At 38.8% G+C, this 57,671-nt stretch carries 53 protein-coding genes and 4 tRNA genes (2 of these 57 cut by a window edge); 7 read left to right on the plus strand and 50 right to left on the minus strand.

Going from position 1 to position 57,671, the window contains the following annotated elements:
• The 10 genes from GHI45_RS04810 to GHI45_RS04855 all read right to left on the minus strand — a co-directional run.
• Positions 1-115 carry the start of a S24 family peptidase gene (locus GHI45_RS04810; protein ID WP_147779716.1) on the minus strand. It extends 662 nt beyond the left edge of the window, so 115 of the gene's 777 nt are visible here — the first part of the coding sequence; it begins with the start codon at positions 113-115; its stop codon lies off the left edge, out of view.
• Positions 116-330: 215 nt separating this feature from the next.
• Complete coding sequence (locus tag GHI45_RS04815) at positions 331-951, minus strand: putative bacteriocin export ABC transporter (RefSeq protein ID WP_147779715.1); 621 nt, start codon at positions 949-951, stop codon at positions 331-333.
• 1 nt (position 952) lies between these two features.
• Positions 953-3,025 (minus strand): DUF1430 domain-containing protein, encoded by a 2,073-nt coding sequence (locus GHI45_RS04820; protein ID WP_147779714.1) that lies wholly within the window; start codon positions 3,023-3,025, stop codon positions 953-955.
• A gap of 13 nt (positions 3,026-3,038) precedes the next feature.
• Complete coding sequence (locus GHI45_RS04825) at positions 3,039-3,365, minus strand: hypothetical protein (RefSeq protein WP_147779713.1); 327 nt, start codon at positions 3,363-3,365, stop codon at positions 3,039-3,041.
• 318 nt (positions 3,366-3,683) lie between these two features.
• Positions 3,684-4,295, minus strand: coding sequence for a hypothetical protein (locus tag GHI45_RS04830; protein WP_147779712.1), 612 nt, complete (start codon positions 4,293-4,295; stop codon positions 3,684-3,686).
• Positions 4,296-4,404: 109 nt separating this feature from the next.
• Positions 4,405-5,736, minus strand: a complete 1,332-nt coding sequence (gene murC, locus GHI45_RS04835) for a UDP-N-acetylmuramate--L-alanine ligase (RefSeq protein ID WP_147779711.1) — start codon at positions 5,734-5,736, stop codon at positions 4,405-4,407.
• A 153-nt stretch (positions 5,737-5,889) separates the two neighbouring features.
• A complete protein-coding gene (locus GHI45_RS04840) occupies positions 5,890-6,489 on the minus strand; it encodes a hypothetical protein (protein ID WP_147779710.1) in 600 nt (199 codons plus the stop codon).
• Positions 6,490-6,955: 466 nt separating this feature from the next.
• Positions 6,956-10,069 (minus strand): DEAD/DEAH box helicase, encoded by a 3,114-nt coding sequence (locus GHI45_RS04845; RefSeq protein ID WP_147779709.1) that lies wholly within the window; start codon positions 10,067-10,069, stop codon positions 6,956-6,958.
• Positions 10,070-10,515: 446 nt separating this feature from the next.
• Positions 10,516-11,463 (minus strand): serine hydrolase domain-containing protein, encoded by a 948-nt coding sequence (locus GHI45_RS04850; protein ID WP_147779708.1) that lies wholly within the window; start codon positions 11,461-11,463, stop codon positions 10,516-10,518.
• Positions 11,464-11,497: 34 nt separating this feature from the next.
• Positions 11,498-12,271, minus strand: a complete 774-nt coding sequence (locus GHI45_RS04855) for a CppA N-terminal domain-containing protein (protein ID WP_147779707.1) — start codon at positions 12,269-12,271, stop codon at positions 11,498-11,500.
• Positions 12,272-12,392: 121 nt separating this feature from the next.
• Here GHI45_RS04855 and GHI45_RS04860 point away from each other — a divergent pair, with 121 nt between their 5' ends.
• Positions 12,393-13,169: a CPBP family intramembrane glutamic endopeptidase gene (locus GHI45_RS04860; protein ID WP_147779706.1), complete on the plus strand. Its 777-nt coding sequence runs from the start codon at positions 12,393-12,395 to the stop codon at positions 13,167-13,169.
• A 29-nt stretch (positions 13,170-13,198) separates the two neighbouring features.
• Here GHI45_RS04860 and gla read toward each other — a convergent pair whose 3' ends face one another.
• The gene (gene gla / locus GHI45_RS04865; RefSeq protein ID WP_147779705.1) at positions 13,199-14,071 is read right to left on the minus strand and encodes an aquaglyceroporin Gla; all 873 of its coding nucleotides are present in this window, start codon (positions 14,069-14,071) and stop codon (positions 13,199-13,201) included.
• Between the two features lie 248 nt (positions 14,072-14,319).
• On the opposite strand from gla, the gene GHI45_RS04870 reads away from it, so the two are divergent.
• On the plus strand, positions 14,320-16,608 hold the full coding sequence (locus GHI45_RS04870) for a Xaa-Pro dipeptidyl-peptidase (protein WP_147779704.1): 2,289 nt from the start codon (positions 14,320-14,322) through the stop codon (positions 16,606-16,608).
• A gap of 11 nt (positions 16,609-16,619) precedes the next feature.
• Here the strand turns inward: GHI45_RS04870 and GHI45_RS04875 are convergent, their stop codons facing one another.
• The 8 genes from GHI45_RS04875 to GHI45_RS04910 all read right to left on the minus strand — a co-directional run bounded on the left by GHI45_RS04875 (position 16,620) and on the right by GHI45_RS04910 (position 24,591).
• Positions 16,620-17,120 carry an ECF transporter S component gene (locus GHI45_RS04875; RefSeq protein WP_147779703.1) on the minus strand — a complete coding sequence of 167 codons (501 nt, stop codon included), beginning with the start codon at positions 17,118-17,120 and terminating at the stop codon, positions 16,620-16,622.
• 43 nt (positions 17,121-17,163) lie between these two features.
• Positions 17,164-18,246, minus strand: a complete 1,083-nt coding sequence (locus GHI45_RS04880; protein WP_187230076.1) for an anti sigma factor C-terminal domain-containing protein — start codon at positions 18,244-18,246, stop codon at positions 17,164-17,166.
• A gap of 13 nt (positions 18,247-18,259) precedes the next feature.
• Positions 18,260-18,760 (minus strand): RNA polymerase sigma factor, encoded by a 501-nt coding sequence (locus GHI45_RS04885; RefSeq protein WP_147779701.1) that lies wholly within the window; start codon positions 18,758-18,760, stop codon positions 18,260-18,262.
• A gap of 103 nt (positions 18,761-18,863) precedes the next feature.
• Positions 18,864-21,173 carry an LTA synthase family protein gene (locus GHI45_RS04890; protein ID WP_228386015.1) on the minus strand — a complete coding sequence of 770 codons (2,310 nt, stop codon included), beginning with the start codon at positions 21,171-21,173 and terminating at the stop codon, positions 18,864-18,866.
• A 425-nt stretch (positions 21,174-21,598) separates the two neighbouring features.
• The gene (gene gltX / locus GHI45_RS04895; protein WP_147779699.1) at positions 21,599-23,050 is read right to left on the minus strand and encodes a glutamate--tRNA ligase; all 1,452 of its coding nucleotides are present in this window, start codon (positions 23,048-23,050) and stop codon (positions 21,599-21,601) included.
• A 178-nt stretch (positions 23,051-23,228) separates the two neighbouring features.
• Positions 23,229-24,077 (minus strand): aldo/keto reductase, encoded by an 849-nt coding sequence (locus tag GHI45_RS04900; protein ID WP_147779698.1) that lies wholly within the window; start codon positions 24,075-24,077, stop codon positions 23,229-23,231.
• A 58-nt stretch (positions 24,078-24,135) separates the two neighbouring features.
• Positions 24,136-24,402, minus strand: a complete 267-nt coding sequence (locus tag GHI45_RS04905; RefSeq protein WP_147779697.1) for a hypothetical protein — start codon at positions 24,400-24,402, stop codon at positions 24,136-24,138.
• Positions 24,403-24,519: 117 nt separating this feature from the next.
• Positions 24,520-24,591, minus strand: a tRNA-Glu gene (locus GHI45_RS04910).
• 264 nt (positions 24,592-24,855) lie between these two features.
• Here GHI45_RS04910 and GHI45_RS04915 point away from each other — a divergent pair.
• A complete protein-coding gene (locus GHI45_RS04915; protein ID WP_147779696.1) occupies positions 24,856-25,656 on the plus strand; it encodes a hypothetical protein in 801 nt (266 codons plus the stop codon).
• An 83-nt stretch (positions 25,657-25,739) separates the two neighbouring features.
• Here GHI45_RS04915 and GHI45_RS04920 read toward each other — a convergent pair whose 3' ends face one another.
• Genes GHI45_RS04920 through tsaB form a run of 5 tightly spaced genes read right to left on the minus strand, consistent with a single transcriptional unit; the run spans position 25,740 to position 28,719 of the window.
• Complete coding sequence (locus GHI45_RS04920; RefSeq protein WP_147779695.1) at positions 25,740-25,946, minus strand: hypothetical protein; 207 nt, start codon at positions 25,944-25,946, stop codon at positions 25,740-25,742.
• A 25-nt stretch (positions 25,947-25,971) separates the two neighbouring features.
• The gene (gene tsaD, locus GHI45_RS04925; protein WP_147779694.1) at positions 25,972-26,988 is read right to left on the minus strand and encodes a tRNA (adenosine(37)-N6)-threonylcarbamoyltransferase complex transferase subunit TsaD; all 1,017 of its coding nucleotides are present in this window, start codon (positions 26,986-26,988) and stop codon (positions 25,972-25,974) included.
• Between the two features lie 22 nt (positions 26,989-27,010).
• Entirely contained in the window at positions 27,011-27,487 is a 477-nt protein-coding gene (rimI, locus tag GHI45_RS04930) for a ribosomal protein S18-alanine N-acetyltransferase (protein ID WP_147779693.1), read from the minus strand.
• Positions 27,474-28,040 carry a ribosomal protein S18-alanine N-acetyltransferase gene (rimI, locus tag GHI45_RS04935; RefSeq protein ID WP_147779692.1) on the minus strand — a complete coding sequence of 189 codons (567 nt, stop codon included), beginning with the start codon at positions 28,038-28,040 and terminating at the stop codon, positions 27,474-27,476. The genes rimI (GHI45_RS04930) and rimI (GHI45_RS04935) overlap by 14 nt, the downstream gene beginning before the upstream one ends.
• Positions 27,994-28,719, minus strand: coding sequence for a tRNA (adenosine(37)-N6)-threonylcarbamoyltransferase complex dimerization subunit type 1 TsaB (tsaB, locus tag GHI45_RS04940; protein ID WP_147779691.1), 726 nt, complete (start codon positions 28,717-28,719; stop codon positions 27,994-27,996). The genes rimI (GHI45_RS04935) and tsaB overlap by 47 nt, the downstream gene beginning before the upstream one ends.
• A gap of 260 nt (positions 28,720-28,979) precedes the next feature.
• Between tsaB and GHI45_RS04945 the strand changes: the two genes are divergently transcribed.
• Both GHI45_RS04945 and rnjA read left to right on the plus strand, forming a co-directional pair.
• Complete coding sequence (locus GHI45_RS04945) at positions 28,980-29,210, plus strand: DNA-directed RNA polymerase subunit epsilon (RefSeq protein ID WP_147779690.1); 231 nt, start codon at positions 28,980-28,982, stop codon at positions 29,208-29,210.
• A gap of 301 nt (positions 29,211-29,511) precedes the next feature.
• Entirely contained in the window at positions 29,512-31,194 is a 1,683-nt protein-coding gene (gene rnjA / locus GHI45_RS04950) for a ribonuclease J1 (protein ID WP_147779689.1), read from the plus strand.
• A 260-nt stretch (positions 31,195-31,454) separates the two neighbouring features.
• Here rnjA and GHI45_RS04955 read toward each other — a convergent pair whose 3' ends face one another.
• From GHI45_RS04955 to rpsD, 6 genes are all read right to left on the minus strand, one after another.
• On the minus strand, positions 31,455-33,911 hold the full coding sequence (locus tag GHI45_RS04955) for a hypothetical protein (protein ID WP_147779688.1): 2,457 nt from the start codon (positions 33,909-33,911) through the stop codon (positions 31,455-31,457).
• 84 nt (positions 33,912-33,995) lie between these two features.
• Positions 33,996-35,027 carry an adenosine deaminase gene (add, locus tag GHI45_RS04960; protein ID WP_147779687.1) on the minus strand — a complete coding sequence of 344 codons (1,032 nt, stop codon included), beginning with the start codon at positions 35,025-35,027 and terminating at the stop codon, positions 33,996-33,998.
• 100 nt (positions 35,028-35,127) lie between these two features.
• Positions 35,128-35,580: a SprT family protein gene (locus tag GHI45_RS04965; protein WP_147779686.1), complete on the minus strand. Its 453-nt coding sequence runs from the start codon at positions 35,578-35,580 to the stop codon at positions 35,128-35,130.
• Positions 35,581-35,603: 23 nt separating this feature from the next.
• Positions 35,604-37,721 carry a Tex family protein gene (locus GHI45_RS04970; RefSeq protein WP_147779685.1) on the minus strand — a complete coding sequence of 706 codons (2,118 nt, stop codon included), beginning with the start codon at positions 37,719-37,721 and terminating at the stop codon, positions 35,604-35,606.
• A gap of 151 nt (positions 37,722-37,872) precedes the next feature.
• A complete protein-coding gene (locus GHI45_RS04975) occupies positions 37,873-38,430 on the minus strand; it encodes an NADPH-dependent FMN reductase (protein WP_147779684.1) in 558 nt (185 codons plus the stop codon).
• A 178-nt stretch (positions 38,431-38,608) separates the two neighbouring features.
• Complete coding sequence (gene rpsD, locus GHI45_RS04980) at positions 38,609-39,220, minus strand: 30S ribosomal protein S4 (RefSeq protein ID WP_147779683.1); 612 nt, start codon at positions 39,218-39,220, stop codon at positions 38,609-38,611.
• Positions 39,221-39,641: 421 nt separating this feature from the next.
• Between rpsD and GHI45_RS04985 the strand changes: the two genes are divergently transcribed.
• Positions 39,642-40,979 (plus strand): TrkH family potassium uptake protein, encoded by a 1,338-nt coding sequence (locus GHI45_RS04985; protein ID WP_147779682.1) that lies wholly within the window; start codon positions 39,642-39,644, stop codon positions 40,977-40,979.
• A 9-nt stretch (positions 40,980-40,988) separates the two neighbouring features.
• Complete coding sequence (locus GHI45_RS04990) at positions 40,989-41,669, plus strand: TrkA family potassium uptake protein (protein ID WP_147779681.1); 681 nt, start codon at positions 40,989-40,991, stop codon at positions 41,667-41,669.
• Between the two features lie 40 nt (positions 41,670-41,709).
• Here the strand turns inward: GHI45_RS04990 and GHI45_RS04995 are convergent, their stop codons facing one another.
• The 20 genes from GHI45_RS04995 to GHI45_RS05090 form a co-directional block, all read right to left on the minus strand.
• Entirely contained in the window at positions 41,710-42,330 is a 621-nt protein-coding gene (locus tag GHI45_RS04995; protein WP_147779680.1) for a putative bacteriocin export ABC transporter, read from the minus strand.
• 2 nt (positions 42,331-42,332) lie between these two features.
• Positions 42,333-44,333 carry a DUF1430 domain-containing protein gene (locus GHI45_RS05000; protein ID WP_147779679.1) on the minus strand — a complete coding sequence of 667 codons (2,001 nt, stop codon included), beginning with the start codon at positions 44,331-44,333 and terminating at the stop codon, positions 42,333-42,335.
• Positions 44,334-44,396: 63 nt separating this feature from the next.
• Complete coding sequence (locus GHI45_RS05005; RefSeq protein WP_147779678.1) at positions 44,397-44,741, minus strand: lactococcin 972 family bacteriocin; 345 nt, start codon at positions 44,739-44,741, stop codon at positions 44,397-44,399.
• A 413-nt stretch (positions 44,742-45,154) separates the two neighbouring features.
• Positions 45,155-46,198 (minus strand): Rgg/GadR/MutR family transcriptional regulator, encoded by a 1,044-nt coding sequence (locus GHI45_RS05010; protein ID WP_187230075.1) that lies wholly within the window; start codon positions 46,196-46,198, stop codon positions 45,155-45,157.
• A gap of 175 nt (positions 46,199-46,373) precedes the next feature.
• Positions 46,374-47,519, minus strand: coding sequence for a glycerate kinase (locus GHI45_RS05015; RefSeq protein ID WP_147779676.1), 1,146 nt, complete (start codon positions 47,517-47,519; stop codon positions 46,374-46,376).
• A 132-nt stretch (positions 47,520-47,651) separates the two neighbouring features.
• Positions 47,652-47,725: transfer RNA gene (locus GHI45_RS05020), tRNA-Pro, on the minus strand.
• A gap of 46 nt (positions 47,726-47,771) precedes the next feature.
• Positions 47,772-47,845 (minus strand) — tRNA-Arg (locus GHI45_RS05025).
• A gap of 94 nt (positions 47,846-47,939) precedes the next feature.
• Positions 47,940-49,067, minus strand: coding sequence for an N-acetyldiaminopimelate deacetylase (locus tag GHI45_RS05030; protein WP_147779675.1), 1,128 nt, complete (start codon positions 49,065-49,067; stop codon positions 47,940-47,942).
• A gap of 26 nt (positions 49,068-49,093) precedes the next feature.
• A complete protein-coding gene (gene dapD, locus GHI45_RS05035) occupies positions 49,094-49,798 on the minus strand; it encodes a 2,3,4,5-tetrahydropyridine-2,6-dicarboxylate N-acetyltransferase (RefSeq protein WP_147779674.1) in 705 nt (234 codons plus the stop codon).
• 66 nt (positions 49,799-49,864) lie between these two features.
• Positions 49,865-50,479, minus strand: coding sequence for a thiol-disulfide isomerase (locus GHI45_RS05040; protein ID WP_147779673.1), 615 nt, complete (start codon positions 50,477-50,479; stop codon positions 49,865-49,867).
• Positions 50,480-50,488: 9 nt separating this feature from the next.
• On the minus strand, positions 50,489-51,289 hold the full coding sequence (locus GHI45_RS05045) for an energy-coupling factor transporter transmembrane protein EcfT (RefSeq protein ID WP_147779672.1): 801 nt from the start codon (positions 51,287-51,289) through the stop codon (positions 50,489-50,491).
• Complete coding sequence (locus tag GHI45_RS05050) at positions 51,286-52,185, minus strand: energy-coupling factor ABC transporter ATP-binding protein (RefSeq protein ID WP_147779671.1); 900 nt, start codon at positions 52,183-52,185, stop codon at positions 51,286-51,288. Before GHI45_RS05050 ends, GHI45_RS05045 begins: the two co-directional genes overlap by 4 nt.
• A gap of 1 nt (position 52,186) precedes the next feature.
• The gene (locus tag GHI45_RS05055; RefSeq protein WP_147779670.1) at positions 52,187-53,020 is read right to left on the minus strand and encodes an energy-coupling factor ABC transporter ATP-binding protein; all 834 of its coding nucleotides are present in this window, start codon (positions 53,018-53,020) and stop codon (positions 52,187-52,189) included.
• 74 nt (positions 53,021-53,094) lie between these two features.
• Positions 53,095-53,604 carry a DUF2325 domain-containing protein gene (locus tag GHI45_RS05060; protein WP_147779669.1) on the minus strand — a complete coding sequence of 170 codons (510 nt, stop codon included), beginning with the start codon at positions 53,602-53,604 and terminating at the stop codon, positions 53,095-53,097.
• Between the two features lie 929 nt (positions 53,605-54,533).
• A tRNA-Ile gene (locus GHI45_RS05065) sits at positions 54,534-54,607 on the minus strand.
• Positions 54,608-54,861: 254 nt separating this feature from the next.
• Positions 54,862-55,662, minus strand: a complete 801-nt coding sequence (locus tag GHI45_RS05070) for a peptidoglycan-binding protein (protein ID WP_147779668.1) — start codon at positions 55,660-55,662, stop codon at positions 54,862-54,864.
• Positions 55,649-55,867: a phage holin gene (locus tag GHI45_RS05075; RefSeq protein WP_147779667.1), complete on the minus strand. Its 219-nt coding sequence runs from the start codon at positions 55,865-55,867 to the stop codon at positions 55,649-55,651. Before GHI45_RS05075 ends, GHI45_RS05070 begins: the two co-directional genes overlap by 14 nt.
• A complete protein-coding gene (locus tag GHI45_RS05080) occupies positions 55,854-56,270 on the minus strand; it encodes a phage holin family protein (protein WP_147779666.1) in 417 nt (138 codons plus the stop codon). The genes GHI45_RS05075 and GHI45_RS05080 overlap by 14 nt, the downstream gene beginning before the upstream one ends.
• 14 nt (positions 56,271-56,284) lie before the next feature.
• Entirely contained in the window at positions 56,285-56,521 is a 237-nt protein-coding gene (locus GHI45_RS05085) for a hypothetical protein (protein WP_147779665.1), read from the minus strand.
• A gap of 26 nt (positions 56,522-56,547) precedes the next feature.
• A protein-coding gene (locus GHI45_RS05090; RefSeq protein WP_147779664.1) for a phage tail protein crosses the window boundary here: on the minus strand, positions 56,548-57,671 show its 3' portion. 1,705 nt of this gene lie beyond the right edge of the window; only the last 1,124 of its 2,829 coding nucleotides appear in the window; its start codon lies off the right edge, out of view; its stop codon occupies positions 56,548-56,550.

Below are 57,671 nucleotides of genomic sequence, written 5' to 3' on the forward strand. Positions count from 1 at the left end.
TTTTTTGCTCCCATGAAACATAGCTACTTTGCTTAATTCCTAGTTTTTCTGAGAGTTCTGACTGTGTGAGATTTGCAGAAATACGGAGTTTTTTTATATTTTCGCCAAAGTTCATCGTCTGCTCCTTATCGTGTTTTTCTATATTATAGTATATTATTATCTGTTTTGTCAATTTTTTCATTTTGTCAGAGCTGACAAAAAAATAAAAGGACTTAAGTTAAAGTTAAGCCTTTTCATTTATACTTATTTTACTCCCTAAATAATTTCTTCATAACCCCTTTGTTGAATATCTCCCCTGATATTCAACTTTTTTTATTTTCACGTGCTTGCTTATAAATTGACCAATTCATTCATGCGTTCCCAAACATAAGGGGTGTGTGTTGCGATGATGATTGTCTTATCCTTATCCAAAAGTCCCAGTATCAACTCAATCACTTCTTTCCCATTGGCCGAGTCCAGTGAAGCCGTCGGCTCATCTGCCAAAATAAGCGGTGGATTTTTTATCATGACTTTGGCTATTGCCACACGCTGTGCCTCTCCACCCGATAATGAGTAGATTTTTCGCTTCAAATCTGGCGCTAAATTTACCTTTTCTAAGGTTTGAATCATTATCTTTTTTTGTTCAGATTTTTTGATTTTCTTGCCCACAAAAGCAAGTGCTAGATTTTGCTCAATCGTTTCATTATCAATCAAACCATAATTTTGAAATAAGTAACCCACGATATCTCTAAAATAAAGTTGCTCTTTGATGTCTTTGAGTTTTCTATCTCCAATCAAAATCTCGCCTACGTCTGATTTTTCAAGCTTTCCGATAATGTTTAAAAGCGTCGTTTTGCCTGATCCAGAAGCACCCACTAAGCCATATGCTTTTCCCGCCTCAAATTCATGAGAAAAATTGTTCAAAATTTCATGTTCTCCAAATTTTTTACTGATATTTTTTAATGTTATCATGTCAAAGTCCCTTCAAATACAGCACGTTTGCTGTTTTTTCTTTATTCATCTGAGCTACAAACAAGATTAGAACCAAGCCGACATAAACTATCGGCACTAGAAATGCTTCATTCGGCACATGGAGCCAAACACGCGCAATCCCTGAGATTAGCGCCGTTAATGTGAGAACGACTGCAAGATAAACCATGTAAATGTCCACCCATTTTTTCCCTGCCAACCGTTGAATTAGAAACATTTTTCGGTTTTGATAAAGATAAATCGAGTTGAGGAGTGAAATCAGTAACAGTGAACTTAGGAGACAAAGAATGTTGACACCTACAAGTAAATCTCTTTCTTGCGCTTGAGCAGCTATTTTTTGAGAAATAATTCTATAACCATTAAAAAATGAACTTTCGTTTGCTTCCATGTGATTTTTCACAAAAAGATGGTTGACTTCTTTTTGATTGGTTGTTAAAATACTTCCTTGACTCATAAAACCTGATATTTCTATCGAAAGTACTTGTGGGCTTGAATTTTTAAAGGTCGCTGGACTGAAAACAACTAAAACTGGATAGCCCACATTAGAATTATTTATCGTTTGATTTTTCATGACAGAATATCCGAATAATGAATGCTTTGCTTCATAAATCTCTACAAACGGCGAAGCAGTCATATTATAATCAGGCTGTGAACTAAATACCTCCTCACTCAATCTCGCAATACTATCCATTCGAGATTGTTGGGCTTTTGGTACAAGAACTGCATATTCTCCAGCCTTAAACTGTTTATTTATCTTTTTCATAGTATCTGAAATTTTTATTTGTTCTTTTTTTAAAAATTCTTCATTCACATACATCACATTCTGAGGTGTTCCGCCTTGTGAGACCAGGTACTGTTGTTCGATTTTTTTCCATGTCACATCATCAGGCGCCGAAATCAAACCTAAGGGACACGCCAGGAGTGTTCCCTTCATATTGAGTAAATCTAAGAAAAGTGCCTTTTGCTGACGATTTAATTCTGGGGTTGTTCTAAAACGCATTCCACCAAGTTCTGTTATGCCATCATAATTTTTATTCTTTTCCCATATTTTTTGTCCAGCTTCTAATAAAGAAAGCTGCTGTTCTGAGTGAATAACCGATGTCATCGACTGCATTGGAACGATTATTGCAATAACTTGAAAAATAATAATGAGCAATGTAATAACAAATACTGGGCGTTCTCCTTTAATTGACAAATTGATTTTCTGATTTTGCAAAATTAAAAAAGTCAAACTGGAAAGAAAAAAATTGATTAGAAGAAGTACGCACATTCCTAAGAAAAGGATTATCACCAAGGCTTCAAGATAGTATATCCAAAATCTACCAACCATGTATAAATAAACCGCTCCTCCTCCACTTGAAATAAGAAAGAGTAGGCCAAGCCATTTTATATCCCTTAGCAAATCAATAAAAGCAAGTTTAAATCGGCTCATTCCTGCCAATCTCTTGACACCATCACCCTTTATTCTCGAAACTGAATCAGAAAACAACAAAGCTACAAATGAAATCAACATCACCAAAAGTGGAAGCTTATACTTATCCAATAAATCATTGATTGGCTCAAGCCTCATATCTGTTTTTACAGGAAGAACTGTATAGCCCATCGATTGCAACTTTTTCGAAAGATTGTTTGCAGTCAAACCATTGCCTATAATAATATAGTTTGTTGCATCATTACTATTTGCTACAATACGGGCTGAGCGCTGTTCAGGATAAATTTGAGGCAAAGTTCCATTTCCTATTTTTTCAAAAGTATATTCGCCTGCAAATTGACCACTAGGTGTCTTTGACTTAACAACAATTTGCTTGGCGAGAACGACATGGTTCGAATTCGCCAGATTTATTAGGTTATTTTTTAAATTCCGATCACTCTTTAGGATAAAGACGGATTGAAAAACTCCCCCGGGCATGGGTGCAGAATTGGTCAAAATATCCCAAACTGAAAATACGGTTATCAATAATAATATCAAAAAGCTGATAAATATTTTTAGTCCTTTATACATCATTTCCTCCGATAATAATATAAAATGTGCCGAATGGATTGATAATCGGCACATTATTATTCTTCATTTATTTAGTGGACAAGACTGAAGCATAATCAGAACACGAATACATCATTGAATTAGAAGATGAGGCAGCAACTGTTGCGTATGAAACTGTTCCCGCAGTTGCATAAATGGTACTAGAATCTGTTTGTGTTGAATCATTCCATACATCACTACTATGAGTACGAACTTTATCCAAAAGATTTGATATAGCTGTAGTAGATGTATTTTTTCCATAAGTCCAAGAATTGTTCTGAGTTCCAACACCTGTTGTACTAGCAAAAGCAGAGGAGGCTACTCCTCCAAGCGATAAAGTGACAAATGATAGTGCAATAACTTTTTTGAGTTCCATAATGAACTCCTTTCTACGAGTTTTTCTCGTTTTTCTATGTGCTTTCGATATGAAATATCTGCGTCGATAGGTAAGTCCTTTCTTCTTTTTGTATTCTATAAAATGATTTTATTATACTTGTTTCGATTTTGCAATCGCTTTCTTTATCTTTTCATCATTTTCTGGGAAAGTTGGTCAAATTTTGGGAAAGTTGGTCATTATAATAAAAATAACGAACTAATGTCCGTTGTTTTTTAGTAGGTCTCTCAATGTTTTTTTATGTCTTCTACCAATTTGAATGGATTTTGTCGTTTTGGTAAAACTCACTTTAAGTCCATCTTAGCTAATCTTTCTGATGTTGTTGATATTTATGACATAGTAACCAAGCTTGACCCATCCTTTTTCTTTATCTTCTAATGCTTTTAGACTTGTCCGCAAGAGTCCTGACGTATAGTCTCGACAGACAATTCGTGCCATATTTTTTTGACGAGTATCCTTTTTCGCGTACAACATTTCAGTAATCTCAAAGTTTATTCCGTCAATTCTTACTTGCTCTTTACTGAGATTGATGGCGTGCAAGACGGCATGATATACAATCTTTTTTAAGCGCTGATAATCTGGAACGGAACTTATCGGATGTACGAAACGCCAATTTTTTGTATAAGAAAGTTCCCCTAACTGATCGTAGAGGGCAAGACTATCCGATATGACGAGCGTACACACCTCAAGCTGTCGCAATTTCTTGAGATATTCGATTTCTGTCGCTTGACTGATGTAAACAATATACAATTTCACTTGTTCATGATTGCTTTCGAGATAATCTAAAGCGTCAGAATGAGTGGTGAAATAAAGGTGTGTCAACTGATCTTTGTTACTGATTTGGTGTCGGAAATAGTGATCGACTTCTTCTTTCGTTTCGTACTTGGCATCAATGACAATGACTGTTTTCATTCAATTCTCCACAACCGTATTTTTATTATTACGTTTATTGTATCATCTTTTGTTGGCTCTTTCAATTTGACAATAAAAAAGAACGCAGGCTTGCGTTCTCTTATTTCTATTATTGTACGTTTTCTGTTAATTGGCTGAGCAGTTTTTCAAATGCTTGCTCATATTGTTGGATATTTCCTGCACCCATAAAGACGTAAACAGCACGTTCGTGATCCAAGAGCGGTGACACGTTGTCAACGCTGATGACACGAGCTGGTTTGCGAACTTTGTCTGCCAAGTCTTGCGCTGTGATTTGGTGGTGGTCAACTTCACGGGCTGAACCGTAAATTTGTGCCAAATAAACCGTATCTGCATGATCGAGTACACGAGCAAAGTCATCCGCAAAAGCAATGGTACGTGTGAAAGTATGAGGTTGGAAAACCGCTACAACTTCACGATCTGGGTATTTTTGACGGGCTGCGTCAATGGTTGCTTCGATTTCAGTTGGGTGATGTGCAAAGTCATCAATAATGACTGTTTCGTTTACTTTTTTCTCAGTAAAACGACGTTTAACCCCACGGAATGTCAACATGTGATCAGCAATGTCTTGCATATCCAATCCGAGTTGATGGCAGACACCAACAACAGCCAAGGCATTCAAAACATTGTGTTTTCCAAATGTTGGCACAACAAAGTGACCAATGAGTTCGTTCTTATAATAAGCATCAAATGATGAACCGCGTGTTGTACGTACCAAATTTAAGGCTTGGTAATCATCTTCTGGTGTGAATCCGTAGTAATATACAGGCACTGGTGCCACTAATTTACGCAGGTTTTCATCATCTCCGTATGCAAAGATACCTTTTTTGATATTTTTTGCATAATCTTGGAAAGCTGCTGTTACATCATCAATGCCATGGAAAAAATCAGGGTGATCAAAGTCAATATTGGTCATGATGGTATATTCTGGATGATAAGGCATGAAGTGACGTTGATATTCGTCAGACTCAAAAACAAAATATTTGCTGTCTTTGTTCCCACGTCCTGTACCATCACCAATCAGATAAGATGTATCTACAGCACTACTCATGACATGAGCCAACATCCCAGTTGTTGATGTTTTACCGTGCGCACCGGCTACACCGATACTTGTGAATTCTTCCATGAATTCACCCAAAAATTCGTGATAACGTTTGTATGGGAAACCATTTTTATCAGCATAAGCAACTTCGACATTGTTTTCATCATTGAAAGAATTCCCTACGATTAAAACATCGCCAGGTTTGATGTTTTTTTCATCGAATGGCAACAAAGGAATACCCGCAAGTTCAAGTCCACGTTGTGTAAAGAAGTAATCTGTTGAGTCAGAACCTTGAACATTTTTTCCCATTTGATGAAGCATAAGCGCAAGGGCACTCATTCCTGAGCCTTTAATTCCGATAAAATGATATGTTTTTTCCATGATAATAATCTGTCAGCTCTGACAAAAATAAGCTGACCAGTTTCCTCTCTTTTTACAAAGCTTGTTCAAAAATTGACTCTGTCAGTATCCAATCCTCAATCGTTACTTGAAGATGACTGGCAGAGTTTCAATTTTATTGTTTAAAATTCTTAATTAGACAATGCCGCGATCAAAAATATTTTTGCGTTTGTTTTCAAAATATGCTTTAGGTTGGCTTTGATTTGCTGGTGCTTGATTTCTTGGTGTGGCTGGTTTCTTTCCAGCATTCGCCAACGCATCAGAAATATTCATGCCTTGTTTTTTCATATCTTGAATAGGGTTGTCATTTGTGACAGGACGCTTATTTAAAATCGCAGCGCTAGACCGACGGGTACTAACATTTTCCTTGTCGCGTTCCAAAGGTGATACATATTTTTTGGGCGGTTTAGGAAGTGTTGCAGCAGCACGAATGGCACGTTCTTTTGATTCGTCAATGCTTGTTTTCTTTGGCATTTTATCAAAAGAACTTGCACCGCTATGATTTCCATTCAATGGGCGGTGTTGTGTGCTATAAGATACTTTCGGCGTATAGGGTTTAAATTGCTCAGAACGTTTCCGTTCTGCCTTTTTAGGAGTATTATTAAATGAGCCTTCATCTTGGAGACTTGGATTTCTTGTAATGAGTTGTTGGTTTGTGAAAATGACGCGTGTATCCTTTTGGAGGGATTCGTCATCTCCAATAATTGGAAATGTAACTCTTCTTCTTTCTGCCATATAGACCTCTTGCTCATTGCTCCTGTGGCAATGTATATTATTCAATCATAGCTATCCCTGAAACCGTATATTTTCTGCTTCGTTCTAACCTAGCCACTTAATACTAGTTAACCTCTAAACGACTTTTGAGTCGTTTAGTAGATTGCTACGCTGTCCATTGGCTGTAAATCGCTGAAGCCTTTTTGCCAGTCGCTTGAGCGACTAGGCAAAACGGACAAATGTTTTCAGCGATAACGCCAAATGGCAACTGCAAATATACTGCCTTGCGCTAGCCTTTTGCTCTTGTTGCTTCAGCAACTAAGCAAACCGACAAATGTTTTGTGCGTAAGACGCAAACTTTGCGACTGCGACTAACGAACTTGTTCGTGTAGCGAGCATCGACAGCGCAGCAACTTCTATGCTTTTTAGAAGTTAAACAGTATAAAAAGTGGTTCCATTACATATTATAGCTTATTTTTATCTATTTTTAAAGCCCAAGTCCTAAAATTTCTCTTATTTCTTGTTCGCTAAGTGCTTTATCTACAACGTCTCCTTCAAGAACATTGGCAATCAAGTCTTTTTTGCGTTCTTGAATGGCCATGATTTTTTCTTCAATCGTTCCTTGAGTAATCAAACGAATGACTTCAACCGTGTTCTTTTGCCCCATACGGTGAGCACGCGCAACAGCTTGTTCTTCGACTGCTGGGTTCCACCACAAATCAACCAAAATAACCACATCGGCTGAGGTCAAGTTCAATCCAACGCCCCCTGCTTTCAATGAAACCAAGAAAGCATCACGACTACCAGCATTGAAGGCTTGTACCATCGACAAACGGTCTTTGACTGGAGTTGAACCTGTCAACTTGTAAGCTGACATTCCTTTTTCTTCCATGATGGCTTCAATAAATGGAAAGACCTTAGTAAATTGTGAGAAAATCAACGGACGATGGCCTGAATCTTTGATTTGTTCCAATAATTCACGCAAGCGCTCTAACTTACCAGATGTTCCTTTATAATCATCCAAAAATAGAGCTGGCGTGTTACAGATTTGACGCAAACGCGTAATTCCTGCCAGAATTTCAATGCGTGATTTCGACAATGCGTTACTATCCATGGCACGGACCTTGTTTTGCATCAATTCGAGTTGTGCCACATAAATGACTTTTTGTTCTTCCACAAGATTGTTGTAAAGGGTCGTTTCCATCTTGTCAGGCAATTCTTCCAATACATCTTCTTTCTTACGACGCATAATAAATGGTTGAATCATTCGAGCAATCGCAAGGGGTTCCATTTTATTGAATTTTTCTCTGACAGGAAGGAAGCCTGGCATAACCACTTGGAAAATGGCCCAGATTTCTTCCAGGCGGTTTTCGAGTGGCGTTCCAGAAATGGCAAAGGTGTGTTCAACATTGAGTGCAGAGAGGACTTTATTGGTCTTACTGCTATAGTTTTTGACATATTGAGCTTCGTCCAGCAAAAGATAATTCAATTTTTTGTCTTGATATTCTTCAAAATCTTTCAAAAAGCTACCGTAACTTGTAATATAAACTTGGTGTTTCCCTTTGATTATTTCATCACGTTCTGGCTTCACACCGTCAACAACAACAAAATCAATGGTATCCGTAAATTTTTCGAATTCGCTTGCCCAGTTGTATGTCAAACTTGCAGGTGCCGTAATCAATGCCGTTTCACCTTCTATCAGCGATGACAAGAGATAAGTAATGGCTTGAACGGTTTTCCCAAGTCCCATGTCATCTGCCAAAATACCGCCCAATGAATAATGCGTCAACATCTTCATCCAACGCACACCCGTTTCCTGATAAGGTCTCAGCGATGCTTTTACATGGTCTGGTTTTTCATACTCAAAATCTTCTGGGTGTGTTAAATCATGGAAAAATGAGCTGAATTTTTCAGAAAATGATGTGCCGGAAATATTTTCAAAAATCTTAGACACTTGGAAGGTGCGATTGGCATTGACTGTCAATGAATTTCCAGAAATGCTAAAATTGTCATCCAGTTCTTTAAGTGCAGATTTCAGATGGTCAAATTTTTCATCAAAGCGGTAAAATCGTCCTTCTTCACTGATGAAATAATCAGCATTGGATTGTAATTTGGCAATAATATCTGCGAATTCTGTTTCGCCAACGTGTGGCAAAGCAAAGGAAATATCTAGTAAACCACCGTTTTGGTCAATCGAAATTTCTGGCAATTCATCCATATTTAATTCGGTCAGTGCTGACGAAAGTTGGACATCGCCCAAGCGTTTGAAGGCAGGCAAAATTCGGACAAAGAATTTCTCTGTCATTCCTGACGGAATCGAAATTTCGCTGTCAAAAGCACGCGCAAATCCAAAACGTTCCATCAAACCAAAAATACGTTGTTCTTTTCGTAAGTCTCTCGAAAATTCAAGTGTTTCAAGATCATGGAAACTTTCCACTTCAAAATCACCATAATCAAAAGTAACTTTGAGCAAAAGATTGATGTCGTCAGTACGATCAAACGTAAATTTAGGTTTGAATTTTCTCACTCGGAAGTACTTAGGTGCATCAATTTTACCAAGGACTGACAACTGTTGAAGGGCCTGAGATAATTTGTCTTTATCAGCAAAATCAAAACGAACACTGGATTCGAGTTTGAACTGTTTGTCCAAGACACTCAACATCCGACGTTGCTCTTGATCTATCTTGTAAAATACGTGATCATAATAAAGCAAGGCACCATCATAAAAGCTGTGATAGTCTTCGCTCAGTAGTTTAAATTCAATATAATTTTCTTTACTGCGTACTGCAAATTCAAACAAATCTGAGTCTGACTCTAATGGGACAAATGTGAAATATTTAATCTCTTTTTCAGAAATTTTGAAACTGAAATTTTCCAGATTTGACGCCAAATCAAGTCCTTGTTCTAAAAACAAAAATGGCAAATTTAAGAAACGTCCATTTTTAATAAAGAGTGAACGGCTCAAATTTTCATCAGAACGGGCGTCAATTTTTAACAAAAAGTTAAGAAATTCTTGGCTGGCATCATCAAAATTATCAAAATAGAGATCCACCCAATTTCCACCCATTGGATATTGACTGAAATTGCGCAGTGCACGCAAGAAATACGGCAAATCCTTGATAACATAGGATTTCCCTAACTTTTCACTGTGTAAACGAAGATCGAAATAAAGGAAATTATAAAGTGAAAATACATCTCTTAATTTTTCATCATCGCTAATATTGATTTCAATCGAATATTGGTCAGAACCAAAACTCGATTGTGTCGCAGAATTGATGGCATCTAAAAAGACCAAGTTTTCGCTGTATAGCGCCTCGTCTGGTTCAATGATTTCGTTACTGCTTCCTTTGCTGTCAGCTGATTTGCTCTCATTATTTTTTAAGAATTCCTCAATCGCCGCAATATGTTTACAATAGCGGTGATTTTGTTGAAAAACGGCACAGGAGCAAAAATCTTGTGCGCCGTCTAAGTCATATATGACTTGTTCTCCTTCAATTTCTGTGCTTAATTTAAAGTCAGTCTCTACTGGATCTGACAAAAGCCCTGCTGCGAACAGTGCAATTCCTTCTGAACGCACACGCGCTGGCATCATTCTACTCATGTATCCTCCGATGCATCACTTCACAAAGCTTTATTCGGCTTCAAGTTGCTTCTCATACTAGTTAACCTCTAAAACGCCCTACGGGACGTTTTAGTAGATTAACTGCAAATATACTGCCTTGCGCTAGCCTTTTGCTCTTGTTGCTTTAGCAACTAAGCAAACGGACAAATCTTTTATGCGCAAGAGGTGGTTTGCGTTTTGCTCTTGCGACTTTAGTCGCTAAGCAAACGGACAAATGCTTTATGCGTTTACGCAAACTTTAACTTCTAAATGCTATTTTTAGAAGTTAAACAGTATCAGCAAAAAATGTTCGATTAGATAAAAATAATCGAATTATATTAGTGAATTATTTCAATTTTTTGCGTATATTATATCATTTTTTTCAAAATTTTTCCAATATAGCGTAATAAAAAAGCCAATTTCGATTTTCGACTCTTTTGTCATCTTTAAAAGGCAGCAATAATTTGTTCAATTAAAGCATCTCTTTCGACAATCCATTTTGCTCGTTCGTCTTTCATGTGAACGCGATTAGATAAAAAGATAACTGCTTTCTTTTCTTTGACATTCATTAAAATAAAGGTACCAGTATATCCTGTATGAATGATCCAATTCTCATGTTTTTCTAAGATATCCCAAGCTAAACTTCTTTGTTTTGTTGCATTTGAATAGTTATCAAGTAACTTTAAATATTTCTCATCAGAAAAATAACCAAATACAAATTTTTCTAATGAATTCAGGCTAGAAAACAATCCTGCCGACCCACAATGCACACCCAAAACTTGCGCTTTGGGATCATGAACATGACCAAGTGGCACATTTTGAGCTGTTGCAACAGCATTATCAACGGGGCCAAAACCTGTTTCTGACATTTGCCATTTTTCAAATATTTCTCTCTTAAAAATCTCATCTAAACTAGCATCATAAAATTTTTCAAGCAAAAATCCCAATAAAATGAAATTGATGTCTGTATATTTAAAACGCTTGTCATCAGTGACAGAGATGTTTAGAATGGCTTTTTTGAGCTGGTCAGCCGTCAGTTGATTGCGATTTTCAATATAAGGATCAATGCCTGACGTATGTATCAATAATTGGCGTATCGTGAGACTTTCATTAGAAAATTCTGGCAGCATTTTTTTGAGTGGCATTTCCAAATCAATCTGACCAGAAAAGACCAAATCAATCATGGCAGTCCCAGTACCAACGACTTTGGTTACTGAGGCCAAATCCCACAGTTTGCCAGCTTCAAGTTTTATTTTTTCAGGGACAAGCTGTGCATGACCAAATAAAAATTCACGCACTTGTCCGTCTTCAATGACTGCAAAATTGGCAGCAGGAAATACGTCTCGCTGAATATAATCATTGACTTGTTCAATCACCTTTGTTTCATTCCACATTGACTTTATTTCCCCAATCTATTCTCAACTCTGATTAGATTTTCACGAACCAAATGTCCATATTATTTGGTGCTTCGATAGAAAAAGTACGTCCAGACTTGTCTAAATAATAGCCGTTTTCTTCTTTGAATTTTTGAGCAAATGCAGTCAAATCAAAGGCGTCTGCTACTGTAAACATCAAAAATTCCATATCCAATGTTTCATCAGATGCGGCATTCAAATCGCTCCCCGTTTTGACCGTTTCGCGTAAGTCAATACCTTTAAAATCGAGTTCTGTTGACGTCGCTTGGCCGTTCAAGAGATGACCTAAGAAATCCAGTAAAGCTGTATCTGTCACATTAAAATCAATCGCTTTGATTTTGACATCAGATAAACCTGCAAAATCTGAAACAGCAACTGCTGTAAATTGTGCTTTATCCATTTCTGTCAGTGCTGACAAGCCTTCTGAACAAATCAAAAAGTGGTCATTTTCTGGTGAGCGGGTCTCAAAAGCGTAAGCCGTCCCATCCGTATAAATTTTGCCGACTTGCGCCAGATTTTTGCTTAATAATTGAGTTACTTCCTTTGCAGGCGCAACAAGCGTGGTTTGTCCATGCTTTTTCGCCCCGTTTACAGAGCGAACACCTGGAGATTCTTCCAATAAAAAGCAAGATGCTTTGCTTGTTTGTCCGCCAAGCCAAACCATTGCCCCTTCTTCAAGATGGACTTTCAATCCAAGTACATTACGGAAAAAATTCAAATTTTCTTCCCGATTGAGGATGCGATAAACAGGAAGCATACCAGTTACCGGCTCTAAAATTTCACTCATGTTGACCTCCAAAATTGCAACAGCTTTATTTTCTTAATCCTATTTTCGCAAATTTTGGACAATTTATCAATGATTTCGTGCAATTTTGCTTAAGAATGCCAACTTATGATACAATGTTTTCATGAATAACAATCAGTTTGAACTTATTAAGAAGCTTCGCTGGCTCCTAGTTCTGCCTATCGCGGTTCTTTTTGCCTTTCTCTTCGCTCGCCAATCACTCAATTCATTTTTTATTACGGCCTTTTTTCTCTATTTAATCAGTCTTCTTTTCGCATACGAAAAGGCGAGTTGGTTGGTTTTCTTTATCCTGTCAATCGTACCAACCCTTACAACCAGTATCATTTTGCAGGTTCATCACAGCTTTACAATGGTTGATAGCCTGCTCTTTTGCTTGCTCTTTCTGCTTTCTCTTGGCTTATCTTATGCTTACGCCATCAAAATGAAAATCATTGAAAGACCAAGACTAAAAGATTTTCCGATTGGCAAAATTATGATGGGCTTGCTTCTTTTATTTGTTGTGTCAGCGATGACAAGTGTCATTGGGCAAGCCATTCACACCACCAACACGCAAAATCAAGACCAGCTCAATCAGCTCAAAACAGTCATTCCAATCGGAATCTTTGCCCTTCAGACGATTTTTGCTGGATTTTTTGAAGAGTTAACTTATCGTGTTGGGATTTTCGAAATAATCTTCAATAAACATAATATTCTCGCCTTTTGTGCGGCTGCCTTTATTTTTGCATATATGCATGGACCAACAGATTTATACAGTTGGCTTGTCTATGGGGCTTTAAGTATTGTATTGACTGGGCTTTACGCCAAATACCGCAACTTCTATCTCAACATGTCCGTTCACATGTTATGGAATGCCATCGGTCTTCTCCTTACTTTATTATAAAATAAAAACACACCCGAAGGTGTGCTTTTTTATTTCAAGTAGATAAGTTTGAAGAGGGCAACTGCGGCCAAGGCTGCAAGAATAGGTGCCACAACAGGAACCCATGCATACCACCATTTTGAATCGCCTTTTGATTCTCCAAGAATGGATTTTGGAAGGAAGCTGTGAACCAAACGTGGACCGAGGTCACGTGCTGGGTTCAAACCAGGACCAGTAGGTCCTCCAAGTGAAGCCACCAAAACAAGAACGAGGAAACCAAGAACGACCATACCAATGGCACGTGAAGCTGTTGTTCCTGATACAGCTGCGTTAATTTGATTGATAACGTCTGTATTTGTAACATCAGCACCTTGTTTTGTCGCATATTTAGTGTACCAAGTAATCAATTCTTTTCCGTAGAAAAGATTTGTAATTCCCATTGCACCAAAGAAGAGAATGAATGAACCAACAAATTCGTTTAAGAAACCATTGATTGTTGCGCCAAAGTGGCTTTCTGCTTTACTATCATCAACAGCGTCAATTGTTGCAAATGTTCCTAAAATCGCATTTGGATTGTCTGTTTTGAGGTAGTAAGGACGGTAAACCATAACCACAATCAATTGTCCGACGATTGCTCCAAGCAGTTGAGCAAGAATGTATTGAGCAACGTGTGCCCATGGGAAGAAACCGCTCGCCGCAAGACCAAGAGTGAAGGCTGGGTTGATTTGTGAAGTAACATTTCCAAGCGCAATGGCTGGTAACATAACCCCTAAACCGTAACCCCAAGCAATGATTAACCAACTTTGGTGGTGAGCTTTCGTTCCTTTGAGTTCGACATTGGCAACTGCACCATTTCCCAAAATGATCAACAATGCTGTACCAATAAATTCTGTGATGTATTTAACCATCCATGAATAATCCATGTCTTAAATACTCCTTTGATATAAAATATAATAATTTCGACGTCAACATTTGTTATTGACATCCGCCATAAGCATTTACATTGTATCAAAAATCCATAGCTCCTACAAGTTTTTACTGGAAGATTTCCGAAAAAACTGTACTACTCAAACTGACTATTTACAGAAAATTTGATATAATTATAAAAATTAGAATAAGGTTTTTGAGCCATTCGCGTTCTCTTATTTTGAATGTTAAAGGAGAAATTTTAATGAAATTCAATCATTTTTCAATCATTGAAAAGAACTTTGAAGAAAAATTAGCAGATTTAGATCATTTGGGTTTTAAATGGTCTGTTTTTTGGGATGAAAAAAAGATTTTAAAAGACTTTTTAATCCAAGCTCCCATTGACATGACCGTCATCCAAGCCACACATGACAAAGATAGTTTAGACTTTTTACGTGCAAAAGATGATGCATTCGATTGGGAAATTTTCTGGACGATTGCCTTGCAACTGCTCGATTTCGTTCCGAACTTTGAATTTGAAGTGGGCAAAGCTACTGCGTTTGCTAAATCAATCAACTTGCCTCAATTTGAAGGGCCAATGAACAGTGAAAATTTGATTGAGGCTTTCTATCTTTTGCTTTTAACCCGTCGCAAAAATGGGATGACCTTGGTTGAATTCTGGGTTTCAGAAGGACTTATCCCTGTTGATAATCATTATCACTTCTTTAACGATAAAGCGCTCGCTACTTTTGACACGACCCAATTAAGACGTGAAACCGTCTGGGTGGAAAGTCCAACAGATACCTTTAACCGTGGCGAAAATGACTTGATTAAGGTTCAAATCATTCGCCCAGACTTTGAGGGTGAAATTCCGTCAGTAATGACAGCAAGTCCTTATCATTTGGGAACTAATGACAAAGCAAATGACAATAAATTGCATGACATGAAAGTCGATTTGCAAGAAAAAATAGCACATGACATTCAGGTTGAGAAGCGTTTACCAGAAAAAATTACTTCTGAATTCCGCAATAAACCACTCGCTGACAATGCAAGCGGTCATTTTGTCCACGGTTGGACTTATTCTTTGAATGACTATTTCTTGGCACGTGGTTTTGCTTCAATTTATGTGGCTGGTGTCGGAACACGTGGTTCTGACGGCTTCCAAACTTCTGGAGACTATCAACAAGTTTATTCGATGACTGCTGTTATTGATTGGCTCAATGGCCGCACACGTGCTTTCACAAGTCGTAAGAGAACGCACGAAATCAAAGCCAGTTGGGCAAATGGGAAAGTCGCTATGACTGGGAAATCTTATCTTGGTACAATGGCTTATGCCGCTGCGACAACTGGTGTCGAAGGCTTGGAAGTGATTTTGGCAGAAGCTGGCATTTCTTCTTGGTATCATTACTACCGTGAAAATGGCTTAGTACGCTCACCTGGTGGCTTCCCAGGCGAAGACCTTGATGTCCTTGCCGAATTGACCTACTCAAAGAACTTGGAAGGCGCTGATTTCTTGAAAAACAATGCCGCTTATCAAGAACGTTTGTCAGCGATGACAACTGACCTTGACCGTCCTTCAGGTGACTACAATCAATTTTGGAACGACCGCAACTATTTGCTCAATATGGACAAGGTCAAAGCTGACATTTTGATTGACCACGGTCTTCAAGACTGGAATGTCACGCCCGAACAGGCCTACAATTTCTGGAAGGCATTGCCTGCTGGACACAACAAGCATCTTTTCTTGCATCGTGGGTCGCACATTTACAACCACAACTGGCAATCTTTGGACTTTACCGAAATCATCAACAGCTATTTCTCTGCAAAATTGTTGTCAAAACCTTTGAATTTGCAACTTCCACCTGTTATTTTGCAAGAAAATTCAAAATATCAATCATTTATCAGCCTTGAAGATTGGGGAACAAGCAACAACGTCAGCCTTCCGCTTGCTAAAACAGCAGTCTCAATGGCTCAATTTGAAAACCAATACGACGACGAAAGTTTCGCAAAATATGCTAAAGATTTTAAGGTATTCAAAAAGGATCTCTTTGAAGGCAAAGCGCACGCCGCTGTAATTGACCTCGAATTGCCACAAGAATTGATGATTAACGGCCCAATCGAACTCGAAATCAAGCTGAAAATCAATGACACGAAAGGACTTCTTTCTGCTCAATTATTAGATTTTGGTGATAAAAAACGTTTGCGTGACACGACACAAGTTTTGGACGTCAAAGCGATTGACCGTGGGCGTAACTTTGAGTTAGAAAACTTGCAAGAATTGCCACTTCTCGACAGTCCTTATCAGGTCATGACCAAAGGTTTCTTGAATTTGCAAAATCGCGAAGATCTCCTGAAAATCACAGAAATTCCTGAAAATGAATGGTTCACAGTGCGCTTTAACTTGCAACCAACCATTTATAAATTAGAAAAAACGGATAAAATCCGCCTCTTACTCTACAGCACTGACTTTGAGCATACGGTCAGAGATAATCGACACCTTACCTACGACATTGATTTATCTCAATCTAAAATCATCTTCCCTGTTGAAAAATAATGAAAAAGCACTCATTTTTTGAGTGCTTTTGTTCGCTGTAAGATGATAATAACAATAGGATAAAAAATCAAAGTTGAGAGGGCATGAGCCGCGTCAAAAGGTAATCCTGCAAGCCAATAAGCGATAAAGCTGCCACTGCCAAAGCCGTAAAGTAGGCCCGAAAAAAGACTGATTAGGAAGCCAAAAACTAATGCCAAAATTGCCGAAATGATTGACAGAAAAATAGGGCTGGCATTCACTTTTGAAAAACCTTTAAAAATAAGGATTAGGACTGCATAAACAAGGATTTGTCCAATAATAATCGGAGAAAAGCCTAGTAGCATTCCCGTTAGTAACATGGTCAAGCTCATGATTGCCAAGCTATCATAAAAGCCAATGTAAATTGAAAAGGCGAAAAAGAGTGCCGTAATCGGTTTTACGTTTGGAAATTCGACAAATGCGACTCTCAAAACACAACAGAGAGCTGTCAATAGCGCAATCAAAGTCATTCGACTTACTAATTTATTCTTCATTATTTTATCATATCAAAAAAAGCTGGATTGTCCCAGCTTCTTCTTATTTTTGTGTTTTTAGATATGGTAAATCCTCTGTTGTCGCACCTACTGAACTTGCTAAAACCCAGGATTTTCCTTTTAATTGAGCAAAATTTTCTGTTTTTCCTGTCAAAATGATACCAGAAAACTTAGCTTTCTCAAGTGTCGGATATTTTTCAATTTGTTTGACTGCATCGCGATAAGGATAGAAATAATGCATTTTTTCACCATTGCTACTACTTCCAAATGATAAATTTTTTAATTCTGGATAAGTGACTGACTTTTTGACAGCCGAAACAAAGTCTGCATACATTTCATCATTCAACTGATAGTTTCCATCTTGAGTCCTACTTCCTATCATGGTTCTATAATTTTGCTCGACAAGTTTTCCATTGTCGTCGTATTGAGGTTCTCCTATTGAATAGCTATCTGTACTCGTACTTACTCCAATATAGACATTATCTGCTGTCGTCTCTTCGGCATTTATCCCTAGCCAAAGCCAATTCGTTAACAAATTGGCTGGCACCATTTTCTGAATTTCGTCATAAGTATAAGGTTTATCAAAAGTGATTGCTACTTCTGCCAAATGTTTTGGCAGTTGGTCAAGTGTTTCGAGCTCCTGAGGATATGCCATGCCATCATCATCATACATGGTCTGATTTGTGGATGAACTTTTGAAAAATTCAGGTTCTTTTTGCCCACCAATTATAGATGCAAAACGATTTGTGTTAGTTGTTGCAAAAAATCTGTCTGCCCCATAATTCCAGTTTTGGCCAAAAGTTGCGCCATAGCTGACAAATGTATCGCCGACTGAGACTGGGATGCCGTTCAAGTCTTTGAAAGCAGATAGACTATACGTTCCATTAAGTAAACCTTGGTTGACTCCCTTGAAGATATAGGTCGTATTTGGGGAGGAAATTTCTGTTGTGATATTAAACTTTTCGCTCACCATTTTTTCTTGCTGCAAAATATAATTGTTCCGCCAAAAAAAAGCAACTGCAATCACAACAAGCGTCGCAAACAATGATATTGAGGCTGTTACTATTCTGCTTTTCCACTTATTTCTTCGGGCTAATTTCTTGAAATCTTGGTCTAAATTTTTCATTTGTTTTCTCCTTTTAGAGTTTCCAATCTGATGCGTCAAATTCTTCTTCATCTAAGATTTTTCTTAATCTTTTTCTGGCGCGGTAGAGGTCAATTTTGACCTTACTGACAGAGCTTTTTGTCAGAGCTGACAATTCTTTTACAGACATTTCTTCATAATAATAATGTTGCAATAAAAGCTGGTCAGCCGCTTTCAGCTTGAGAAGATAAGGCTGCAAATCAGGGGGACTTTCTGTCATCAAGGGAAGTTCTTTCATCAATTCTTGCAAGATGACTTGATATTTTTTATTCCGCCGAAAACGGTCAATATAGTTATTCAAGGCAACGCGATACATCCAACTCCGAAGTTTTGAAGGTGGAATAAATAAATCTGTCTCTAGCATTTTGACAAAGACATCTTGAACAGTATCCTGTGCTTCGTCAGGCTTGACGCCACGTGTCACAAGCCATTTGGTCACTTCAACAGCATACTGCCTTAATTCTGCTTCATATTCCTGAATTTTCGTATCGCTCACCTCCTCCCTTACTTATATAACGAACAAAACAACATTTGGTTACAGCTATTTTAGCAAATTTTAAGATAAAAAAAATCTGTCAGTTCTGACAGATTTAATTTTTTTATTTGGTCTTATAAAATGAGCTAGAAGCATCAAGATATTGTTGACCAGATGTGAGGTCGTATTGAATAATCTTTAAGTCATCAAGAATGGCTTCTTGGGATTTATCAAGTTTGACCGTTTTACCGATTGGTGTATTATACTCGGCTGGTACATTCCACATGACTTGGCTCAAAAGGGCTTCATAAGGCGAAACTTTGGCATTTTGTGTTTCCAAAAGTTTTGGCGTAAACTCAGCTGAGTTGATATTCTCATGACTGTTGCTGGCATTACCTTGGTTGGTCCAGATGAAATAATCCGTCTCATATTGCGTAATCGGTGATTTTTGGAAGTTTTCTGCAGTATAGATACTTGGCAGATGATCCCCATAGAAAACAACGGTAATTTTTTTGTCGATTTTTTCAAGTTGATTTAAAAATTCTTGCGTTGCTTTGTCGGTCGTGTTAATTTTTCGCGTGTAATTTTGGAGCAAATTGTTCCTTGCTGCATCAAAACCATTCGCGCTTGCGGTAAGCGTTGAGTCTCCCGAATATGCTGAATATGGCATATGATTTTGCATGGTCATCACGCTAAAGAATTGAGATTGTTTAGGGTTGATCTGTTCCAAAATATCATCATAAGTCTGTTGGTCACTGACTTGACCATCCAAAGATGCTTGATTGGTCAGTAGGTCTGATTTGGCCGTATTTGATAAGGCATAAAAATGTTGGAAGCCCAATTTTTTATAAATCAAAGAGCGGTTATAATTTGACGCATCTTGTGCATGAATGGCAATCTTGTTTTCAAAGGCATTTGAAATTGACGGAATGAAATCCATGTGAGGCAAGACGTCAGCGTTGACAACAGCAACATTACTGTTAAAATTAGCCATTGGCAAGCCTGTCAGCGATTGTGCTTCCATGTTGGCAGTCCCACCACCATAACCGTTGGAATACATGATTCCTCCAGTTGATGAATTCTTGATGGCATCAATATTAGGCAATGGATTTTCAGATACCGTCACGTCTGGCAAACGATTTGGGTTTGATAATGACTCACTTAAAATATAAATAACCGTTTGGTCTTCAATCTTTTCCGTTCTCGTTTGATTGATTTGAGCTGCAAGTGTTTCATATTTCTTAGCGACTTCTTGCACTTTAGCTTTATTGTATTGGGCAGGTTTGTCCATTTCGCCACCAAAAATCTGACGCATCCATGAGAATGACAAAGATTTGGTTCCAGCGGTGTATGACGCCCCTTTCCACAAAATGTCACTATTGTACAAATCCATGTAGTAAGTCAAAATAGGTACTTTTACTCGTTTTTCAGTCTCGCTAAATTGTGAAAAGTTTTGTCCAATAGGAAGCATGATAAGCACTATTCCGACCAAACTTCCGACACGTGCTTTCCAGCCCATCAGACTGCCACGATAGAATTTTCGGCTCATGAAAATGGCAAACACAACCAATAAAATGATTGCTACAAGTCCTAGAATAAGGAGTTTTGTATCCACAAATGAGAACAATGTTTTTGGATTTTTGAGCCAAGAAACATCTGAAAGATAAACGGGTTCTTCACGTTGACTGTATTTTTGCGCATTGGCAAAAGAGAAGCCACCAAAAAGGACTACAATCACTACCGTCGCAATTACAAAGCGATTGATTAGCAGATAAATCAGCATGGCAACTAATATCAAAATCAAGACTTGAAAGGCTATCGCACCCGTAACAATGTTGGTATTTGCAAGTCGTCCTGATGTAATTCCATCTTGGATAAGATAGTTTGTCAGCACTGACAAGACAAAACTGCTCAAGAATGCCAGTGAAAAGCCTGTTTTATTTTTTATCAGCAATGACAAACCGCGACAAATCAGCGGACAAGCTACCAATAAAATAAGGAAAACAAAAAGTTGATCGACAAATAATCGTGTAAAATCTTCTCGTGCCAAAATCAAATTGTTCGTCGTGTTATAGACCAAACGATAAATCCAGCGTGAGCTTGAAGGGCCAAAGTCAGGTTCCCAAATCAATTTTGTTGTTAAATTATCAAGAAAAGCAAGGCTAATCAAGACGGCCGACATGAGATGCAAATCCGTCAATTTGGGCAGCGCCAAACGCTCAAGTGCCAATTCTTTCTTGCTGATACGCTGCCAAAAATAAGTAAGCAGCGTGACAAAACCGACAAGCAAGATGAGTAAACCATAGTTTGTACCAATCATATTGGCTTTTACGAATTGATAATTTAACTCGAATGTTTCAATTCCAGCATGATTTGATAGGTTGATGAAAAAATGAAAGAAGAGATAAAGCATACTGACAATCGTTAGTTTCATCAACAAACGCGCTCTTATTAAATTTTTATTTTTAAACATGCAAAGCCAGAGATAAAAACCACTCACAAGAGCAATCATTAAATATGCATACATGATAATTGACACGGGTTTTGAAGTTTCTACCGTGCTTGGAATTGTGTTTTTGATACTGATATAACTAAGTAGGAAAAAAAGGGCTATGCTGGGTAATATCAAGGGAATAAAAGATTTCAGTCCTCTCCATTTTTTGACTTTTTCTTTATTCGCTCTTGATTGTTGAGATGTTTCTCCTCCTTCCAGTATTTTTTCTCCATGATTGTGTAACGTGTTTTTCTTTTCCATTGAACTCTCCAAACGCTTTTTTTATATAAAAAAACTTTAGTTTGAGAACAAAGATTCATCAATGCTCCAAACTAAAGTTTAGTATTCAGGGAATAACATTTAGTTTATTTCGCAAGTGCTTTTTCCAAATGTTTTAAAGTCACTTCCTTACCTAACAAGGCAATCGCATTGTGCAATTCAGGCCCGTGCATTGAACCTGTTGAGGCAATACGAATTGGCATCCAGAGATTTTTACCTTTAACTCCTGTTTCTTTTTGAACAGCTTTGAACAATGGGTAAATATTTTCAGCCGTGAATTCATCGTCAGCGATGACAGCCAATTTTTCTTTGAAATCAGCCACTACAACTGGTGATGTTTCAAGTGACATGATTTCAGTTTCAGCTTCGTCCCATTCAGGCATTTCTCCAAAGAACAAGTCTGTCAATGGCACGATTTCTTCTGCTGATTTCATTTGTGGTTGATACATTTCGATGAATTTTTCTGCACGTTCGTCAAGACGTCCTGCAGCTTCAAGGAATGGTTTTGCCATTTCTACGACGCGTTCAAGTGGTGCGTGTTTGATATATTCGTTATCAATCCAGTCCATCTTCTTTTGGTCAAAAGCAGCTGGTGCTTTAGACAGACGTTTTTCATCAAACAATTTAATCAATTCGTCGCGAGAGAAGATTTCTTCATTTCCGCCAGGGTTCCATCCAAGGAAGGCAAGGAAATTGAATACCGCTTCTGACATGTACCCTTTTTTGCGGTAATCTTCGATAAATTGAAGCGTATTTGTATCACGTTTTGATAATTTCTTCCCTGTTTCAGAGTTGATAATCAAAGTCATGTGACCAAATTGGGGTGCTTCCCAACCCAATGCTTCATAAATCATGAGTTGTTTTGGTGTGTTGGCGATATGGTCATCTCCACGAATGACGTGCGAAATTTGCATGTCGTGGTCATCAACTACAACGGCAAAGTTATATGTTGGATAACCGTCTTTCTTTTGAATAACCCAGTCGCCACCAATGTTTCCACCTTCAAATGAAATTTCACCTTTTACGATGTCATTCCATTTGTAGATTGAAGTTGTAGAGACTTTGATACGAACAGTTGGTACGATACCTGCTGCTTTGCGGTCAGCCACATAGGCTTCTTTTTCAGCATCAGTCATGCCAATGTATTCATTCGTGTAGTGAGGTGTTTCGCCGGCAGCTTCTTGACGTTCGTGTTCAGCAGCCAATTCTTCTTCTGTACGATAAGAATAATAAGCTTTGCCTTCTTCAAGCAACTGATCAATATAACCTTGATAAAGGTCAAGACGTTCTGATTGACGGTATTTTTCGTGTGTTTCTGGACTTTCATCCCAATCCATACCTAACCAACGCAAATTTTCAAGTTGTGAACGTTCGCCGTCTTCAACATGACGTTTACGGTCAGTGTCTTCGATACGAATAATGAAAGTTCCATTGTAATGGCGTGCAAAAAGATAGTTGAACAATGCTGTACGGGCATTCCCGATATGCAAAAGTCCTGTTGGTGATGGTGCGTAACGTACGCGTATTTTATCTGACATGATAAATTTAGTCTCCTATATTTTGAACAAAACAGTGTCCATAGTCATCTCTATTTTACCACAATTTTATTGACTTTGGGAGCTTATTGTAGCTAAAAATTGACTTGTTGACAGGATATTTGCGAATTTCTCTTTTCTTTTTTATAAAATAAAAAAAAGCGAGCCTATGGCTCTCTTTTTAATGCGAATTTTCATCTGGATTGCGTGCCGTGCCGGCAAGTCCTTGTAGGCCATCAATCAATGCCATATCGTCAGCACTGAGCGTAAAATCAAAAATTTGAGCATTTTCTCTAATGCGCGCTGGCGTTACAGATTTTGGCAACGGCAGGAAGCCTTTTTGAACTGACCAACGCAGGACAACTTGGGCTACTGATTTTCCATGCTTCTCAGCAAGTTCTGTCAGCTCTGACAGTCCTAATATTTTTCCTGTTCCAAGTGGGCTGTATGCTTCCGTCAATAAATCATGTTCTTGATTAAATTGAACTAATTCTTTTTGTTGCACACTTGGGTTGATGATGATTTGATTGACAACTGGCTTGATTTCAGCAACTTCAAGCAAGGGCAATAAATGTCTAGCATGAAAATTTGACGTCCCAATTGATTTGATTTTTCCTGCTCGAACAGCATCTTCCATGGCACGCCAAACTTGTGCATTCCGTTCAGCAAAATGCGGACGGGTTGGTAATGGATTTGGCCAGTGAATTAAAAACAAATCCATATAATCAAGTCCCAAACGACTTAAACTTTCATCAATTTCACGCGCAGCATCTTCTTTCGTCAAGGCAGTATCCCATAATTTGGAGGTGACAAACAAGTCTGAACGTGCGATACCGCTGTCCTTAATGGCACGACCGACCGAAGCCTCATTGCCGTAAACGGCTGCCGTATCAATATGACGATAGCCGACTTCAAGTGCCGTTTTTACCGCTTGATAGGCTTCTTCACCATCTTTTGATTGCCAAGTTCCAAAGCCTACACGCGGAATTTTTTCGCCATTTGAAAGCATAAAAGTTTCTTTTAAATCCATTTTTTCTCCATTTCCCTAAATAATCTTGATAAAAAAAGCCGTTGTAAAAACAGCTTTTTTAAGCCAATTCTAATCCAGATTGAGCCACTGCATTTTCAAAAACAGGAGCTTCAACATGAAATTCAGTGTCAAACTGAACTTCGCCTGTCACGAATACTTTAACCGCAATCACGCCAGGTTTCCCCGATAAAATCCTCGCCAAACGATCAATGTCTGATTGATCTTCAATACCCTTGACGAAAATCTTGTGATGGCCTGAGCCATCTGCTACTTTGTCCTCCAAACGAATGGTTGCACTGGTTAGCGCATCATTTTGTTCACTCATTTGCATTCTCCACTTCTTTAGTGCTAAAGATTTATGCTTATATTTTAGCATATAAACTACAAAAACGCACCGATTTTTGACGAAAAAAAAGACTTAGCATTTGCTAAATCTTTAAAATAGTCCCAAGGGGAATCGAACCCCTATTTCCGGAATGAGAAACCAGTTTCCTAACCATTAGAAGATGGGACCTGACTACCTTTCTAGTCTAGCACTATCAAACAAGTCTGTCAAAAATTTGAGTGGGAAATCGCTATTTTTTTATGAATAATATAGCAGAAAAACAAAACAGTACAGACCTGTCAATTTTTCTCTCATTCGTTTTAAAACTCACCCCCCATTGCATGAAAATCACACGATGGGCGAACGAAAATCCCTAGCGGGCATTTTCTAGAGTTTTCATTAGAATGAAAGAAAAAAGTTGTCGTTTTTTCTTTCATTCGTTATAATAAAGCTATGAAAAAAATCAGTTTTAAAGTCACTTTAAACAAAGAAGACGATTTGAAGATTGGATTGCCTTCTGGTGCCGAACTTCAGCTCTTTGCCTGCAATCATTCACGTTTCAAATTGAATGAATCTGCCTTTTTTATCCTTCTGAAAAAGAAACATCCTGTTTATATCAGCGCTGACAAAAACCAATTTCCAAAAATTGAATTTGACCAGGTTCTCATTATTGAAGCTGCTGTTTATGATATTGAAAAATTATATTTAGTGCAATTTTTCATTCAAGAAGCGTCAGACGCCGGGCTAAAGCTTGCTCAACTGTCAGATAATTTGACAAAAATTCCACAAAATATCTACAAAGCATGTGCAAAATCAACTGATGAAATCCTGTCAGCTCTGACAGCCTTTGGAATTAAACTTGAAAAGAAAAAATACGTGCCAGCAAAAGCGCAACATCGTTGGAAAAAAGCACTCGCAGAAATTGAATTTCACATCGACTACGAGGGTACAAAAGCACAGGTCATTTGGCAAAAAGCCAGTGAAATGCGTATCTTGGCAGGTGCCACAATGTTGCCTGACGCGCTTGCTCCACGTCGAAAAGATGGAAGTTTGGGCATTCAGGCCACATTTACGACAAGCTTACGCCAAGCAAATCAAGCCAAATGGAATGCTGAAAACTGGACAACGACAAAGGACATCATCTTGCGTTCTGTCAACGAAGTCGGGCATTTTCTATATTTTGCAGGAACTAACAGCTGGCTTCAAATGGTTGATGATAATGGAAAATCTATTCACGAGTGGGCAGTGGTTTAAGATGGATTTGTTTAGTATTCGCCAAGCTTGTCCACTCTCGCCTATCAGCGCTGACAAAAAAAGCTTGTCCTTAGACAAGCTTTTTATTTTTTATTCACTAATTCATAATAAAGTTCGTTGGCTGTTCCTGAAAATTCATATTTTTCGCCGTCGATTTCAACATCCAAAATTTCATCTGCATCATCCATCGGTGGAAAATCATCCAACATCAGGCTGACAAATTCCGACACGTTTTCAAATTCGTCATCATAAGTTCCGCCATTCGTCATCCGAATTTTTAATTTCAACATGTTCAGTCTCTCTATTTTCTATTTTTTACAAAGTATCAAAAACTAAACTTGGTTTCGCATTTAAGTCCAAACCAGCATAATTTTCTCTTTGCATTTCGATATAAGCCGCTGCTGCAATCATCCCTGCATTGTCTCCGCATAAGCGCAATGGTGGAACAATCACTTTCGCTTCTGTGATTTCATTTGCCAAACGTTCACGCAGACCTTGGTTGGCAGAAACGCCACCACCGACAATCAAAGTTTTGACAGGGAATTTTTCCAAAGCCAATTTTGTCTTGCCAATCAAGACATCAAGAACTGCTGCTTGGAATGAAGCTGCCAAATTCACAAGATCATCTTTGACCAAATCATCGCCTTTTTGTTCAGCATTATGAACCGTGTTGATAAAAGCTGATTTCAAGCCAGAAAATGAAAATTCGATTTCGTGTGTGGTCATCATGGCACGAGGGAAATGATAAGTGTCTTGCCCTTGGTGTGCCAATTCATCAATCGCTTTTCCTGATGGATAAGTCAAGCCCATGACACGTCCCACTTTATCGTAAGCTTCACCGGCTGCATCATCACGTGTTTCACCCACTTTTTTATAGCTGCCTTCTTTTTCCACATAAACAAGTTCACTGTGTCCACCTGAAACCAGCAAAGCCATTGCAGGATATTCGATTGTATCAACCAAAGCAGCGGCCATCATGTGACCCGCCATGTGATTGACTGGAATAAGTGGCAAATGATTTGCCCAAGCAAATGTCTTTGCAGCCATAATTCCAATCAGCAAAGCACCGACAAGTCCAGGTCCTTGAGTAACAGCAACGGCAGTCAAATCTTCCGCCGTAATTCCCGCTTGAACAAGTGCTTCATCAATACAAGCAGTGATTTGTTCAACGTGATGGCGACTTGCCACTTCTGGCACGACCCCGCCGAAACGCTTGTGGCTATTGATTTGACTCGCAATGATATTGGATAAAAGTTCTGTTCCATTTTTTAGAACAGCAACTGATGTTTCATCACATGATGTTTCAAATGCTAGGATATAATTGTCTTTCATTTTTATTTCTTTTCTTTTTATACTAATTTTTTGTGTTAAGTCGCATCAAGATTGCATCTTCTTGCGGCATACTGTAATAATTTTTTCTAATATGGTAGGCTTCAAAACCGAATTTTTGATAAAGTTTTTGAGCAGGAAGATTTGACGCACGAACTTCTAAAAATACCGTTTCAATCAATTCATTTGCTGCTTTATCCGCCCAGTTGACAGGCAGTTGATCCAACAATCTGCTGGCAAGCCCTTGATGATGATAGGCTGGCTTGATTGCAATATTGGTAATCTCAATTTCATTGATGACTTCCGTCACTGCTAAAAAGCCGACGATTTCTTGCGCATCCTCAATAACAAAATACCTGCTGGTTTTTGTTGCTAAGTCATTTTCAATATAAGCATGACTCCAAGGAGACAATGAATAATTTTCTGATAAAACTTGAAAAATACCAGTGATGTCCTTCTCATTTGAGCCCTTTTCATGTGAACATTGTCTAATTTTCAGCATCTTTTCTCAATTGTTTAATCATCCAAATGGCATCGCCACCGTCATCATAATAGCTTGGCATCAATTTATCAGTCTGAAAGCCATTGCGACGATAAAGGCCTTGCGCCTTTGTATTATCACGTCTGACCTCCAAAGTCATCAAAACTTTGCCTAAATCGGTCATCAAACGAACGATTTGACTAATCAATGTCGTTGCAATTCCTTGATTTTGAAATTTGCGAATGACTGCCAAATTTGAAATATGAATATTTTTTCCGTGGTCTGTCAAACGCGCACCGATAAAGCCAACGACCTTTCGGTCAACTTCAGCCACGATGAAAAATGCGTCATTGTTCTTGACGATTTCGTGTTCAAAATGTGAAAAAGTCCATGGCACATCGCCATCATAAACATCACGTTCAATCGCCAACATATCGACAATATCTAAACGTTCCGCCAAACGATAATTAACGCCATTTTGCTGACTTTCCAACTCAATCTCATCCATGTCGAGATAACGTCGGGGGTTAAATCCTTTGAACGTATCCGCTAGTAGCGTTTTCAGCTTCTTCATGTGTTTCCAACCATTTCTCTTCTGCTTCTACTTTTTTCAAGTATTTTGGGGCAAATCCATGTACAGCTACTGGTTGCAAGGTTTCGCCAATTTTTGCAAGTGCATAGGCAGATGGCAAAACTGACAAACTGTCTGTCACAATTTGTTCTTCCTTGAAGCCTGCAGCTTTGATTTCTTCAACAAAGTTTGTTGTTTCACCTGTGAAAATCACTTGGTCAAATGCTGTGACTTTTTTGCTTAAATCTGCTAAAAATTCACTGAAAATACAGTGTTGGTCTGCAACAATCACTTTTTGATCTTGATAAACAGCAGCATAAGCATTGCCACGACGCGCGTCCATAACTGGTACAACAAACTTATGGTCTGCTTCCAAGCGACTTGCAATCGAAAGCAAACTTGATACGCCTACGATTTCTTTGTTCAAGGCATAAGCCAAGGTCTTACCGACTGTTGCTGCCAAACGTAGCCCTGTATAAGAACCAGGCCCTTGCGCAACAACAATGCGATCAAGATCAGAAGCTTCAAGATCGCTTTGATCAATCAAAAAATCAATCGCCGTCATCAATGTGGTACTGTGGTTTTTCTTTAAATTTAATGTAATTTCGCCTAAAATAACATCTTCTGCTACAAGTGCAACAGATAAGGCTTTTGATGAACTGTCTAATGCTAATAGTTTCATTTTATTTCTTTTCTTATTCTATTTTAATCTCACAAACAAGTGAATGGTCACTCCTTTGGAAATCTTCTTTTCTATTTTACCACGCTGAAGCTCTAACTTCCAACTTTATTTCTTTGATAACGATTTCTTTTATGAAAATAATGATTGTCTCTTTCCAAAAAGTCATAAATATGCTAAAATTAGAGTAATGCAATTGTGACAAGCACACACAAAGAATTGTAAAAGAAAGGAAAACGAGCTTCTCTCGTTTATGATAACCTATGATTTTCAAAGTTTTTTACCAAAAAGATAAAACACGCGCTCCACGTCGTGAAAATACACAAATCATGTACCTCGACCTTGATGTTAAAGATGAAAAAGCAGGCGTTATTGCAGGCCGCGAACTTCTCGCATCAAACACAGAATATGTGGTTGAATTCATTGAAGGGCTCAGCGATGATGCTGTTGCTTATGACCAAGAAAATGGCGATTTCGAAATTACAACATTTTAATCTTTGTAAAAATGAAAGAACTACTTTAGGTTTTTCTCAAAAAGAGGAAAGGTTAGAGTTATTTTGTTGTACTCTTTTATCAATCTAAAGTCGATCCTCAGGAGTGAACGAAACTCGACGACTTTTGAAATTACTTAATCAACATTTTTGATATTTTTTTGATTAAGAGGAACGCTACAAACTGCTTTTTTCGAGATTTGCCGATGAAGTTTTAAAAATTGACTGAATTTCGCAAAATCTGAGTATTTAGAGCTTCCCTTAACATTCGAATTATAATAACTCCATTCTACGAAAGGAAAACATGCCAAAGCAATTAAAAATAAAATCCAATGAAGTTGCAGTTTACGCCATTGGCGGACTGGGCGAAATTGGTAAAAATACTTATGGTATCGAGTACAAGGATGAAATTATCATCGTTGATGCTGGTATCAAATTCCCTGAAGACGATCTGTTAGGCGTTGACTATGTCATTCCAGATTATTCTTATATAGTGGAAAATATCGATCGCATTAAAGGACTTTTTATCACCCACGGTCACGAAGACCATATCGGTGGAATTCCTTTCTTGCTTAAACAAGCAAATATCCCAATCTATGCAGGCCCACTTAGCCTTGCTTTGATTCGAGGAAAATTGGAAGAACATGGCCTTTTACGTGATGCAAAACTTTATGAAATTCATCCAGATAGCGTCATCAAGTTTAATTATTTGAGCTTGAGCTTCTTCCGCACAACCCACTCTATCCCAGAACCTATCGCTGTTGTCGTTGATACTCCTGAAGGCAAAATCGTTGCCACAGGGGACTTCAAATTTGACTTCACACCAGTTGGTGAACCTGCTGACTTGCACGCGATGGCACGTTTGGGTGACGAAGGCGTTTTGCTCTTACTCTCAGACTCTACTAACGCTGAAATTCCAACCTTCTCAAACTCTGAAAAAGTCGTTGGTGCAAGCATCATGAAAATCTTTGAACGTATTGAAGGTCGAATTATTTTCGCTTCATTTGCGTCAAATATTTTCCGTTTGCAACAAGCGATTGATGGTGCTGTGAAAACAGGTCGCCATGTCGTTGTTTTCGGTCGTTCAATGGAAAAAGCCATTGTCAATGGTCTTGAACTTGGTTATTTGCACGCACCTGAAGGTACAATCATTGACCCAAGTGATATCAATCAATATCCTAGCCACGAACTTGTCATCATGTGTACAGGTTCGCAAGGCGAACCAATGGCTGCCCTTTCCCGTATCGCAAATGGCATGCACCGTCATATCACTTTGCAAATGGGCGACACCGTTGTCTTTTCATCAAATGCCATTCCTGGAAATACCTATGGCGTTAATCAGTTGATTAACAAAATTTCTGAAGCTGGTGCTGAAGTGATCTACGGTAAAATGAATAATATCCATACTTCTGGTCATGGTGGACAACAAGAACAAAAATTGATGTTACGCCTGATCAAGCCAAAATACTTCATGCCTGTTCATGGTGAATATCGAATGCTCAAAATTCACACTGGACTCGCTCAAGATGTTGGTGTACCAAAAGAAAATTGTTTCATTTTGGAAAACGGAGATGTACTTGCAGTAACTGCTGATTCTGCCCGCTATGCTGACCACATCAATGCGTCTGACACTTATGTTGATGGCTCTGGTATTGGTGATGTCGGAAATGCTGTCCTTCATGACCGTCATGAATTGGCGGAAGACGGGATTGTACTTGCGGTTGCAACTGTTGACTTTGAAAACAAAACAGTCCTTGCAGGACCTGATTTGCTCAGCCGAGGCTTTATTTATATGCGTGAATCTGGCGATTTGATTCGCTCAGGACAACGCGTCTTATTCAATGCCATTCGTCAAGCTATGCAAGATGAAAATGCAAACGAAGCAAGTGTTGCTCGTGCCATGCGCGAAGCACTTAGCCCATTCTTATACAAACAAACAGAACGTGAACCATTGGTTGTTCCAATGATTATGACGCCTGATAAATAAAAAAAATCTGTCAGCTCTGACAGATTTTTTTGATTAAGTTTACTTCAAGTCTCATCTAATTTCATTTTAAGATTACGGTGGTAAGATATGTTCATAGAAAAAATAAAGGCAGGACATCAACATGAAAAATCAAACATCATCAACAATTAAACTGAACAATATCCATTTTGAAATGATTAAAGCAAACGAAAAAGAAACTAAAAAAATCAATCCTTTTACATACGGAATCTAAAAAAAAAAAACGAACACTTGTTCGTTTTTTATTTTCGGTATCGTCGAAGCGTGAAGATTGCTGAAGCTAGTGTCAATGCAGCTGCTCCGAGAAGTCCTACGATAGAACTTCGTGTTCCTGCCTGAGGCAAATTGTCATTTCCAGCTCCTTCCTGTGCCGGTGGTGTAGGCTGATGTGTTGTTTCATTGGAATTGGATAATGTTGTAAACTCATAAGCTGTTGAGGTCGGTGGACCCTGATAGAAATTTTGACTTTCAAGCGAAGTCGCTACCACATAATATTTTGTATTTGGGCTTAATCCTGTAAAGTGGCCTGTCGTATTGGATTGAAGCGGTGTTTCCGTCGTCACACGACTGCTCAATGGTGCAAAATTGGGATTTCTGGCATAGAGCAAATACTGTATCCCTGTTTGACCTGGCACATTGATTTCTGTTTGCCAAAGTTGCTGATTGATACCGTTGAGGCTGTCATCACTGGCATTAGCTGTCCAACGAATTTGACGATTATGTTGCCCTGACATATGCAAAGCGATAGCGGGTTCAAGAGTGGCGCTAGTCTGCGTCACATCTGCAGAGATGTCCGTCCACATGAGCTCTGGCCCCGGCGATTTCACAATCGAGGCTTCGACAAGTTCCGTCACGTCTATTGGTATGTTGGCTTGTGGATTAGGATTGTCAGCACTGACAGCTGGCGCTGGTGTCCAAACATTTTTTCCATTGATGGATACGGTAAAGTTTGAGGCTATTGAATCGTGCGACAAAATCACACCCCAAGTGTTAGTGGAACTTTCAGCAAAGGCTTTGTTATTTCCGACAATATGGGGATCATTTCCAATAAAACGCAAGCCGGTCATCGAGGAATCAACAAACTGAGAAAGCGTAATTGCTGGCTGACCGACTGGCTGAGTGGCATTGATTTGAGCTTGGTTGATGATGACTGGTACTTTGAAATTTCCGTTTTCATCAATGGCAAAATCATCGCCATCCATGGTGATGGCATTGTTAAATGGTTTTTGTAAAATTCCTGGACGTATTTGAATGTCCAAAGGTTGAATCGTTCCTGTGAACATTGGTGCATCCAAATTTGAAACATCGACACCATTATTTGTCAAATCATTCAGATATTTTTGGCGGAGAACGATTGTCGTTTGCCCTGCATTTGAACTCTCATAGATAAAGTCAGCAGCCGTAGGTTGTGAAATGCCTGCGGGAAGTCCTGAAATTTGTGGTAGTTGGCTGTTATCTTCTGGCAAGTCAGCAGTGCCATCAAAAACTTTATCTTCGTTATATTGGCCTGCCTCCCAAGTCAAAGCAGGATGTGAAATCGGTAGGATTGTCCCCGTAATATTTGTACGCAGACCGTTTAGATTAAAGGTGATGTCTGGATAAGCCGCCTTTAATTTGGCCAGATAAACACCACTCAGCGTCAAAACCGAACCGACACTGCCATCTGGATCCCCATTGTCACTGACATAAACAAAATCAGAAGCTATCAGTGCTGGCAAGCTTGTAACATCCATAGTGTCAGCAGTCACAGCAGGAATAGCCACACCAGTCGCAAGCGATGATGAACCGTCCCATACTTTGCTGGCATTCAAGGCTGTTGCCAAACTCAGATTGACCGTCTGGGCCTCAGGTGTGGGCGGTGCGAGGACGGTAAAGGTAAAATCAATGGTTGTACCAGGCGTACCACCTGTCAAAACTTGGTTGTTAATCAAACCTTGAACCGTATATGTCCCAACTGGCAAAATGGTTCCTGTTGAATCCGTATCCGTAATCTGAATGCCTGCCCGTCTTTGAACTGCTACAGAAGCCGTCCCATTTCCCGTCAAAGTCAGACTTAAATCGCCACGAATGGATTGAACACTGATATTTGGCACAAGCGCACCAGAACTATCAACAATACTCCAATCATAATTTCCCGTATGTACCAGCCAGTTGGCAGGGGCTTCAGGTGCCTGCGCAGCTACATTTGTCATGTTGTTAAAAATGATACTATTTCCTTGCTCAATCATCAGACCTGACAAAGCTTGTGGTACTTGCAAGCTCATGATGGTTTGACCATATTGAATGGTTCCAAGACTCATGGTAAAGCCTGAGTTAGGGACGGGAATTTCTTCTTTTTGTTGAACAAAATCAAGCACAGGCTCAAGTGGTTCAGGAATAAAATCAGGCACTGGTAGCTTATCGCTTGTTGGGGGTTGATTTATGGCTTCATCTGCTGTATCTTCAGTATCTTCAGTAGTTTCAGCAAGATTTTCATCATCCGTGCCTTCGTCAGAACTGACTTCTAGATTTTCTTCTGGAATAAGTGACTCCGTGCCATTTTCTGATATTTCGTCTTGACCTTCCACCAGTGAAATTTCTGGCTCACGTTCTGTCGTTTCGGCGATGGTTTGAACGAATGTTCCTGTCTCAGCAAAGATCAGCGAACTCAGCGCAGCCGATGTGAGCAGTTTCTTGTGAATTTTTTTCTTCTTGGACATTTGCACTCCTTTTGGTTTTTAATTTTATGTTAATTATTTTCTCATAAATATTTAATCAAACGAAGTGATATACAAAAAAAGCCCTCAGGCTTTTATTTTTTCATAGGATGTTTGAAGTATCTGATGCAGTTTTTCTTTTTCGTCAGCGCTGACAAATGCACCATCAACGGCATAATGATTGATTTGTTCAAAATCAGCAACTGTAAAATCATACCACGAAGCGATTTTTTCATATTCTTTTTGCAAAGTCGTATTTGAAACGGTGCGATTGTCCGTATTGATGGTCACGTGAACGCCAGCATCATAGAGCATTTTGAAGGGATATTCTTCCAGCTTCTGAATGGCTTTGGTCTGAAAGTTGCTGGTCGGAGCCATTTCCAACACCGTTTGATCAGCAATCAATTTTTCGAGTTCGGCTTTGGAAAAATCTCTTGCACAAACGCCATGTCCTAATCTTTTGGCACCTAGCGCAACACTGTCCTTCATATTGGCAGCACAATGTGGACATTCGCCCGCATGAAGTGTCATCGAAATTCCCTGTTGTTGAACTTTTGTCAGCAATGACGCAAAGGTTTGCGTTGGAAAATTCAATTCGTCACCTGCCAAATCAAAGCCTACCAAATGCTCATCAGTCACACGATCAAAAATTGGCAGTAATTTTTCAAGTTTACTCAACTTTTCCTGCTTTAAGCCACAAATCAAAAGGTTAATTTTCAAATCAAAATCTTGTTCGGCACGGACACAGCCTGCCAGCACTGCTTCAACCGCTTCTTCCAATGTCAAATTTTCTTGAAGGTGTTGCATAGGAGCAAAACGGATTTCAATATATTTGATATTATCAAAACTGGCTTGCTCTGCCACATCATATGCCGCAAGCTCCAAATTTTGATAGGTCTGAAGCAAAGGCAGGACGAAGTCAAAACGTTCGAGATATTCGAGCAGAGTCTTCGTCGTTTCGGGCGCTTGCGCTCTTTGTAAAATCTCATCATCTTTCAATGGAATCCACACCTGATCATTTTTGGCTAGCGCCTTGATACATTTCAAGCTCAATGAGCCATCTAAATGGCAGTGAAGTTCAACTTTTGGCATTTGTGCAATGATTTCTGATTTCAACAAAACAATCTCCTAAAAAAATTTCGAGTCAATTCGACCCGATTTCATCAATATATTTTTACTATCATACTTTATTTTGTGGAAAAATGCAAAAAGAACACCATCAGGTGCTCTTTTTTAAACTTAGTTTTCCACGACATTTTCCACAGCGGTATTTTTTAAGGTCAATTTTTCGCTGTCTCTGATAAAGTAATCCACATTTTTGGCATTGATAGGTCAATTTTGGCTCAGAAATGCGCGGAGCATAGCGTGAACCGCCGACTTCTTTCAACAATTGTTTAAAATCTAAGTCTTGATGTTGATAACCTCTGTGCTGCCGAAAAAGATGATAATGAGTCAATTCATGCAAAATAATCTGATCAAATTCAGGTAAATTTGCCATTTTAGGATTGAAATCCAAATGACAATCTTTAGGAAAAAACCGTCCGCCCGTTGTACGTAAACGCGTATTCCAAAAGGCTTTATGATCAAATGTCCATCCAAATTTTTCCTTTGAAATCAGTTGAACATAAGCTGTCAATTTGGAAGCTGTCCAATTTGTTTTATCTTCATTCATCTTAAAAAGTTTTCCACAGTTGCTTATTTTTCGCGCGGATTTATCAAAGTCAAATTGATTTTTCCACGTTGAAGATCAACGGATTTGACCCAAGTTGTCAAAATTTGACCCACTGATACAAATTCATAAGGATTTTTGACGAAATTTTTGCTCATGTCAGAAACATGGACGAGTCCGTCATGTTTAACACCAACGTCAACGAAAGCACCAAAGTCCACGACATTTCTCACCACACCTTCAATTTCTTGTCCAATCCGTAAATCTTTTTCTGTCAACACATCTTGACGTAAAATTGGTGCATCAAAGTTATCACGCATATCACGGCCCGGTTTTTGCAAGTCCGTAATAATATCTTGCAGCGTCTCCATACCAACGGCCATTTTTTCTGTCAGCTCTGACAAGTCTTTTGGTGTCAATGTTGATAATTGTTCGACATCGTATTCTGCCAAAATGGCTTGAGCAATCTTGTAAGACTCTGGGTGAACACCTGTATTGTCAAGGAAGTTTTTACCTTCTGGAATTCTCAAAAATCCAGCAGCTTGTTCAAATGCTTTCGCACCCAAACGTGGCACTTTTTTCAGTTGTGCCCGTGTTTGCAAAGCACCATTTTCTTCACGATAAGCGACCACATTTTGTGCCAGACTCTTATTCAATCCAGCAACGTGTGAAAGCAAGGCGGCACTGGCGGTATTGACATTGACACCGACTTGGTTAACGACTGTTTCCACAACGAAATCAAGATTTTCAGTCAATTTTTTCTCTGCCACATCGTGCTGATATTGACCGACACCAATCGCTTTAGGTTCAATTTTGACCAATTCCGCAAGTGGATCTTGCAAACGGCGTGCAATCGAAATCGCGGAACGTTTTTCAACCGTCAAATCGGGGAATTCTTCACGTGCAAGTTCGCTAGCTGAATAAACTGACGCACCAGCTTCACTAACAATCACATAGAAAACATCCGAAAATTGATTGGTTTTCAAAACCTCAGAAACAAATGCTTCTGACTCCCGACTGGCCGTTCCGTTCCCGATAGCAATCATGTTGACCCCATAAGTTTGAATCAATTCAGCTAAATCTTTCTTGGCTTGGGCAATTTGGCTTGCATTTGCTGGTTTAACTGGATAAATGACTGTTGTTTTGAGCAATTTACCTGTGCCGTCAACAATGGCAAGTTTTGCGCCCGTACGGAAAGCAGGGTCAAATCCCATGACCACACGGCCCTTGAGCGGTGCAACCAACAGTAAATTTTTGAGGTTTTCGCCAAAAATTTGAATGGCTGAGTCCTCTGCTTTATCGGTCAATTCTGTCCGAATGGCACGTTCCATCGCTGGAATCATTTTTTTCTTGACTGCTTCTTTGATTGCCGTTTGCATATATGGATTTTCTTGTGCCTTAAAGCGTGAGGCAAAGAAACGCAAAATTTTATCATCATTATTGTCAAATTTGACAGACAAGATATTCATTTTTTCACCGCGATTTAAAGCTAAAACACGATGATTTGGCAAGTCCGAAATTTTTTCTGAAAACTCATAATACATTTGGAAAACTTGTTTTTCGTCTTCGGCTGCCGCTTTTTTAGAGCTATTGATAGAGCTGTTGGCTTTGATTTCGCTCAACAACCACGAACGCAAAGGCGTTGCTTCAGCAATCATTTCAACCAAAATATCAAGCGCACCTGCGATGGCTTTGTCAGCACTGACAACCGTTTCAGTGACAAATTTTTCAGCTATGGTCTCAATCTGTTTCTCGTTTTTGACCATCAATTCAGCCAATGGGAAGAGGCCGTTTTCTCTTGCAATCGTTGCCTTTGTCCGACGTTTTTCCTTGTATGGCAAATACAAATCTTCAACTTCCGAAAGTTTTTCTGCTGCTTGAATTTGTTTTTTCAGCTGATCCGTCAACTTGCCCTGTTCTTCGATTTTTGCAAGGACTGACGTTTTACGATCTGCCAATTTTGTCAAGCTGTCGTTTTCATCGATGATGGCCTTGATTTGAACTTCATCAAGCGACCCTGTCATTTCCTTACGATAACGGGCAATAAAAGGTACTGTGTTCCCATCAGCCGACAATTCAAGAACCTTCTCCACTTGTGATATTTTAATATTTAACAATTCTGCAATTTTTTTATTATTTTCCATAGCGTTCTTTCATTTTTATTTTATACTTGAGTCCGTACACTCCATTTTTTAATGGCCCCAGCATAGGTATAAAATTATTTTACTAACACTCTATTTTACCATTTTTTACAGCAAAAAAACCTTGTCAGTGCTGACAAGATTTTCTAATGCATTATTGATGGAATTTTTTAACAAAAGTTTCAAAAGCTTGAACTGTTGTTTCATAGAATTTAGCGCTTGTTTCATCAAATGCAAAGTTTCCATTTTCATCAAAATTCTTGTAAATATTAGCAAATGAAATACGTGGTTGTGACATAACGTGTGCCCCCAAATAGTTCAAAATTGAACGTGTTTGTTCTTGAGGAACCATTCCGCCGCTGACACCAGCACTTGTCGTAATAATCAAGACAGGCTTGTTCAATGTAGGTTTTGGAGCACCTTGAACAGTAGCTCTTGATACCCAGTCCAACAAGTTTTTCAAAACACCTGGAACAGATAAATTATATTCAGGCACGACAATCACAAGTCCGTCGCTGGCATTGATTTCGTCCATGATACGGTCGATTGACGCTGGACGTGGAAATTCATTATCGACATTGAATAATGGCAAATCACTATAATTGATTTCGCTTAATTCAACGGCATCTGAAAAATATTTTTCACCTTCCAAAAGAACTTTTCTTGATGTTGAATGATTGCTCAAACTTCCGACAATAGCTGCTATTTTCATATTAAATTTTCCTTTAGTTTTTTTTGAGTCATAAAAACAAAACCACTCAAATCTATTGTAACCTATTTTTATCAAAATAATAAACAATTAAGACGACGCATATTTACGTTTTCATGACAATCATTGCAAAAAAAAACCTGAACCGAAGTTCAAGATTTTTTTCGTCATTAGTGACAGATTACATCATTTTGTTGTAGAATTCGACGATAAGTGCTTCGTTGATTTCTGGGTTGATTTCGTCGCGTTCTGGAAGGCGAACAAGTGTTCCTTCAAGTTTGTCAGCATCGAATGATACGAAGTTAGCGCGTCCTTTAGTAGCTTCAACAGCTTCAAGGATAGCAGGAACTTTAAGTGATTTTTCACGAACTGAAACAACTTGACCTGGTTGGATACGTGCTGATGGAATATCAAGACGTTTTCCGTCAACAAGGATGTGACCGTGGTTTACGAATTGACGTGCTTGACGACGAGTAGTTGCAAGACCAAGACGGTAAACAACGTTATCAAGACGTTGTTCAAGCATCGTCATGAAGTTGAAACCGATAGTTCCTTCTTTTACTTTAGTTGCAGCAACGTACAAGTTACGGAATTGACGTTCAGAAAGACCGTAAGTGAAACGGAGTTTTTGTTTTTCAGCCAATTGAAGACCGTATTCAGAAAGTTTTGAACGGTTGTTTGGACCGTGTTGTCCAGGTACAAAGTTACGTTTAGCAAGTTCTTTACCAGAACCTGTAAGTGAGATACCGTAGCGACGTGATTGTTTCCATGATGGACCAGTGTAACGTGACATTTATAATGTCCTCCAAATATTTTATTTAAGCAAACTAAAGCAGCTTTAGCCTCTTTAAATTGCTTATTGATTTGAAGAATATTGTCAGCCTTGAATTCGTTCATTTTTCCTTCGCCTTACAGCTTCGGTTACTGCTTTGTCTCAAAAGACAAGGAGGCAAGAAAGGAAAAATCCTTCCCTACTCGTAAAAGGGAAAAATGTTGACGAGCTTTCTAGCTGACTGCTATATTCAACCTATCTATTTTATCAAATTTTTGCCATTGCGTCAAGCCTTTTTGTTTTCTTCATTTTCTACCACACGCGCACGAGATTTCTCTCGTCAAAAGTCCTATTCCTCTTTTATTTCTTCTCATTTTATCGTAAAATGAAAAGAGTAATCGTAATATTATTAGCGCATATCAATTATTAGTTAAACAAGAAAATGGAAAAATTGAAAAAATTAACTTATTCTCAAAATATCGTCCTTGCTTTTCTTCTTTTAGCAATCGTCGGAAGCTTGTTGCTCTCCTGCCCGATTGCATCTAAAACAGGACAATGGACTCCCTTTCTCAATAGCCTATTCACTTCAATCAGCGCCTTATGTGTGACTGGCCTCGTTGTTTATGATACTTTTTCTCATTGGTCTTACTTTGGTCAAGCCATTATTCTCATCCTCATCCAAATCGGTGGCGTTGGCTTCATGACCATTATTACAAGTTTATCGCTTATCTTAAAACGTAAAGTCGGGCTCCATGAACGGCAACTTCTCCTTGAGTCATCTGGCTTTTTACATTCGTCTAACCTAATCAAGCTCATTCGGCGAATTCTGCTCTTTGTTTTTATCATTGAGGGGGTGGGTGCTGTTTTACTCTCAATCCGCTTTATTCCAGAGTTTGGTTGGTCAACGGGCATCTATTATGGTGTTTTTCACTCCATTTCTGCCTTTTGTAATGCTGGTTTTGATTTGTTTGGAAATGTGAAAGCAGGTAGTTCGCTAACTTCTTATGTTTCTGATCCTTTAATTTCTTTAACCGTCTGTCTGCTTATTATCTTAGGCAGTTTAGGATTTATGGTGTGGGAAGATTTATTACGCCACAAATTCAATGCAAAGGAATATTCATTCCATACCAAAATCGTCTTATTCATGTCTATCAGTCTGTTGATTATCGGTTGGATTAGCTTTTATCTGCTCGAAAATCAGCAGGCAATGAAAAATCTATCCGATCCAAACAAGCTGATTGCGAGTCTCTTTCTATCCGTCTCTCCAAGAACTGCTGGATTTAGTATCATTCCACTTGATCATCTTTCAAGTCCCAGCTTATTTCTCACATTTATTCTGATGAATATTGGTGGGGCTTCTGGTTCTACTTCTGGTGGGCTAAAAGTTACGACTTTTGCGATTTTGCTCTTTAGTGCCATCAGTAGCGCCCAAAGAAAGCCAACCGTTTCTGTATTCAAACGGCGCTTTGATAATGAAACCATTCAGCAAACTAGCGCCTTACTCACTTTTTATTTAATCATTGGTCTTTCTGGATCATTTGTCCTTAGTGCTTTAAATAATTTCCCTATCGAAAAAATTGTTTTCGAGGTTTTCTCAGCGCTTGGAACTGCCGGATTTTCTCTTGGTTTTTCCGCACATATTCATGGAATTTCCAAGTTAATTATCATTTTATTCATGTTTATTGGAAGAGTGGGCTGGATGGTGCTCATCTTCTCTCTCGTCGGTACAAACAAAAAACCACCTGTCCGTCGTGTCTCTGAAAAAATATTGGTGGGATAAAGGAACACTATGAAAAACAAAATCAACTGGACAAGCAAATCAGTTTTAGTCATCGGTCTTGGTAAATTTGGACGTTATCTTGCTTTGAAAATGCAAGAATTTGGCAATGAAATCATGGTTGTTGATAAAGAGGAAAAAGAAGCACAAAAAGTATCCAATCTCATTGATGATATTTTTATCGGAGATTGTACGAACGAAGCCGTTTTAAAATCACTCGGCGTAACTGACTTTGACATTTGTTTTGTTACCATTGGGGAAGATTTTGAAGCCTCAATCACGATAACCATGCTCCTCAAAAAACTGGGTGCCCAATACATTGTCGTCAAAACAGGGAGTGAATTGCAATCCGAACTGCTCCGAAAAATTGGTGCTGACGAAATCATCTATCCCGAACGAGAATTGGCTGAAAAGCTGGCCCTCAAATATCATTCTAACCATATGTTTGAGTCATATCTGGAGCTTTCCTCAGAATACTCGATTGTCGAAATGGAAGTTCCTGAACATTGGATTGGCAAATCCATGCAAAAACTGGACATTCGCAAAAAGCACGGCTTAAATGTCATCGCCATCAAAAATGACGATGAAATCAAAGTCGTCCCCGATGCCAACTACCTCTTTCATGCTAATGATGTGCTGGTGGTCATCGGCAAACAAGCTGACATTGGCAATTCGGCAAAACACATGTATTAAAAAAAAATTGAATGTGAGTCACATTCATTTTTTTATTTGATTAAAGTGATACGATTTCGTCCATTTTCTCCCAAACAAAAGGAGTATGTGTCGCCACAATCACTGTAGATTTTCCTGTCAGCAATGACAAAATCAAGTCAACAACCTCACGCCCATTTTCTTCGTCTAAACTTGCCGTGGGTTCATCTGCCAAAATAAGCGGTGGATTTTTTATCATAACTTTTGCAATCGCGACACGCTGGGCTTCTCCACCAGATAAAGAATATATTTTCCGCTTCAAATCAGGTTCCAAATTGACCTTTTTCAGCGTTTCAATCATTATTTTTCTTTGTTCGGCTTTTTTCACTTTTTTTCCGACAAAGGCAAGCGCTAGATTTTGCTCAATCGTTTCATTGTCAATCAAACCGTAGTTTTGAAACAAATAGCCGACAAAATCACGGAAATAAACCTGCTCACGAATTTGAGGCAATGGTTTTCCATCTATTTTGACGCTCCCCCCATCTGCTTTTTCAAGTTTTCCGATGATATTCAGAAGCGTTGTCTTGCCTGATCCGGATTGTCCGACCAAGGCATAAGATTTTCCTTCCTCAAACTGATATTCAAAATGATCAAGCACAATCTTGTCATCAAATTTTTTTGAAATGTCTTCTAATTCAATCATACTTATTCTCCCTTCAAATAAAGTATATTCACTGCACCTTGTCTTCTTAGCTGATATGAAAAAATCACACCCATCATCAGTAAGTAAACAAGCAAAATATTAAATGTCACAAGAGGCAAGCCTATCAAAAATGAAATCATCATCATCAAAACTAAGGCAATCGAAATCGTAAGGAGATAGGTCTGATGAATTTTGAATAAATTTTTTCCTGCAAGTTGCTCAATCAAAAATTTTCTACGATTTTGATAGAAATAAACGCTATTTAATAAGGACACCAAGACGCCTGCACTGAGTAATCCCAAAACATTTGCAACAACCATCGTATTCCGCTCAAGCTGAATTTGGTCAACTTTTACTGTTATTTCATTATAACCGTTGTAAAGGCCGCCCATTTTTCCAGTCAGATGATTTTCTGTCATCATTTGGAGGACTTGGCTTGGATTGCTAACCAAAATCTGATTGATATGGGGTTGATAGACACTTGTAAAAGCTTTAGCATCCTTTCCTGTAAAGGTTTTTGCACCATAGACTACTAGGAGTGGCTCCTTAGCAAAACTTTGATCTGAAAGTTGCAAGCCCGTAATGCCAAACATAGAATAAGCAAAGACTTGCTTTTGTGGTGACGTATAAAGTGAGCTTATCGTATGCATATCAGGTGCCCAGGTTTGAAGTGGTTTAACCCACTCTTTAGTCAACTGCTCAAAATTTTGACTTTGACTTTGTGGCACTAGAAATGCTTCCTGTCCTTCTCCAAGATGCATGACTTGCTTTTCGACAGCCGAGGGAAGTTGAATGTGTTCTTTTTTCAGGAAATTTTCATTGACAGTTAAGAGATTTTGGTCTGGGTAAGGGCTGAAATGATAGCCCACACTTGCCAAGTCATTTTGTCCGAAAGTTCCATTGCTATACATGATTTGATTATCAAACTGGTTGGCTACTAACAAGGTATCGGGCTTCTCTAGGAGAGGGAGCAGAAAGTTTATGAAATCTTGATTGTTAACCATATTTGTCATAACCATGCCGTAATAACTCTTGTTTTTCGCCCATGCCGCTTGTCCTTCAGAAAGCGTTTTCAAGGTTTGGTTGGTGGATAAGAGATTAGAGAGCGAAGCTATTGAGACAAAGAGGGTAAGCATCTGGAAAGTAATCATCACGCCTGTCAAAACTTTTAACGGTGCTTTGCCTTTTACTGCAAGATTGATGGGTTGTCTTTGAAAACTGATATAAGCAAGCCATGCTATGAACAGCGTAACCAAAACAAGTAGCAAGCCCCAAGCTGCAATCGGGGTAAAGATCGTTTGAATATATTGAAGTGAAAGATTAGCAGTAATCAAAAAATAAAGCGAGCCAAGTCCAGTACAAAGCACTATAGTAACCAGCACAAAGACAATATTCGACCTTATAGTCTTAAAAGCGAGGTTCTTTCTGCTATATCCTGACAAACGCTCTATACCTGTTTTTTTGATGACAGAGATATATTCAGCCAGAAGCAAGGCAATATAGATAAAAAGCAAAACTAGAAAGATAAACCATAAAGACGGTGTTGCGATAAATTCTTTAAGAATGGTAAAGCTATTGTCCAGTGAAAAAGCAGACACCTGATTTCCAAGTTTTGATAGGTCTGTAGCGGCTTGTCTTGCCGTATAACCTTTCCCTACCACCACATAGTTCGTGGTATCAGGGCTTTCCTTGATGACCGCTTTACTTTTCTGTAAAGGAAGATAGGATGGCAGTTTGATATCCCCGATTTGTTCATAGGTATAGGACATTCCTTCTGATGCTTTTGAATCAGGAAGAACGAATCGTTTAGCGAAACTTACATGATGTGCTTCTGCCAGATTTAAAAGCTCATTTTTGACATTTCCTTTCGTCTGTACAATCACAAAAGTTTGTTGGTTGCCCCCCATCATACCTGGAATTTGCACATTCAGCAATCCAACAGAAATTACCATAATCACCGATAGAGACACGACAATAAAATTGTTTTGAAGTATTTTATACATATAACCTCCTCCCTATAAAAAACGTCCTAGCCTAACTTCTACTAGAACGTTTTACACTATCACTTAATAAGTACTTGTATTTGCGTAAAATGCTGCTTGATCCCAAAGGTCACCAATGCTTGCCGTTGCATATTGTCCGCCCTTTGCATCAAAAATTGAACAAGCTCCATTAGCGACATTGATAATTTTTGCTCCATGTGCTTGATTCGCCATGTAATATTGTGAATAAGCATTTGTGAGAGTATAGCCATATTGCCAAGTTCCACCACTCCATGATTTTGTATTTGTGGTATAGTTATCTCCATAAGTTACAGAGGTGGTTGTAGCAAACGCTGGAGTTGTAGAAAGTCCAAAACCGAGTCCAAATAAAGCAACTGTTGAAACAGCAATTATTTTTTTAACTTCCATAACGAAGTCCTTTCTGATTGTTTTTCTAAACAAACAAAATAAATTTTTCCGCTTTCGGTATTCCTTGAAAATACCTGTAATGACTTATAATCTCCTCCTTTTATGTGTTCTGAAACTATGGTTGGTGTACACCTAACTCCCTTTTATCTAGATAAAATCAAAAAATTCAAGTTTTCTAAAAAAAGTTCATAGTTTGATTGTACTTCTACATAGAAGTTGTAACAAGAATGAGTGGAACAACTTAGATTTCCATTGGACTGTACCTCTACTATATCTATTGTTGGCTGAACCCTTTATTTCGGTTCCTTGATTTCATGAGCTTATTATACACCCCGATTTTTCCATTTGGGTATTTATATAAGCGTTCTTATATTTTTTATAATAAAAAAAAATCTGTAAATAATACAGATTTTTTAGCGAATTGAATTAAAAGCTTTTACAAATTTTTGATAAAGTGCGGTATCCCCAAGATTTTTGATCATTCGAATAACTTCTTCCATTTGATTTACTCCATCGTCATTGTGTTCCTTTTTATAGATATAGTATCCTTTTGTAAATAAATAGCTCAATCTTGAATACTCATCTCTTGGGAGAAGCAAATCTTTTACTCTTTCTAAAATCCCGATAGCAGCCATAAATTCGTCTCTTTCAACTAAAGTAAAGCAAGTCTCTAAAACCGCTTGTGTAACCAGCTTTCTAGCAGTTGGTCTATATTCATAAAAATATGGATGTTTTGTAAAATCTCTTGTAAACGAACGTAAAGCTTTGGTTGTCATGAACTGAGCTACATGGATATAACAATAAATATCTGGAAGAGTCCAATCATCCAATCCAAACAAAAAAGTAGTCACCTCCTCTGCTTCGTTCTCAGTCAATCCTATCTCAAGACAGGCTTTAGCTGCTAAAGAAAAATAATAAAAATCAGGTTGATTTTTCGCTTCATCATATAGTTGTTGGATAAGTTCAAAGTTAGAGTAACAATCAGCATAATCTAACTTGTGAAATAAAGCTAAAATAACTTCTTCAGAGCCATTATTCAGAAAAAAACTAAAATCAGAAAGGGGAATATGCATTTTTTGCAATGCGTCATCTATTTTGTTGAGGGGAGGCATTATTTTCCCCTCCTCAAATAAATCAAGCATTAAAGGTGAAAGACCTAAGTCTGTAAAGTCTGTAGTTTCAAAGCCTCTTTGTTCACGAAGGCTGCGGAAAACTCTGCCGTATCTTTGATAATAATTCTGATTCTCAACCACATCTAAAAAAGAGGTCAAATCAATCCCTAAAACTTTCAAAGCAAACTCTAGCTTATCTAGTTTAGGTAATGATTTTCCAGCTTCAAAAGCTGTGATTGTCTGATAAGAAAGATTTTCTGTATCAAACGCTTTTAAAGGGAGCTGAAGCGACTCTCTCATGTCTTTAAAAGTTTGTCCCATCTTTTTAATATCCATATTTTCCATTTTCCATGGTTTATTTATCATTATACAATAATAATCTTTAGAATACGTATTCAAACTTATCAACGCTCTATTTTTTAGCCATACGTTCGCTTCAGTTTATTTGCACCATCAAAAAAAGGAGCTGAGACATTTTCCGTAGATTATGCCGCAGTTCCCTTTTTATTCGTCTCATTTTTTATTCGCTTTGGAGCGCCAAAAGACGTGCAATATTTGCTGTTGTTCGTTCGACATTGCTTTTTCCTTCTCGCAATGCTGTCTCAAGGTCGCACGCTTTAGATTGAATGCCGAAAATCGCTGTAATTCCTTCATCATATAAGACATCGACATCCTTGCCCACATGACCTGCGAGAGCAAGGCAAGGCACATAATATTTTTGAGCAATCTGTGCCACACCATAAGGCACTTTTCCAAACTTGGTTTGAAAATCCATGCCCCCCTCGCCTGTGAAAACAAAATCAGCCCTTTTGATTTTTTCGTCCAATCCAATCAAGTCGCAGATAAGCCTTATCCCAGACTGAAGCTTGGCAGGTGTGAAAGCCAGCAATCCTGCACCCAAGCCACCCGCAGCGCCGCCACCTTTGACATTTTCCACATCAATCCCCAAATCACGAGAAATAAGTCTGGCATAGTGCTGTAAATTTTTGTCCAGTTGTTCCATCATTTCTGGACTTGCTCCTTTTTGCCCGCCAAAAACATAGGAAGCACCGTTTTTTCCACAGAGCGGATTGGTCACATCACTTGCTACCAAAAATTCAATCTTCTGAACGCGCCTATCAAAGTTTGTCACATCAATTTTCCGCAACTCTGACAAAGCGGCAGCACCCAATGCGATGGAATTTCCGTTTCCGTCAAGGAGTCTTGCACCCAGTGCCTGAGCCATTCCTGCACCGCCATCATTTGTCGCAGAGCCACCAATGCCAAGAACAATTTTTTCAGCTCCATAATCAAGAGCGGCTTTAATCAATTCGCCTGTGCCAAAAGTCGTTGTCAACAATGGATTGCGTTCAGCTTCTGTCAGTAATTCGAGGCCACTGGCTTTTGCCATTTCGATGACTGCCGTTTTACTATTCCCTAAAAAACCAAAATAAGTTTTCACTTTTTGATTTGCAAGTGGGCCTGTTACTACTGCTTCGATTTTTTCACCTTTTGTTGCTTCAATCAAGACATCTGTTGTGCCTTCGCCACCATCTGCCATCGGTGCATTGACGATTTCAGCATTTGGAAAAACGGTCAAAATTCCTTTTGACATGGCTTGACAGACCTCATTTGCAGTCATACTCTCTTTAAAAGAATCTGGTGCAAGCACGAATTTTTTTATCATTTTTCACTCCTCCTTAATCTCGGAAATTTCTTGAGCTATCTTGCCTTCATTATAGCATTTCTAGCCATAGAATAAAGAGTGAAATCTAAAAAAATGCAACAAAAAAACCGTCCCTTAGGACAGTTTAGTTAGTCGGGAAGACAGGATTCGAACCTGCGACACCTTGGTCCCAAACCAAGTACTCTACCAAGCTGAGCTACTTCCCGTAGCATTGTTTTCAATAAAAAAATGACCAATGTCATACTTTAGTGATGCAAGCAGTAGGATTCGAACCTACAACCGTCTGATTCGTAGTCAGATACTCTATCCAGTTGAGCCATGCCTGCAATGTCTTATTCCAAACGACTTATTTATTATATCAAAGACTTCTTAAGAATGCAAGAATTTAGGTCTAAAAAAACTAAAAAACTGAAACAAGGTTCAGTTTTTTACTTTCATATCAAGGAATTTAGCTATGTTTTCCACAGCAAAATCAAGCACTTCTTCATTAGGCGACATTTGATTTGAATGAAGGGCAAAAGGACTGTCAATCCCCAGCCAGAACATGACCCCAGGGATTTTCGACAATAGATAACCAAAATCTTCCCCAGTCATCGCTGGTGCAATATCAATCAAATGAACGGCATCATCTTTACTGAAAAAATCCATCAATTCTTTTGCTAAAATCGGATTATTTTCAACGGGCAGATAACCGCCTTGAATAATTTCAATATCCAGTTCCATATTGAAGCCTTGGGCTACAGCTTTAGCAATCTCAAGGACACGATTTTTTGTGAAATCTAAGACATCAAGGGTCAGAGCACGAATGGTACCGTGAAGAAAGGCTGTCTCAGCAATGATATTATTGGTTGTTCCTGCGTGCATTTCGCCAAAGGTCACAACGGCTGAACCAAGTGGGTCAGTATTTCTAGAAACAATGGTTTGCACCTGTGTGATGAAATAACTAGCAGCAACCAATGCATCATTTGCTTCATGTGGAAATGCCGCATGTCCGCTCTTGCCTTTAAAGGTCAATTTGACCTCGCAAGTTCCTGCAAATAAAGTATGTGTGTTGGTGGCAATATCTCCAACCTTCAAATCTGGCCGAACGTGCAAGCCGTAAAACTCATCTGGTTTCCAATCGCCAAAAGCATTTTCGACATACATCAACTTGCCGCCAGCTTCATTTTCTTCTGCTGGTTGAAACAAGAAAAGAAGATTTTGAAGTGGCTGTTGATCTGCCATTTTTTCAAATAGACCGAGTGCAGTCGTCATGTGTATATCATGGCCGCAGGCGTGCATTTTGCCATTGTGACTTGCAAATTCAAGACCCGTTTCTTCTTCGACAGGCAAGCCGTCAATATCTGTCCGCCAACCGATTGTAGTGGTCGGTTTTGAGCCATGAATCATGACGAGAATTCCTGTCCGCCAAGTTTTCAACTCAATATAATCCTTGTCAGCGCTGACAGCTTTGATGATTTCCAGCAGGTATTTTTGCGTCTCAAATTCTTGCAACCCAATCTCAGGAATACTGTGCAAATGACGACGAATTTTGATTAAATCTAGCATTTTATTCTCCGAATTATTTATCAGTATTATAAATTTCTCAATGCATCTTCAAGAGCTGTTTTTTGTTGTGTTTTTTCATCAATTTTTTTGATAATACGTGCTGGCACACCCGCTACAACAACATTTTCTGGCACATCTTGGGTTACAATAGCACCCGCCGCAACGACTGAGCCTTTTCCTACTTGAACCCCTTCAATGACAACCGCATTGGCACCCACCAAGACATCATCTCCGATACGTACAGGTTCAGCACTCGCTGGTTCAATAACGCCCGCAAGAACAGCTCCTGCTCCGATATGTGCATGTTTACCAACAGTGGCACGTCCGCCAAGTACTGCTCCCATGTCAATCATGGTTCCTTCACCGATTTCGGCACCAATGTTAATGATGGCTCCCATCATGACAACTGCACCGTCACCAATGGTTACCTGATCACGAATGATACTTCCTGGTTCAATACGTGCATTCAAATGACGCGTATCAAGCATTGGAACTGCTGAATTTCTTCCGTCAAACTCAACAATATAGTCTTGATTTTCTGTCAGAGCTGACAAAAGTGGTTCAATGTCTTTCCAGTCTCCAACAAGAACTGTACGGTTTGATAAGACAAGGACATTTTCGCCTGCTGACTCCTCAAATGGTTTCTTCAAGGTCACTTTGACCGTCGTTTTTTTCTCTGCATTTCCGATAAATGCGATGATTTCTTGAGCTGATAATTTTTGTGCGTTCATTTGTAATTTTCTCCTTATTCTGACAATTCTATCTAAAAATTTTTGCGAGATTTTCGCAAAAATAATTTATTTTACAAATTCTGAAAGACTGCTAGTCTTTTCGTCAAAGCTGACAAATTTTCCGTCAGCTTCTATTTTGATAAGTGTGGGAACAATGCTGACAGCATAGGTTTCGCGAACGGCTGCAAGCTCTGGATCGATGTCCGTATTCTCGGTGTCAACATAGTGAATGTTGGCTCCCTTTAGTGCGGGCAACTGTCTAGCAAAATAACGTGTCCAAGGACAAGTGACACGGCCAAACAAGATGAAATCGCCTGCTGTCAGCTCTGACAGCTTTTGATAAGTGTTGACCACTGTTACGTGTTCAATATTGTGGAAAAATTCAGCACGTTTTTGGCTACTGTAAGGTTCTGCCACCCAAGTCCCGATAATGATAACGGTATTGTCCTCTGGCGAGACAAAACTAAACATAAAACGACCATCAACAAGTGGTAAAATTTCGCTGTAAGTCAGCCCTAATTCGACGATTTTATCGAAAACCTCGTCCAAATAAGGCAGACAAATGGTCACTGTTTGAGGGTCTGAAACGACTGTTTCATTAAGTGCTACTTCATCTTCAAGCCCCAATTCTTTCCAAAAAATCTCTGCATTGACTAAACTATTCACATTTAATGTAATCATAAGTTCTCCTTATTGAACAAATTTTGTCCACAATATCAGGAGGCCCGCAACAGCAATAATACTGAGGATGAGCCAACTGTCACACGTGCGCCATTTCAACTGACGGTATTTGGTGCGACCGTCACCGCCTTGATAACCACGGCTTTCCATGGCAATCGCCAAATCATCTGCCCGTCGAAAACTAGAAACGAACAAAGGAATCAATATAGGAATAACAGATTTTATTTTTTGAAGTAAATTCCCTTCGCCAAAATCCATTCCCCGCGCCTTTTGCGCATTCATTATCATGGTGGTATCATCCATCAAAGTTGGGATAAATCGCAAGGAAATCGACAACATCAAGCCCAATTCGTGAACGGGAACTTTGATTTTTTTGAGTGGCGAAAGTCCTGTTTCAATCCCATCTGCCAAAGTCAACGGTGGTGTCGTCAATGTCAGAATGGTTGACATGAAGATAATCAAGACAAATCTGAAAAAGATATACACCGCGTTAATCATTGATTCGATTGACAACTGAAAAATCCAAAAATGGAAGATAACGTGACTTCCAGGTGTAAACAACATCTGAAAAATCACCGTAAATAAGATAATCCCAATCATTGGCCGCAGGCCTTTTAGAAAATAAGTAATTGGAATCTTTGACAGCCAAACACCCAAGAAGGTATAAACCAGCAAGAGTGCATAGCCAAACCAGTCATGTGCCAAGAAAATAACCGCAATGAAGGCAATAATTACCAACAATTTCGAACGTGGATCCATTTTGTGAATCACCGAATTCCCTGGAATGTAACGTCCCATCAACATATTCATCTCAATAGGCCTCCTCGCAGGGAAGTAGATTGACCGTTCCCGTTCCCGTTTTCATTTTTCATGCTTGATAAAACCATGACTAATTCTGCTCGCGTGATTGGTAGTTTTTTAAATTCAATGCCTCGTTTTTGCAGTTGAACTGCAAATTCTGTTGCTTTTGGCACACCAAGTTCGTGAGCTTTCAAAAAGTCAACTTTTTGAAAAACGTCATGAGGATTGCCAGAGCTGATGACATGTCCCTTTTCAATCAAATAAACCTGATCAGCATAATTCGCAACATCGTCCATCAAATGCGTTACTAAAACAACCGTTTGTCCACTCGCATGAATGGACTCAAAAAGCTCCATCATTTCAATTCGCGCTTTCGGATCAAGCCCTGCCGTTGGTTCATCAAGTACCAGCACTTCGGGGTTCATTGCCAAAATTCCCGCGATTGCAACACGGCGCATTTGACCTCCGGAAAGTTCAAAAGGCGAACGTTCCCAAAGTTCTTCTGGTAAGCCGACTAATTTTAATTTTTCTTTGGCTGTTTCCGTTGCGTCAGCTTCCGAAATGCCAAAATTCTGTGGGCCAAAAGCCACGTCTTTCAATACTGTTTCTTCAAATAACTGTGCTTCAGGAAATTGAAAAACAACCCCAACCTTTTTTCGTACCGGTTTGATTGCTTTGGCTTTACTGTCATTTGTGATAACAATATCATCAACAGTGACAGAACCTTCTGTTGGTTTTACCAAACCGTTCAAATGTTGCATCAAGGTCGATTTTCCTGAGCCCGTATGTCCAATGACCGCCGTATAGGAGCCATTTTTAATTTCCATATCTATATCAAACAAGGCTCGACTTGCAAAAGGCGTTCCTACTTGATAAGTGAAATTTACTTTTTCAAATTTTATCATTTTATTTTAACATTCCCGCCAGTTTATCGGCTAATTTTTCTTCAGTCAGATATTCTGCTGGTAAATCAAAGCCTTTGCAGCGTAAATCCGCCATCAAATTGGTCGTAAATGGAACATCGAGTCCGATTTCGACCATGTCTTTATGCGAGCCGAAAAGTTGCTCTGGGCCAGCTGTTTGGACAACTTTGCCCGAATTCATCACGATTATTCGATCTGATGCCGCTGCTTCGTCCAAATCATGTGTGATTGACAAAACGGTCAAGCCATATTTGTCTTTGATTTGATGAATAACCGCCATTATTTCTGCACGACCAGTTGGGTCAAGCATGGAAGTTGACTCGTCCAAAATAATAATTTCTGGACGCAGGGCAATAATTCCTGCAATCGCCACACGTTGCTTTTGACCACCAGACAAACGGGCAGGTTCTTTCATTTTGAAATCCAGCATGTTGACAGCCGCCAAAGCTTCATCAACCCGCTTCATCATCTCATCACGTGGCACACCTTGATTTTCCATGCCAAAAGCCACGTCATCTTCAACTGTGGCGCCAACAAATTGATTATCTGGATTTTGGAAAACCATCCCAATTTTACGGCGTAAATCCCAGACATTTTCAACAGTAAGCACTTGGCCATCTATTTTTACAGTTCCAGTAAATTCTTCAAGCAGACCATCAATCAGTCGTGCTGTTGTTGATTTTCCAGAACCATTTTGCCCGATAATCGAGACCCATTCACCTTTTTCCACGAAAAAACTAACGCCGTCCAACTGTTCGACATCGCTCTCTTTTTCATATTTAAAGTGTAAATTTTCTACTTCAAGAATTATATTCATAGTTTTCATTATATCAAATTTTGCGTACTTCTGCGCCCTTTCGTTTCATATCTGCGCTTTATTTTTTGATTTTTTCATGATTTAAATAATTTTTCAAAATCAATATCATCGTCGTCAATTTTAAAGTCTTTAAGAGCTGACTTTAATGGCAAATGTTTCTTTCGCTTATTCACACTGTGTTTGATTTCATTTGCTGACGCCTCCGTCAGTGCTGACGGCAATTTTTTGGCCTGTACTGTCGCCTTTTTAGGCTTTACAATCCCCGTTTTGCTGGTTTTTATGGCAAAATTCTCTCGCGGAAATTCTTTTTTTAAACGCTCAATTATGGACGCCGCACCAAAGTTGCTTCCCACCCAAAATGGCGTATCGCTGGCTTTTGCCGCTTCTTTGGCAAACCTGACCGAATGATGTGCGACATTGAGATTTCTGATGACCACAAAATCAGCTTTGGCCACCAGTTGGTCGATTTCTTGCCGATTTGGTTTTTTCTTGTCAAAACCCAAAAAGTCACAGCCCACTTCTGCCAATCCGTCTCGCAAATTACGCCAATAACCTGATTCACAAATCACTAAAACTGTTTTCATCTTATCTCATTTCCTTTCGCTCGTGATTGATTTCTTCCAAAGAAGTAAAAAACGCTCAACTGAGCGAATTTCCACTTCATTTTAAGGAGAGAAGGGGATTTTAATACACCTGTATCCATTGTTTCCCCAGCTATTTGACCTAAATTTGACCTAAATAGTAAATACTAGTCAATATTAATTGTTAAATTCATTTGCTATCAAGTACTAATTATTATAGTATATAACATATGATAAAACAAGAGTACTGCCACCAAGAGACAGTTTTTATATTTTTTCCCACACTAAAAAAGCACTCTCACCAAGTGCTTTTCTTCTCTAAAATATTCCGCTGGATAATAAAAGTCACCCCCGATTGGGTGACTAAACTAGTAAGATGGATTATCTCTCGTAGCAACTTGGAATTGTTACAAGTTTATTATATCACAATATAATTTTATTGCAAGTGCCTATTGAAAAACAAAAACCCCTGTTATTGGGGCTTTGGTAAGGAATAAGATTCTACTTACCCTACAAATATAATAACACAAACTATTTTATATTGCAAGCGTTTTCTAAAAATAAAAATTAAAACCGCCCTAATGGACGGATAAGAATAGGAAAAACTATAAATGAGTTAGCCTTGTTAGCTATAATTTTATTGTAACATAATATTTATTTATTGCAAGCGTTTTCTAAAACTCATTAAAAAGAAAAAGCCGCCTCATGGACGGAATTCTCTAATGACGTAAATCAACTTAGTTCCTCTTGGAAACTACACTATAATTATACCACTTTATAAAATCATTGCAAGTATTACCTTGGATTTTAAGCAAAATAAAATAGCACTGGTTAAGGTCAGTGCTAGATATGAAAAACTTAAAACTTATTAACAAATTAAATATAACATTATTTCAAGAATGTGTCAACACTTATCTAAAATATTTCTATTATGGTTCTTGTTGGACTCGAACCAACGGTCGCCCCGTTATGAGCGGGGAGCTTTAACCAGCTAAGCTAAAGAACCGAAAACTGTCCACTCACCAGGACAGTTTTGTAATACCTAAGAGAAATACCATAGTCTCGCTAAAGGCTATAAGTTTATTATACAATCATTAATAAAATATTACAATAATTTATTAATCAAAAAAGCGCCACTGGAGAATGGCACTTGGAAAAGAAAACCTAACGTCGATGGAGCGACGTTACTTTATTATACATCTATTACTAATAGATTTCAATAATTTATCGAAAAAAAAAGCCCCTTTCGGAGCTGTTTGTTTAAATCCAATTCTTGCCACTATTGAGTGCTTTTTGCAGTGCCATGATCATTTGACTCGGTTTTGACTTCACACCATCTACTGGAGTGCCAAGCACTATCTGTAGCCCTTTCCATGTGTTAAAGCCTGCAATACCGTCAATCACAAGATTAAAGTTAACCTTCATCACTTTAAGTTTCGCATTGATGGATTGCTGCAAGGCTGAAATCGTTGCTTTACCTGGAATACCGTCCACGACAAGAGAGTAACCAATCAGATTGAGTGAGGTTTGAACAGCTTTCCATGTAAGAAGACCATCATATCCGTCTACTTCAAGTTGAGTTGGTGTGTTTCCTGTTTCTTCTACTGCCCAAATCTCAGTGTGGGCTTTCAAGCGTGTAACGCCTGTATAAGAAGACCATGGGGCAACTTGTACTGCATTGTTCTTGACAAATATTTTGCCATTATCCCAGTCTGTCGCTGTCGTATTCCAAAAGTTCCCCTCCGGAGTAATCAACCCCACGTGACCACTATTTCCGCCTGAACTTGACATATCTTGACCGATGGACATCAAAGCAAAGCCATACCCCCGCCAATTCTTAGCGCCTGCAGTTGTACCTGAATAAACTTTAGTCAGTCCATGTTGTGAAAACAGTGAAGCTAGATTGAGGGTGGAATAGTTGAGCGCATTGATTGAAAGTCCTACTGCTTTGGCGAATGCCTCTGCCGCAGAGGATGAACAATCAAAGCGTGGATAAATTTGTGAATAAGTATGTTTTCCTACATTTTCTTGATACCAAGCGACTGCCTTACTCCAATTCATCAGTATTCTCCTTCTTATAATTGACTGCACTTACACCTGTAACAGCGCCTAAGAACACCGCTACAGCGTTTAAAGTAAGCACTGCTAAATCTGTACCTCCCCAGCCATATGCTTTGCCTAGAACACTGACAAGCACACTGAGTGCAGGCAAGACTGTAAGGACGGCCCATTTTATTTTCGTATACACTTTATCATTTAAAATCATTTTCTTTCTCCTTTTCTTTTGAGTTAAAAACATCATCTTTAGATTTAATTTCTTCACTTAACTTTTCTTTCAAAGTTCGTGGAATTGGGATGCCCAATGCTTCTAGGTTCCCAACGATTGATGCGACATAGGAAAGACAAAAGAACACCAGTACAGTATCTGTTAGGCCTCCAAAACCAAGTTCTGTAGCCCATGGATAGATGGCGACAATCATACAAAGCAATGCGCCATGAGATACAACGCCTTTTCTTGCGACACTTGATTTGAAAGTACTGGTTGCCCAACCTTTTGCCATTCCCAATGCAATATCAAACAGAATAACAAAGACAAGCAAAGTAAATAGCCAGTGGTCCACAAACTCCAGTGCGTAAAAATCTTGATAAACTCCTAAAAATTCTTTCATATTCTCCTATCTTCCTAATTTGTCATCGCCTTTGATTTTGCTTCTGCTTGATCAAGTGTGAGGTCTAATAATTCATGCAAAGCATCTCTGCTCAATCCGTCTGCGAAGAATGCTGTTGGGTTGTTAAACGAAACATTAAAATTTCCCGAACCATCCAAAGAAATATTTGAACTGGCCGAAGCAGTTTGATGCTCTTCTTGCATGATTGAATAATTGTAGGTTTCGTTCGTTATTTTTGTATTTTCTGACATTTTCCACCCCTTTCTAATTTTTAATATCAAAGTGGAACAGATACAGAACCACTTAGTTTATATCCGTTTGTTACCGAAGCGGAACGTGCAAAATAGATTGAACCGTCCGCAGTACCATTTACATTTGCTGGATAGGAAGCAAACACACCACTTGGAGCGGTTGCCATAACTCCCATTAAATATCTTAAATCTAGTCCTGCAATCTGCGCCATTTTTGTGTTTGTGTTTTCACCCAATGTTGGAACATTGACGGCGTATGCCCTAAGATAAAATACACCATTCAGAATTTGATATTTCAAGTTTCCGCTAAAACCATTTGAGAAGTTAGTTATATCGACCCAACCATCTGTATCTGTTGCCCGTTTCAATGGAACATTTGTAACAATATTTGTCCCGTCAAAATACAATGAACCGTGCCCCTTGTAAGGCTCTGTGGGGTGCATATCTCCTTCACTGTCTACGGTTGCCGTTGCGGAATTTATAAAGCCAATCCCGCTCCCGCTATAAGATGTTTGAACATAGCGTCCGCTTGCATTTCCAATTGCTCCTGCGTTTTGGGTATCTGTGAAAATTATCAGGCCATCTGGCGTTGTTTTAACATATCCCCAATCAATCCCCGCTGTAGATTTCAATCCGATTTTTTGATTGACTTCTTCTAAATCCAAATCAAGTACAGCTTTCGATTGAACTCCTGTTGCTGAGTTGTTGTAATAAGTATAATCAATTAGAGAATATATTTTCCCCGTGTGTACTTCCCCCAAATTTGAAGTGATCGCAGACAAATTATCCGTATTTATATTTGCAGCGACAATTTGATAGGTTTTCCATTTTGATCCGTCATAGATATATTGTTCATTTGGTTTTATTATTACACCACCAACCGTTGTATTGCTAGTCCCTGTGTATTGCCACATCATGCCTGCATATTTGCTAGTTGGCTCGGTTTCACTTTGAGTTACACCAGTTGGACTTCCTGCGGGACCAATCTCTCCGTCTTTACCTTGAAGTCCTGTGTCGCCTTTCAATGCAAGGCTATAAGAAAATATTTGGTTGATGGTTAGTCCGCCAGTGGTTACAGGAATTGTAATGCTCCCACTTTTTGTAGTTAAAGTTGTTGCGACTGTAAAAGTAACCGTTACTTTTGTTGTGC

The sequence above is a fragment of the Lactococcus sp. dk101 genome, from assembly GCF_009601055.1.
Taxonomy (GTDB): domain Bacteria; phylum Bacillota; class Bacilli; order Lactobacillales; family Streptococcaceae; genus Lactococcus.

What these genes read in the sequence shown, in the direction of transcription:
- GHI45_RS04815 (WP_147779715.1), bottom strand. Translation starts at nt 951, where the DNA reads ATGATAACATTAAAAAATATCAGTAAAAAATTTGGAGAACATGAAATT.
- GHI45_RS04820 (WP_147779714.1), bottom strand. Translation starts at nt 3,025, where the DNA reads ATGTGCCGATTATCAATCCATTCGGCACATTTTATATTATTATCGGAG.
- GHI45_RS04825 (WP_147779713.1), bottom strand. Translation starts at nt 3,365, where the DNA reads ATGGAACTCAAAAAAGTTATTGCACTATCATTTGTCACTTTATCGCTT.
- GHI45_RS04830 (WP_147779712.1), bottom strand. Translation starts at nt 4,295, where the DNA reads ATGAAAACAGTCATTGTCATTGATGCCAAGTACGAAACGAAAGAAGAA.
- murC (WP_147779711.1), bottom strand. Translation starts at nt 5,736, where the DNA reads ATGGAAAAAACATATCATTTTATCGGAATTAAAGGCTCAGGAATGAGT.
- GHI45_RS04840 (WP_147779710.1), bottom strand. Translation starts at nt 6,489, where the DNA reads ATGGCAGAAAGAAGAAGAGTTACATTTCCAATTATTGGAGATGACGAA.
- GHI45_RS04845 (WP_147779709.1), bottom strand. Translation starts at nt 10,069, where the DNA reads ATGAGTAGAATGATGCCAGCGCGTGTGCGTTCAGAAGGAATTGCACTG.
- GHI45_RS04850 (WP_147779708.1), bottom strand. Translation starts at nt 11,463, where the DNA reads ATGTGGAATGAAACAAAGGTGATTGAACAAGTCAATGATTATATTCAG.
- GHI45_RS04855 (WP_147779707.1), bottom strand. Translation starts at nt 12,271, where the DNA reads ATGAGTGAAATTTTAGAGCCGGTAACTGGTATGCTTCCTGTTTATCGC.
- GHI45_RS04860 (WP_147779706.1), top strand. Translation starts at nt 12,393, where the DNA reads ATGAATAACAATCAGTTTGAACTTATTAAGAAGCTTCGCTGGCTCCTA.
- gla (WP_147779705.1), bottom strand. Translation starts at nt 14,071, where the DNA reads ATGGATTATTCATGGATGGTTAAATACATCACAGAATTTATTGGTACA.
- GHI45_RS04870 (WP_147779704.1), top strand. Translation starts at nt 14,320, where the DNA reads ATGAAATTCAATCATTTTTCAATCATTGAAAAGAACTTTGAAGAAAAA.
- GHI45_RS04875 (WP_147779703.1), bottom strand. Translation starts at nt 17,120, where the DNA reads ATGAAGAATAAATTAGTAAGTCGAATGACTTTGATTGCGCTATTGACA.
- GHI45_RS04880 (WP_187230076.1), bottom strand. Translation starts at nt 18,246, where the DNA reads ATGAAAAATTTAGACCAAGATTTCAAGAAATTAGCCCGAAGAAATAAG.
- GHI45_RS04890 (WP_228386015.1), bottom strand. Translation starts at nt 21,173, where the DNA reads ATGAAACTAACGATTGTCAGTATGCTTTATCTCTTCTTTCATTTTTTC.
- gltX (WP_147779699.1), bottom strand. Translation starts at nt 23,050, where the DNA reads ATGTCAGATAAAATACGCGTACGTTACGCACCATCACCAACAGGACTT.
- GHI45_RS04900 (WP_147779698.1), bottom strand. Translation starts at nt 24,077, where the DNA reads ATGGATTTAAAAGAAACTTTTATGCTTTCAAATGGCGAAAAAATTCCG.
- GHI45_RS04905 (WP_147779697.1), bottom strand. Translation starts at nt 24,402, where the DNA reads ATGAGTGAACAAAATGATGCGCTAACCAGTGCAACCATTCGTTTGGAG.
- GHI45_RS04915 (WP_147779696.1), top strand. Translation starts at nt 24,856, where the DNA reads ATGAAAAAAATCAGTTTTAAAGTCACTTTAAACAAAGAAGACGATTTG.
- GHI45_RS04920 (WP_147779695.1), bottom strand. Translation starts at nt 25,946, where the DNA reads ATGTTGAAATTAAAAATTCGGATGACGAATGGCGGAACTTATGATGAC.
- tsaD (WP_147779694.1), bottom strand. Translation starts at nt 26,988, where the DNA reads ATGAAAGACAATTATATCCTAGCATTTGAAACATCATGTGATGAAACA.
- rimI (WP_147779693.1), bottom strand. Translation starts at nt 27,487, where the DNA reads ATGCTGAAAATTAGACAATGTTCACATGAAAAGGGCTCAAATGAGAAG.
- rimI (WP_147779692.1), bottom strand. Translation starts at nt 28,040, where the DNA reads ATGAAGAAGCTGAAAACGCTACTAGCGGATACGTTCAAAGGATTTAAC.
- tsaB (WP_147779691.1), bottom strand. Translation starts at nt 28,719, where the DNA reads ATGAAACTATTAGCATTAGACAGTTCATCAAAAGCCTTATCTGTTGCA.
- GHI45_RS04945 (WP_147779690.1), top strand. Translation starts at nt 28,980, where the DNA reads ATGATTTTCAAAGTTTTTTACCAAAAAGATAAAACACGCGCTCCACGT.
- rnjA (WP_147779689.1), top strand. Translation starts at nt 29,512, where the DNA reads ATGCCAAAGCAATTAAAAATAAAATCCAATGAAGTTGCAGTTTACGCC.
- GHI45_RS04955 (WP_147779688.1), bottom strand. Translation starts at nt 33,911, where the DNA reads ATGTCCAAGAAGAAAAAAATTCACAAGAAACTGCTCACATCGGCTGCG.
- GHI45_RS04965 (WP_147779686.1), bottom strand. Translation starts at nt 35,580, where the DNA reads ATGAATGAAGATAAAACAAATTGGACAGCTTCCAAATTGACAGCTTAT.
- GHI45_RS04970 (WP_147779685.1), bottom strand. Translation starts at nt 37,721, where the DNA reads ATGGAAAATAATAAAAAAATTGCAGAATTGTTAAATATTAAAATATCA.
- GHI45_RS04975 (WP_147779684.1), bottom strand. Translation starts at nt 38,430, where the DNA reads ATGAAAATAGCAGCTATTGTCGGAAGTTTGAGCAATCATTCAACATCA.
- rpsD (WP_147779683.1), bottom strand. Translation starts at nt 39,220, where the DNA reads ATGTCACGTTACACTGGTCCATCATGGAAACAATCACGTCGCTACGGT.
- GHI45_RS04985 (WP_147779682.1), top strand. Translation starts at nt 39,642, where the DNA reads ATGGAAAAATTGAAAAAATTAACTTATTCTCAAAATATCGTCCTTGCT.
- GHI45_RS04990 (WP_147779681.1), top strand. Translation starts at nt 40,989, where the DNA reads ATGAAAAACAAAATCAACTGGACAAGCAAATCAGTTTTAGTCATCGGT.
- GHI45_RS04995 (WP_147779680.1), bottom strand. Translation starts at nt 42,330, where the DNA reads ATGATTGAATTAGAAGACATTTCAAAAAAATTTGATGACAAGATTGTG.
- GHI45_RS05000 (WP_147779679.1), bottom strand. Translation starts at nt 44,333, where the DNA reads ATGTATAAAATACTTCAAAACAATTTTATTGTCGTGTCTCTATCGGTG.
- GHI45_RS05005 (WP_147779678.1), bottom strand. Translation starts at nt 44,741, where the DNA reads ATGGAAGTTAAAAAAATAATTGCTGTTTCAACAGTTGCTTTATTTGGA.
- GHI45_RS05010 (WP_187230075.1), bottom strand. Translation starts at nt 46,198, where the DNA reads ATGGAAAATATGGATATTAAAAAGATGGGACAAACTTTTAAAGACATG.
- GHI45_RS05015 (WP_147779676.1), bottom strand. Translation starts at nt 47,519, where the DNA reads ATGATAAAAAAATTCGTGCTTGCACCAGATTCTTTTAAAGAGAGTATG.
- GHI45_RS05030 (WP_147779675.1), bottom strand. Translation starts at nt 49,067, where the DNA reads ATGCTAGATTTAATCAAAATTCGTCGTCATTTGCACAGTATTCCTGAG.
- dapD (WP_147779674.1), bottom strand. Translation starts at nt 49,798, where the DNA reads ATGAACGCACAAAAATTATCAGCTCAAGAAATCATCGCATTTATCGGA.
- GHI45_RS05040 (WP_147779673.1), bottom strand. Translation starts at nt 50,479, where the DNA reads ATGATTACATTAAATGTGAATAGTTTAGTCAATGCAGAGATTTTTTGG.
- GHI45_RS05045 (WP_147779672.1), bottom strand. Translation starts at nt 51,289, where the DNA reads ATGAATATGTTGATGGGACGTTACATTCCAGGGAATTCGGTGATTCAC.
- GHI45_RS05050 (WP_147779671.1), bottom strand. Translation starts at nt 52,185, where the DNA reads ATGATAAAATTTGAAAAAGTAAATTTCACTTATCAAGTAGGAACGCCT.
- GHI45_RS05055 (WP_147779670.1), bottom strand. Translation starts at nt 53,020, where the DNA reads ATGAATATAATTCTTGAAGTAGAAAATTTACACTTTAAATATGAAAAA.
- GHI45_RS05060 (WP_147779669.1), bottom strand. Translation starts at nt 53,604, where the DNA reads ATGAAAACAGTTTTAGTGATTTGTGAATCAGGTTATTGGCGTAATTTG.
- GHI45_RS05070 (WP_147779668.1), bottom strand. Translation starts at nt 55,662, where the DNA reads ATGAATTGGAGTAAGGCAGTCGCTTGGTATCAAGAAAATGTAGGAAAA.
- GHI45_RS05075 (WP_147779667.1), bottom strand. Translation starts at nt 55,867, where the DNA reads ATGATTTTAAATGATAAAGTGTATACGAAAATAAAATGGGCCGTCCTT.
- GHI45_RS05080 (WP_147779666.1), bottom strand. Translation starts at nt 56,270, where the DNA reads ATGAAAGAATTTTTAGGAGTTTATCAAGATTTTTACGCACTGGAGTTT.
- GHI45_RS05085 (WP_147779665.1), bottom strand. Translation starts at nt 56,521, where the DNA reads ATGTCAGAAAATACAAAAATAACGAACGAAACCTACAATTATTCAATC.